This is a genomic window from Pseudomonas sp. NPDC088444 (assembly GCF_044900175.1).
Lineage (GTDB): Bacteria > Pseudomonadota > Gammaproteobacteria > Pseudomonadales > Pseudomonadaceae > Aquipseudomonas.
Map to the genome: position 1 here is coordinate 483,509 of NZ_JBJDNK010000001.1, position 56,829 is coordinate 540,337.

The 56,829-nt window shown below is 60.7% G+C and carries 53 protein-coding genes and 2 pseudogenes (1 of these 55 running past the window's edge); 21 read left to right on the forward strand and 34 right to left on the reverse strand.

Annotation, left to right across the window (positions count from 1 at the left end):
* The 11 genes and pseudogenes from ACI2KB_RS02470 to nuoN form a co-directional block, all read left to right on the forward strand.
* Positions 1-198 (forward strand): annotated as a pseudogene (locus ACI2KB_RS02470) (NADH-quinone oxidoreductase subunit C/D); the annotation flags it as partial.
* Positions 199-200: 2 nt separating this feature from the next.
* Positions 201-698 (forward strand): NADH-quinone oxidoreductase subunit NuoE, encoded by a 498-nt coding sequence (gene nuoE / locus ACI2KB_RS02475; RefSeq protein WP_404631039.1) that lies wholly within the window; start codon positions 201-203, stop codon positions 696-698.
* The gene (nuoF, locus tag ACI2KB_RS02480; RefSeq protein WP_404631041.1) at positions 695-2,065 is read left to right on the forward strand and encodes an NADH-quinone oxidoreductase subunit NuoF; all 1,371 of its coding nucleotides are present in this window, start codon (positions 695-697) and stop codon (positions 2,063-2,065) included. Before nuoE ends, nuoF begins: the two co-directional genes overlap by 4 nt.
* 152 nt (positions 2,066-2,217) lie before the next feature.
* Complete coding sequence (gene nuoG / locus ACI2KB_RS02485) at positions 2,218-4,935, forward strand: NADH-quinone oxidoreductase subunit NuoG (RefSeq protein WP_404631043.1); 2,718 nt, start codon at positions 2,218-2,220, stop codon at positions 4,933-4,935.
* Positions 4,932-5,921 (forward strand): NADH-quinone oxidoreductase subunit NuoH, encoded by a 990-nt coding sequence (gene nuoH, locus ACI2KB_RS02490; protein ID WP_404631045.1) that lies wholly within the window; start codon positions 4,932-4,934, stop codon positions 5,919-5,921. Before nuoG ends, nuoH begins: the two co-directional genes overlap by 4 nt.
* 11 nt (positions 5,922-5,932) lie before the next feature.
* Entirely contained in the window at positions 5,933-6,481 is a 549-nt protein-coding gene (gene nuoI / locus ACI2KB_RS02495; RefSeq protein ID WP_108239289.1) for an NADH-quinone oxidoreductase subunit NuoI, read from the forward strand.
* Between the two features lie 10 nt (positions 6,482-6,491).
* A complete protein-coding gene (gene nuoJ, locus ACI2KB_RS02500) occupies positions 6,492-6,992 on the forward strand; it encodes an NADH-quinone oxidoreductase subunit J (RefSeq protein ID WP_279890552.1) in 501 nt (166 codons plus the stop codon).
* Positions 6,993-6,996: 4 nt separating this feature from the next.
* Positions 6,997-7,308 carry an NADH-quinone oxidoreductase subunit NuoK gene (gene nuoK, locus ACI2KB_RS02505; protein ID WP_404631048.1) on the forward strand — a complete coding sequence of 104 codons (312 nt, stop codon included), beginning with the start codon at positions 6,997-6,999 and terminating at the stop codon, positions 7,306-7,308.
* Positions 7,305-9,152, forward strand: a complete 1,848-nt coding sequence (gene nuoL, locus ACI2KB_RS02510; protein WP_404631050.1) for an NADH-quinone oxidoreductase subunit L — start codon at positions 7,305-7,307, stop codon at positions 9,150-9,152. The genes nuoK and nuoL overlap by 4 nt, the downstream gene beginning before the upstream one ends.
* 52 nt (positions 9,153-9,204) lie before the next feature.
* Complete coding sequence (gene nuoM / locus ACI2KB_RS02515; RefSeq protein ID WP_108239293.1) at positions 9,205-10,737, forward strand: NADH-quinone oxidoreductase subunit M; 1,533 nt, start codon at positions 9,205-9,207, stop codon at positions 10,735-10,737.
* A gap of 7 nt (positions 10,738-10,744) precedes the next feature.
* A complete protein-coding gene (nuoN, locus tag ACI2KB_RS02520) occupies positions 10,745-12,202 on the forward strand; it encodes an NADH-quinone oxidoreductase subunit NuoN (RefSeq protein WP_404631052.1) in 1,458 nt (485 codons plus the stop codon).
* A gap of 167 nt (positions 12,203-12,369) precedes the next feature.
* On the opposite strand, the gene ACI2KB_RS02525 is transcribed toward nuoN, so the two are convergent.
* From ACI2KB_RS02525 to ACI2KB_RS02555, 7 genes and pseudogenes are all read right to left on the reverse strand, one after another.
* Positions 12,370-13,434 (reverse strand): AI-2E family transporter, encoded by a 1,065-nt coding sequence (locus ACI2KB_RS02525; RefSeq protein WP_404631054.1) that lies wholly within the window; start codon positions 13,432-13,434, stop codon positions 12,370-12,372.
* 141 nt (positions 13,435-13,575) lie between these two features.
* Positions 13,576-14,397 (reverse strand): methyl-accepting chemotaxis protein, encoded by an 822-nt coding sequence (locus ACI2KB_RS02530; RefSeq protein WP_404631721.1) that lies wholly within the window; start codon positions 14,395-14,397, stop codon positions 13,576-13,578.
* Between the two features lie 36 nt (positions 14,398-14,433).
* A pseudogene (locus ACI2KB_RS02535) lies at positions 14,434-15,255 on the reverse strand (cache domain-containing protein); the annotation flags it as partial.
* Between the two features lie 151 nt (positions 15,256-15,406).
* Complete coding sequence (locus ACI2KB_RS02540; protein WP_404631056.1) at positions 15,407-16,732, reverse strand: sensor histidine kinase; 1,326 nt, start codon at positions 16,730-16,732, stop codon at positions 15,407-15,409.
* A complete protein-coding gene (locus ACI2KB_RS02545; protein ID WP_404631058.1) occupies positions 16,729-17,394 on the reverse strand; it encodes a response regulator transcription factor in 666 nt (221 codons plus the stop codon). The genes ACI2KB_RS02540 and ACI2KB_RS02545 overlap by 4 nt, the downstream gene beginning before the upstream one ends.
* On the reverse strand, positions 17,394-17,723 hold the full coding sequence (locus tag ACI2KB_RS02550; RefSeq protein ID WP_404631060.1) for a PepSY domain-containing protein: 330 nt from the start codon (positions 17,721-17,723) through the stop codon (positions 17,394-17,396). The genes ACI2KB_RS02545 and ACI2KB_RS02550 overlap by 1 nt, the downstream gene beginning before the upstream one ends.
* Entirely contained in the window at positions 17,723-18,031 is a 309-nt protein-coding gene (locus ACI2KB_RS02555; protein WP_404631062.1) for a PepSY domain-containing protein, read from the reverse strand. Before ACI2KB_RS02555 ends, ACI2KB_RS02550 begins: the two co-directional genes overlap by 1 nt.
* Positions 18,032-18,188: 157 nt before the next feature.
* On the opposite strand from ACI2KB_RS02555, the gene ACI2KB_RS02560 reads away from it, so the two are divergent.
* Entirely contained in the window at positions 18,189-19,271 is a 1,083-nt protein-coding gene (locus ACI2KB_RS02560) for a patatin-like phospholipase family protein (RefSeq protein WP_404631064.1), read from the forward strand.
* A gap of 118 nt (positions 19,272-19,389) precedes the next feature.
* Positions 19,390-19,746, forward strand: coding sequence for a 6-carboxytetrahydropterin synthase QueD (gene queD / locus ACI2KB_RS02565; RefSeq protein ID WP_404631066.1), 357 nt, complete (start codon positions 19,390-19,392; stop codon positions 19,744-19,746).
* 51 nt (positions 19,747-19,797) lie between these two features.
* Here queD and ACI2KB_RS02570 read toward each other — a convergent pair whose 3' ends face one another.
* The 9 genes from ACI2KB_RS02570 to ACI2KB_RS02610 form a co-directional block, all read right to left on the reverse strand.
* Positions 19,798-20,751 (reverse strand): omptin family outer membrane protease, encoded by a 954-nt coding sequence (locus ACI2KB_RS02570; protein WP_404631068.1) that lies wholly within the window; start codon positions 20,749-20,751, stop codon positions 19,798-19,800.
* Between the two features lie 329 nt (positions 20,752-21,080).
* Complete coding sequence (gene pepN / locus ACI2KB_RS02575; protein WP_404631070.1) at positions 21,081-23,744, reverse strand: aminopeptidase N; 2,664 nt, start codon at positions 23,742-23,744, stop codon at positions 21,081-21,083.
* Between the two features lie 10 nt (positions 23,745-23,754).
* Complete coding sequence (locus ACI2KB_RS02580; RefSeq protein WP_404631072.1) at positions 23,755-24,585, reverse strand: DUF2797 domain-containing protein; 831 nt, start codon at positions 24,583-24,585, stop codon at positions 23,755-23,757.
* On the reverse strand, positions 24,582-24,842 hold the full coding sequence (locus ACI2KB_RS02585) for a YeaC family protein (protein ID WP_404631074.1): 261 nt from the start codon (positions 24,840-24,842) through the stop codon (positions 24,582-24,584). Before ACI2KB_RS02585 ends, ACI2KB_RS02580 begins: the two co-directional genes overlap by 4 nt.
* A 78-nt stretch (positions 24,843-24,920) precedes the next feature.
* Positions 24,921-25,844, reverse strand: coding sequence for a tetratricopeptide repeat protein (locus tag ACI2KB_RS02590; RefSeq protein ID WP_404631076.1), 924 nt, complete (start codon positions 25,842-25,844; stop codon positions 24,921-24,923).
* Positions 25,844-26,329 (reverse strand): hypothetical protein, encoded by a 486-nt coding sequence (locus tag ACI2KB_RS02595; protein ID WP_404631078.1) that lies wholly within the window; start codon positions 26,327-26,329, stop codon positions 25,844-25,846. Before ACI2KB_RS02595 ends, ACI2KB_RS02590 begins: the two co-directional genes overlap by 1 nt.
* Positions 26,329-27,678 (reverse strand): ATP-binding protein, encoded by a 1,350-nt coding sequence (locus ACI2KB_RS02600; protein WP_404631080.1) that lies wholly within the window; start codon positions 27,676-27,678, stop codon positions 26,329-26,331. The genes ACI2KB_RS02595 and ACI2KB_RS02600 overlap by 1 nt, the downstream gene beginning before the upstream one ends.
* A 42-nt stretch (positions 27,679-27,720) precedes the next feature.
* On the reverse strand, positions 27,721-28,692 hold the full coding sequence (locus ACI2KB_RS02605) for a metallophosphoesterase (protein ID WP_404631082.1): 972 nt from the start codon (positions 28,690-28,692) through the stop codon (positions 27,721-27,723).
* The gene (locus ACI2KB_RS02610) at positions 28,692-29,582 is read right to left on the reverse strand and encodes an NAD(+) kinase (RefSeq protein WP_404631084.1); all 891 of its coding nucleotides are present in this window, start codon (positions 29,580-29,582) and stop codon (positions 28,692-28,694) included. The genes ACI2KB_RS02605 and ACI2KB_RS02610 overlap by 1 nt, the downstream gene beginning before the upstream one ends.
* Positions 29,583-29,783: 201 nt before the next feature.
* Here ACI2KB_RS02610 and ACI2KB_RS02615 point away from each other — a divergent pair, with 201 nt between their 5' ends.
* Positions 29,784-30,767 (forward strand): DUF1853 family protein, encoded by a 984-nt coding sequence (locus tag ACI2KB_RS02615; protein WP_404631723.1) that lies wholly within the window; start codon positions 29,784-29,786, stop codon positions 30,765-30,767.
* Here the strand turns inward: ACI2KB_RS02615 and ACI2KB_RS02620 are convergent.
* The 5 genes from ACI2KB_RS02620 to ACI2KB_RS02640 form a co-directional block, all read right to left on the reverse strand.
* Entirely contained in the window at positions 30,730-32,013 is a 1,284-nt protein-coding gene (locus ACI2KB_RS02620) for an arsenic transporter (protein WP_404631086.1), read from the reverse strand. The genes ACI2KB_RS02615 and ACI2KB_RS02620 overlap by 38 nt on opposite strands.
* A complete protein-coding gene (locus ACI2KB_RS02625; protein ID WP_404631088.1) occupies positions 32,013-33,218 on the reverse strand; it encodes an MFS transporter in 1,206 nt (401 codons plus the stop codon). Before ACI2KB_RS02625 ends, ACI2KB_RS02620 begins: the two co-directional genes overlap by 1 nt.
* 252 nt (positions 33,219-33,470) lie before the next feature.
* Positions 33,471-34,811 (reverse strand): MFS transporter, encoded by a 1,341-nt coding sequence (locus tag ACI2KB_RS02630; protein ID WP_404631090.1) that lies wholly within the window; start codon positions 34,809-34,811, stop codon positions 33,471-33,473.
* Positions 34,812-35,051: 240 nt separating this feature from the next.
* Positions 35,052-35,960, reverse strand: a complete 909-nt coding sequence (locus tag ACI2KB_RS02635) for a 1-aminocyclopropane-1-carboxylate deaminase/D-cysteine desulfhydrase (protein WP_404631092.1) — start codon at positions 35,958-35,960, stop codon at positions 35,052-35,054.
* 219 nt (positions 35,961-36,179) lie between these two features.
* Positions 36,180-38,219 carry an FAD-dependent oxidoreductase gene (locus tag ACI2KB_RS02640; RefSeq protein WP_404631094.1) on the reverse strand — a complete coding sequence of 680 codons (2,040 nt, stop codon included), beginning with the start codon at positions 38,217-38,219 and terminating at the stop codon, positions 36,180-36,182.
* A gap of 338 nt (positions 38,220-38,557) precedes the next feature.
* Here ACI2KB_RS02640 and ACI2KB_RS02645 point away from each other — a divergent pair, with 338 nt between their 5' ends.
* Positions 38,558-38,713 (forward strand): hypothetical protein, encoded by a 156-nt coding sequence (locus ACI2KB_RS02645; protein ID WP_404631096.1) that lies wholly within the window; start codon positions 38,558-38,560, stop codon positions 38,711-38,713.
* A 37-nt stretch (positions 38,714-38,750) separates the two neighbouring features.
* Here ACI2KB_RS02645 and ACI2KB_RS02650 read toward each other — a convergent pair whose 3' ends face one another.
* The 4 genes from ACI2KB_RS02650 to ACI2KB_RS02665 all read right to left on the reverse strand — a co-directional run bounded on the left by ACI2KB_RS02650 (position 38,751) and on the right by ACI2KB_RS02665 (position 42,268).
* The gene (locus tag ACI2KB_RS02650) at positions 38,751-39,020 is read right to left on the reverse strand and encodes a hypothetical protein (protein ID WP_404631098.1); all 270 of its coding nucleotides are present in this window, start codon (positions 39,018-39,020) and stop codon (positions 38,751-38,753) included.
* A 136-nt stretch (positions 39,021-39,156) separates the two neighbouring features.
* The gene (locus ACI2KB_RS02655; protein ID WP_404631099.1) at positions 39,157-39,510 is read right to left on the reverse strand and encodes an NUDIX hydrolase; all 354 of its coding nucleotides are present in this window, start codon (positions 39,508-39,510) and stop codon (positions 39,157-39,159) included.
* Positions 39,511-39,649: 139 nt separating this feature from the next.
* On the reverse strand, positions 39,650-40,399 hold the full coding sequence (locus ACI2KB_RS02660; RefSeq protein WP_404631101.1) for a YkgJ family cysteine cluster protein: 750 nt from the start codon (positions 40,397-40,399) through the stop codon (positions 39,650-39,652).
* Between the two features lie 687 nt (positions 40,400-41,086).
* Positions 41,087-42,268 carry an MFS transporter gene (locus ACI2KB_RS02665; protein WP_404631103.1) on the reverse strand — a complete coding sequence of 394 codons (1,182 nt, stop codon included), beginning with the start codon at positions 42,266-42,268 and terminating at the stop codon, positions 41,087-41,089.
* 94 nt (positions 42,269-42,362) lie between these two features.
* Here ACI2KB_RS02665 and ACI2KB_RS02670 point away from each other — a divergent pair, with 94 nt between their 5' ends.
* Together ACI2KB_RS02670 and ACI2KB_RS02675 are read left to right on the forward strand one after the other, a co-directional pair.
* A complete protein-coding gene (locus ACI2KB_RS02670; RefSeq protein WP_404631105.1) occupies positions 42,363-43,283 on the forward strand; it encodes a LysR family transcriptional regulator in 921 nt (306 codons plus the stop codon).
* An 81-nt stretch (positions 43,284-43,364) separates the two neighbouring features.
* On the forward strand, positions 43,365-43,688 hold the full coding sequence (locus ACI2KB_RS02675) for a carboxymuconolactone decarboxylase family protein (protein WP_404631107.1): 324 nt from the start codon (positions 43,365-43,367) through the stop codon (positions 43,686-43,688).
* A gap of 18 nt (positions 43,689-43,706) precedes the next feature.
* Here the strand turns inward: ACI2KB_RS02675 and ACI2KB_RS02680 are convergent, their stop codons facing one another.
* From ACI2KB_RS02680 to ACI2KB_RS02695, 4 genes are all read right to left on the reverse strand, one after another.
* A complete protein-coding gene (locus ACI2KB_RS02680; protein ID WP_404631109.1) occupies positions 43,707-44,459 on the reverse strand; it encodes a carbon-nitrogen hydrolase family protein in 753 nt (250 codons plus the stop codon).
* Positions 44,460-44,603: 144 nt separating this feature from the next.
* On the reverse strand, positions 44,604-45,242 hold the full coding sequence (locus ACI2KB_RS02685; RefSeq protein WP_404631111.1) for a glutathione S-transferase: 639 nt from the start codon (positions 45,240-45,242) through the stop codon (positions 44,604-44,606).
* 66 nt (positions 45,243-45,308) lie between these two features.
* Positions 45,309-46,055: an SDR family NAD(P)-dependent oxidoreductase gene (locus ACI2KB_RS02690; protein ID WP_404631113.1), complete on the reverse strand. Its 747-nt coding sequence runs from the start codon at positions 46,053-46,055 to the stop codon at positions 45,309-45,311.
* Positions 46,056-46,110: 55 nt separating this feature from the next.
* Complete coding sequence (locus tag ACI2KB_RS02695; RefSeq protein WP_404631115.1) at positions 46,111-46,956, reverse strand: alpha/beta fold hydrolase; 846 nt, start codon at positions 46,954-46,956, stop codon at positions 46,111-46,113.
* Between the two features lie 140 nt (positions 46,957-47,096).
* On the opposite strand from ACI2KB_RS02695, the gene ACI2KB_RS02700 reads away from it, so the two are divergent.
* The 3 genes from ACI2KB_RS02700 (at position 47,097) to ACI2KB_RS02710 (ending at position 50,891) form a co-directional block, all read left to right on the forward strand.
* Complete coding sequence (locus ACI2KB_RS02700) at positions 47,097-47,990, forward strand: LysR family transcriptional regulator (RefSeq protein ID WP_404631117.1); 894 nt, start codon at positions 47,097-47,099, stop codon at positions 47,988-47,990.
* Between the two features lie 173 nt (positions 47,991-48,163).
* Positions 48,164-48,550 (forward strand): DUF2946 domain-containing protein, encoded by a 387-nt coding sequence (locus ACI2KB_RS02705; RefSeq protein WP_404631119.1) that lies wholly within the window; start codon positions 48,164-48,166, stop codon positions 48,548-48,550.
* A gap of 205 nt (positions 48,551-48,755) precedes the next feature.
* Positions 48,756-50,891, forward strand: coding sequence for a TonB-dependent receptor (locus tag ACI2KB_RS02710; RefSeq protein ID WP_404631121.1), 2,136 nt, complete (start codon positions 48,756-48,758; stop codon positions 50,889-50,891).
* 27 nt (positions 50,892-50,918) lie between these two features.
* Here the strand turns inward: ACI2KB_RS02710 and ACI2KB_RS02715 are convergent, their stop codons facing one another.
* Positions 50,919-51,386 carry a hypothetical protein gene (locus tag ACI2KB_RS02715; RefSeq protein WP_404631123.1) on the reverse strand — a complete coding sequence of 156 codons (468 nt, stop codon included), beginning with the start codon at positions 51,384-51,386 and terminating at the stop codon, positions 50,919-50,921.
* A gap of 337 nt (positions 51,387-51,723) precedes the next feature.
* Here ACI2KB_RS02715 and ACI2KB_RS02720 point away from each other — a divergent pair, with 337 nt between their 5' ends.
* Entirely contained in the window at positions 51,724-51,966 is a 243-nt protein-coding gene (locus tag ACI2KB_RS02720) for a DUF2789 domain-containing protein (RefSeq protein WP_404631125.1), read from the forward strand.
* Positions 51,967-52,007: 41 nt separating this feature from the next.
* On the opposite strand, the gene ACI2KB_RS02725 is transcribed toward ACI2KB_RS02720, so the two are convergent.
* The 4 genes from ACI2KB_RS02725 to ACI2KB_RS02740 form a co-directional block, all read right to left on the reverse strand.
* Positions 52,008-53,474, reverse strand: a complete 1,467-nt coding sequence (locus ACI2KB_RS02725) for a T6SS phospholipase effector Tle1-like catalytic domain-containing protein (RefSeq protein WP_404631127.1) — start codon at positions 53,472-53,474, stop codon at positions 52,008-52,010.
* Positions 53,475-53,794: 320 nt separating this feature from the next.
* Positions 53,795-55,432, reverse strand: coding sequence for a methyl-accepting chemotaxis protein (locus ACI2KB_RS02730; protein WP_404631129.1), 1,638 nt, complete (start codon positions 55,430-55,432; stop codon positions 53,795-53,797).
* 196 nt (positions 55,433-55,628) lie between these two features.
* Entirely contained in the window at positions 55,629-56,033 is a 405-nt protein-coding gene (locus tag ACI2KB_RS02735; RefSeq protein ID WP_404631131.1) for a TraR/DksA family transcriptional regulator, read from the reverse strand.
* A 369-nt stretch (positions 56,034-56,402) separates the two neighbouring features.
* Positions 56,403-56,829 carry the 3' portion of an ABC transporter permease gene (locus tag ACI2KB_RS02740; RefSeq protein ID WP_404631725.1) on the reverse strand. It continues 599 nt past the right edge of the window, so 427 of the gene's 1,026 nt are visible here — the last part of the coding sequence; its start codon lies off the right edge, out of view; it ends in the stop codon at positions 56,403-56,405.

Here is a 56,829-nt window from a genome sequence, read left to right on the forward strand (position 1 = left end):
ATGATCGAGGCGACCAAGGGCATCAACAGTTATTACCTGACGAGCGACGGCGGCACCATGAGCTACCGTACCCGGATTCGCACCCCAAGCTACCCGCACCTGCAACAGATCCCTTCAGTGATCAAAGGCAGCATGGTCGCGGACTTGATCGCGTACCTGGGTAGTATCGACTTCGTTATGGCCGACGTGGACCGTTAAGCATGAACAGCACGCTCATCCAGACAGACCGTTTCGCCCTGAGCGAAACCGAGCGCTCGGCCATCGAGCACGAAATGCATCACTACGAGGACCCGCGCGCGGCGTCCATCGAAGCCCTGAAGATCGTTCAGAAAGAACGCGGCTGGGTGCCGGACGGCGCCATCTACGCCATCGGCGAAGTGCTGGGCATCCCGGCCAGCGACGTTGAAGGCGTGGCCACGTTCTACAGCCAGATCTTCCGTCAGCCAGTAGGCCGCCACATCATCCGCGTCTGCAACAGCATGGTCTGCTACATCGCCGGTCACGAAGACATCGTTGGCGAAATCCAGAGCAAGCTCGGCATCGGCCTGGGTCAGACCACCGCCGACGGCCGCTTTACCCTGCTGCCTGCCTGCTGCCTGGGCAACTGCGACAAGGCGCCAGCGGTCATGATCGACGACGACACGTTCGGCAATCTGCAGCCTGCGGGCGTTGCCCAACTGCTGGAGGGTTACGTATGACCATCACTTCCTTCGGTCCGGCCAACCTGATCAAGCGTACGCCGGAAACCCACCCGCTGACCTGGCGCCTGCGTGACGACGGCGAGCCGGTATGGCTCGACGAGTACCAGGCCAAAGACGGCTATGCAGCAGCTCGCAAGGCGCTGACCCAGCAATCGCCTGATGAAATCGTCCAGTCGGTCAAAGACTCCGGCCTCAAGGGTCGCGGCGGTGCGGGCTTCCCCACCGGTGTGAAATGGGGCCTGATGCCCAAGGACGAATCCCTCAACATCCGCTACCTGCTGTGCAACGCGGACGAGATGGAACCGAACACCTGGAAAGACCGCATGCTGATGGAGCAACTGCCCCATCTGCTGGTGGAAGGCATGCTGATCAGTGCCCGCGCACTGAAAGCCTACCGTGGCTACATCTTCCTGCGTGGCGAATACGTCACTGCCGCCAAGCACCTGAACCGTGCCGTGGAAGAAGCCAAGGCCGCGGGCCTCCTGGGCAAGAACATTCTGGGCACCGGCTTCGATTTCGAGCTGTTCGTCCACACCGGCGCCGGGCGTTACATCTGCGGTGAAGAAACCGCACTGATCAACTCCCTGGAAGGCCGCCGCGCCAATCCGCGCTCCAAGCCGCCCTTCCCTGCCGCCGTCGGCGTGTGGGGCAAGCCAACCTGCGTGAACAACGTCGAAACCCTGTGCAACGTCCCGGCGATCGTGAACAACGGCAATGACTGGTACAAATCGCTGGCCCGCGAAGGCAGCGAAGACCACGGCACCAAGCTGATGGGCTTCTCTGGCAAGGTGAAGAACCCGGGAATCTGGGAGCTGCCATTCGGTCTGCCCGCTCGCGAGCTGTTCGAAGACTACGCAGGCGGCATGCGCGACGGCTACAAGCTCAAATGCTGGCAGCCAGGCGGCGCCGGTACCGGTTTCCTGTTGCCTGAACACCTCGACTGCCTGTTCTACGCCGGTGGCGTGGCCAAGGTCGGCACCCGGATGGGTACCGGTCTGGCGATGGCGGTGGACGACAAGGTCAACATGGTCTCGCTGCTGCGCAACATGGAAGAGTTCTTCGCCCAAGAGTCGTGCGGTTTCTGCACCCCTTGCCGCGATGGCCTGCCGTGGAGCGTGAAAATGTTGCGCGCCCTCGAAAAAGGCCAGGGTCAACCGGGCGACATCGAGACGCTGCTGGGGTTGGTCAACTTCCTCGGCCCAGGCAAGACCTTCTGCGCCCACGCACCGGGCGCCGTGGAACCTCTGGGCAGCGCGATCAAATATTTCCGCTCCGAATTCGAGGCAGGCGTCGCACCGCAACGTGCGGCAGGCCATGCGCTTGAATTGATGGCGGGCAAGGCACCGACCATCGTCGGCGCATAAACAGACTGACCGGTCGATAAGCCAAAGGCCTGTCGACCCTTGCCTCGGTTGCGCCACTGAATGTCACACCTCAGCGGCTGTTTGAACCGGAGCAGAACCGAGATTCCATTAGCCACGCCCGCTGACACCGGGCCAACGAAGACCTTTGAACCATGGCTACTATCCACGTAGACGGCAAAGCGCTCGAAGTCGATGGCGCAGACAACCTGTTACAGGCCTGTCTGTCGCTGGGGCTCGACATCCCTTATTTCTGCTGGCATCCAGCCCTTGGCAGCGTCGGCGCCTGTCGCCAGTGCGCGGTCAAGCAGTACACCGACGAGAACGACACCCGTGGTCGTATCGTCATGTCCTGCATGACCCCTGCCCAGGACAACACCTGGATTTCCATCGACGACGAAGAATCCAAGGCGTTCCGCGCCAGCGTCGTCGAATGGCTGATGACCAACCACCCTCACGACTGCCCGGTCTGCGAGGAAGGCGGGCACTGCCACCTGCAGGACATGACCGTGATGACCGGCCACAACGAGCGCCGGTATCGCTTCACCAAACGCACCCACCAGAACCAGGACCTTGGGCCGTTCATCGCTCACGAGATGAACCGCTGCATCGCCTGCTATCGCTGCGTGCGCTTCTATAAAGACTACGCCGGTGGTACCGACCTGGGCGTGTACGGCGCTCACGACAACGTGTACTTCGGTCGCGTTGAAGACGGCGTGCTGGAAAGCGAGTTCTCCGGCAACCTCACCGAGGTCTGCCCGACCGGTGTGTTCACCGACAAGACCCACTCCGAGCGCTACAACCGTAAATGGGACATGCAGTTCTCGCCGAGCATCTGCCACGGCTGCTCAAGCGGTTGCAACATCAGCCCCGGTGAGCGTTATGGCGAAATCCGCCGTATCGAGAACCGCTACAACGGTTCGGTCAACCAGTATTTTCTGTGTGACCGTGGCCGTTTTGGTTATGGCTACGTCAACCGCGCCGATCGCCCACGTCAGCCACTGCTGACCCAGGGCAACGTCAAGCTGAGCCTGGACGAAGCATTGGACAAGGCCGCCGACCTGCTGCGCGGCCGCACCATCGTTGGTATCGGTTCGCCGCGTGCCAGCCTGGAAAGCAACTTCGCCCTGCGCGAACTGGTGGGCAGCGAGTACTTCTACTCCGGTATCGAAGCCGGTGAGCTGGAGCGTCTGCGCCTGGTGGTTCAGGTCCTGAAAGACAGCCCGCTGCCGATCCCGACCCTGCGTGAAGTCGAAGAGCATGACGCTGTGTTCATCCTCGGCGAAGACGTCACCCAGACTGCCGCGCGCATGGCCCTGAGCCTGCGTCAATCGGTCAAGAACAAGGCCGAAGACATGGCCGCTGCGATGAAAGTCCAGCCATGGCTCGACGCCGCCGTCAAGAACATCGGTCAGCACGAGCTGAACCCGCTGTTCATCGCCAGCCTGGCGGAAACCCGTCTGGACGACATCGCCGAAGAATGCGTACACGCCGCGCCGGATGATCTGGCCCGCATCGGTTTCGCCGTGGCTCATGCCATCGACCCGAGCGCCCCGGCCGTGACCGGTCTGGACAGCGAAGCGCTGGAACTGGCTCAGCGCATCGCCGCCGCCCTGCTGGAAGCCAAGCGTCCGTTGATCGTCTCCGGTGCCTCGCTGGGCTCCAAGGCGCTGATCGAAGCCGCTGCCAACATCGCCAAAGCCCTGAAGCTGCGCGACAAGAACGGCTCCCTGAGCCTGATCATCCCTGAAGCCAACAGCATGGGCCTGACCCTGTTCGGTGGTGACTCGGTGGATGCGGCGCTGGATCAAGTGATCTCGGGCAAAGCAGACGCCATCGTCGTGCTGGAAAACGACCTGTTCACCCGCACCGACGCCGCCAAGGTGGAAGCTGCACTGAACGCCGCGAAAGTGGTGATCGTCGCTGACCATCAGAAGACCGCGACCACTGATCGCGCCGATCTGGTGCTGCCTGCTGCCAGCTTCGCGGAAGGCGACGGTACGCTGGTCAGCCAGGAAGGCCGGGCCCAGCGCTTCTTCCAGGTCTACGACCCGACCTACCTGGACGCGAGCATTCAGATCCATGAAGGCTGGCGCTGGTTGCACGCCCTGCGCGCCACCCTGCTGAACAAGCCGGTAGACTGGACGCAACTGGACCACGTCACCGAAGCCTGTGCCGCGAGCAATGCACAACTGGCCGGTATCGTCGGCGCTGCGCCTTCTGCTGCGTTCCGCATCAAAGGCCTGAAACTGGCCCGCGAACCACTGCGTTACAGCGGCCGGACCGCCATGCGCGCCAACATCAGCGTCCACGAACCGCGCACCCCGCAAGACAAAGACTCGGCATTCGCCTTCTCGATGGAAGGTTACTCGGGCTCCGCCGAACCGCGCTCTCAAGTGCCGTTCGCCTGGTCGCCGGGCTGGAACTCCCCACAAGCGTGGAACAAGTTCCAGGACGAAGTCGGTGGTCACCTGCGCGCTGGCGATCCAGGCGTGCGCCTGATCGAAAGCAGCGGCGACAAACTGGGCTGGTTCGCCAGCGTGCCGCGCGCCTTCTCCCCGGCCCAAGGGACCTGGCAAGTGGTGCCGTTCTTCCACCTGTTCGGCAGCGAGGAGAACTCCTCCAAAGCCGCACCGGTGCAAGAGCGCATCCCTGAAGCCTACGTTTCGCTGGCCAAGTCCGAAGCGGATCGTCTGGGCGTCAACGACGGTGCCCTGCTCAGCCTGAACGTTGCCGGTCAGACCCTGCGTCTGCCACTGCGCATCAACGAAGAGTTGGGCGCGGGTCTGGTGGCACTGCCATCGGGTCTGGCGGGCATTCCTCCGGCACTGGCCGGGAAAACCGTTGACGGTCTGCAGGAGGCAGCGCAATGACGTGGTTTACCCCTGAAGTGATCGACTCGATCATTGCCGTGCTCAAGGCCATCGTGGTGCTGCTCGCCGTGGTGGTCTGCGGCGCGCTGCTCAGCTTCGTCGAGCGTCGCCTGCTGGGCTGGTGGCAGGACCGGTACGGTCCCAACCGCGTCGGCCCGTTCGGCATGTTCCAGATCGCCGCGGACATGCTGAAGATGTTTTTCAAGGAAGACTGGAACCCGCCCTTCGTCGATCGCATGATCTTCACCCTGGCGCCGGTCGTGGCCATGAGTGCATTGCTGATCTCGTTCTCGATCATCCCGGTCACCCAGACCTGGGTGGTCGCTGACCTGAACATCGGCCTGCTGTTCTTCTTCGCCATGGCCGGTCTGTCGGTCTATGCGGTGCTGTTCGCAGGCTGGTCGTCGAACAACAAGTACGCCCTGCTGGGCAGCTTGCGTGCGTCGGCCCAGACCGTGTCGTACGAAGTGTTCCTGGGCCTGTCCCTGATGGGCATCATCGTGCAGGTTGGCTCGTTCAACATGGGCGACATCGTGCAGTACCAGGCCGACCACCTGTGGTTCATCATTCCGCAGTTCTTCGGCTTCTGTACCTTCTTCATCGCTGGCGTGGCCGTGACTCACCGTCACCCGTTCGACCAGCCGGAAGCGGAACAGGAACTGGCCGACGGTTACCACATTGAATACGCCGGCATGAAATGGGGCATGTTCTTCGTCGGTGAGTACATCGGCATCATCCTGATTTCGGCGTTGCTGGTGACCCTGTTCTTCGGTGGCTGGCACGGTCCGTTCAACATCCTGCCGCAACTGTCGTTCATGTGGTTCGTTCTGAAAACCGCGTTCTTCATCATGCTGTTCATCCTGCTGCGCGCCTCCATCCCGCGTCCGCGTTATGACCAGGTGATGGATTTCAGCTGGAAGTTCTGCCTGCCACTGACCCTGATCAATTTGCTGGTGACCGCTGCGGTCGTCCTGGCGGCTCAGTGAGGATCTGACCCATGTTCAAATATATTGGTGACATCGTTAAGGGTACCGGTACCCAGCTGCGCAGCCTGGTCATGATCTTCGGCCATGGTTTCCGCAAGCGTGACACCCTGCAATATCCGGAAGAACCGGTTTACCTGCCGCCACGCTACCGTGGTCGCATCGTCCTGACCCGCGACCCCGACGGCGAAGAGCGCTGCGTGGCCTGCAACCTGTGCGCCGTGGCGTGCCCGGTCGGTTGCATCTCGCTGCAGAAAGCCGAGACCGAAGACGGTCGCTGGTACCCGGACTTCTTCCGCATCAACTTCTCGCGTTGCATCTTCTGCGGTCTCTGTGAAGAAGCCTGCCCGACCACCGCGATCCAGCTCACGCCGGATTTCGAAATGGCCGAGTTCAAACGTCAGGATCTGGTGTACGAGAAAGAAGATCTGCTGATCTCCGGCCCCGGCAAGAACCCTGATTACAACTTCTACCGCGTTGCGGGTATGGCCATCGCTGGCAAGCCGAAAGGCGCTGCACAGAACGAAGCCGAGCCAATCAACGTCAAGAGCTTGCTGCCTTAAAGGAAGAAAGATGGAATTCGCTTTCTATTTCGCATCCGGTATCGCCGTGGTCTCCACCCTGCGGGTGGTGACGCACACGAACCCGGTGCACGCCCTGCTCTACCTGATCATCTCGCTGATCGCTGTGGCCATGACCTTCTTCAGCCTCGGCGCGCCGTTCGCCGGTGCCCTGGAAGTGATCGCTTACGCGGGCGCCATCATGGTGCTGTTCGTGTTCGTGGTGATGATGCTGAACCTGGGCCCGGCCTCGGTTCAGCAGGAACGTGCCTGGCTCAAACCCGGCATCTGGCTGGGTCCGATCCTGTTGTGCGGCCTGTTGCTGGCCGAGCTGATCTACATGCTGTTCGCCCACTCCACCGGTGCCGGTATCGGCCACACCACGGTGGATGCCAAGGCCGTTGGCGTCAGCCTGTTCGGCCCTTACCTGCTGGTTGTCGAACTCGCGTCGATGCTGCTGCTCGCCGCAGCCGTGACCGCGTTCCACGTCGGCCGCAACGAGGCGAAGGAGTAAACCCATGCACTCAGCTATCCCTCTTGAACATGGTCTGGCGGTTGCCGGTGTCCTGTTCTGCCTCGGCCTGGCGGGCCTGTTGGTACGCCGCAACATTCTGTTCGTGTTGATGAGCCTGGAAGTGATGATGAACTCTGCCGCCCTGGCCTTCGTGGTCGCGGGCAGCCGCTGGGCGCAGCCTGACGGGCAAGTGATGTTCATTCTGGTGATCAGTCTTGCCGCCGCCGAAGCCAGTATTGGCCTGGCGATCCTGCTGCAACTGTATCGCCGCTTCCACACTCTCGATATCGACGCTGCCAGCGAGATGCGCGGATGAACCTACTCTTTCTGACTTTCGTATTCCCTCTGATCGGCTTCCTGCTGCTGTCGTTCTCGCGCGGCAAGTGGTCGGAAAACCTGTCCGCCCTCGTCGGCGTCGGCTCCATTGGCCTGTCGGCCATCGTCGCTGCCTACGTGATCTGGCAATTCAACGTGGCGCCGCCGGAAGGTGGCCACCTGACCCTGGTGCTGTGGCGCTGGATGTCGGTGGACGGCTTCGATCCGAACTTCGCCCTGTATGTCGATGGCCTGTCCATCACCATGCTCGGTGTGGTGGTCGGCGTCGGCTTCCTGATTCACCTGTTCGCCTCGTGGTACATGCGCGGTGAAGACGGTTACTCACGTTTCTTCTCCTACACCAACCTGTTCATTGCCAGCATGTTGTTCCTGATCCTGGGCGACAACCTGCTGTTCATCTACTTCGGTTGGGAAGGCGTGGGCCTGTGCTCGTACCTGTTGATCGGTTTCTATTACAGCAACCGCGCCAACGGCAACGCCGCATTGAAAGCCTTCATCGTGACCCGCATCGGCGACGTGTTCATGGCCATCGGCCTGTTCATCCTGTTCCAGCAGCTGGGCACGCTGAACATTCAGGAACTGCTGGTTCGTGCACCTCAACACTTCAAGGTCGGCGATTTCTGGATCGTGCTGGCGACCCTGATGCTGCTGGGCGGTGCGGTCGGTAAATCCGCGCAACTGCCGCTGCAAACCTGGCTGGCAGACGCGATGGCCGGTCCTACCCCGGTCTCGGCACTGATCCACGCCGCGACCATGGTGACCGCGGGCGTCTACCTGATCGCCCGTACTCACGGCCTGTTCGCCCTGGCGCCGGACATTCTGCACCTGGTCGGCATCGTTGGCGGTATCACGCTGGTGCTGGCCGGTTTCGCAGCGCTGGTCCAGACCGACATCAAACGCATCCTCGCCTACTCGACCATGAGCCAGATCGGCTACATGTTCCTGGCGCTGGGTGTAGGTGCCTGGGAAGGGGCGATTTTCCACCTGATGACCCACGCATTCTTCAAGGCCCTGCTGTTCCTGGCCTCCGGTGCGGTGATCGTGGCCTGCCATCACGAGCAGAACATCTTCAAGATGGGCGGCCTGTGGAAAAAGCTGCCTCTGGCCTACACCAGCTTCATCGTCGGCGGCGCAGCGTTGGCGGCCTTGCCGATCCTGACTGCAGGTTTCTACTCCAAAGACGAAATTCTTTGGGAAGCCTTCGCAAGCGGCCATCAATATCTGCTTTATGCAGGTCTGGTCGGTGCGTTCATGACCTCGCTGTACACCTTCCGCCTGATCTTCATCGCCTTCCACGGCGAAGCGAAGACCGAAGCTCACGCTGGCCACGGGATTTCCCACTGGTTGCCGTTGGGCGTGCTGATCGTGCTGTCGACCTTCATCGGTGCCTGGATTCATCCGCCACTGGCCGGCGTGCTGCCGGAAAGCGCGGGTCATGCAGGCGGCGAAGCCAAGCACAGCCTGGAAATTGCCTCGGGCGCCATCGCCCTGGCCGGTATCCTGCTGTCCGCCCTGCTGTTCCTTGGCAAGCGTCGTCTGGTGACGGCCATCGCCAACAGCGGTCCGGGTCGTTTCCTGTCCGCCTGGTGGTTCGCGGCATGGGGTTTCGACTGGGTTTACGACGTGCTGTTCGTCAAGCCTTATCTGGCCATCAGCCGCATTCTGCGTAGCGATCCGCTCGACCACACCATCGGTGTGATCCCGCGTCTGGCCAAGGCCGGTAACAGCCTGATGAGCCGTACCGAAACCGGTCAGCTGCGCTGGTACGCCGCTTCCATCGCCGCAGGTGCCGTACTGGTGCTTGGCGCGATTGTGCTGGTCTGATGAGTCGATCTGACATGAACCTTGCGACTTTGCGAAAGGAATTGAGCCCGTCATGATTCTGCCTTGGCTAATCCTGATCCCCTTCATCGGCGGCCTGCTGTGCTGGCAAGGTGAGCGCTTCGGCCCTACCCTGCCGCGCTGGATTGCGCTGCTGACTATGTCTCTGCTGACGGCCCTGGGCCTGTGGCTGTGGCTGACCGGTACGTACACCTACGCACCAACCCCGGGCGCCGACCCGAGCTGGGCCCTTGAATTCAAGGCCCAGTGGATCCAGCGCTTCGGTATCAGCGTGCACCTGGCCCTCGATGGCCTGTCGCTGCTGATGATTCTGCTGACCGGCCTGCTGGGTATCCTCTCGGTACTCTGCTCCTGGAAAGAGATCCAGCGTAACGTCGGTTTCTTCCACCTGAACCTGATGTGGATCCTGGGCGGTGTCGTTGGCGTGTTCCTGGCCATCGACCTGTTCATGTTCTTCTTCTTCTGGGAAATGATGCTGGTGCCGATGTACTTCCTCATCGCGCTCTGGGGTCACAGCTCGGCGGATGGCAAGAAAACCCGTATCTATGCCGCGACCAAGTTCTTCATCTTCACTCAGGCCAGCGGCCTGATCATGCTGGTGGCGATCCTGGGTCTGGTGCTGGTGCACTTCAATCAGACCGGCGTGATCACCTTCGCGTACGCCGACCTGCTGAAGACCAAACTGGCCCCTGGCACCGAGTACATCCTGATGCTGGGCTTCTTCATCGCCTTCGCGGTGAAACTGCCCATCGTGCCGCTGCACTCCTGGTTGCCTGATGCTCACGCTCAGGCACCGACTGCAGGTTCCGTGGACCTGGCGGGTATCCTGCTGAAAACCGCTGCGTATGGCCTGCTGCGTTTTGCCCTGCCGCTCTTCCCGAACGCCTCGGCAGAGTTCGCACCGATCGCGATGATCCTCGGCCTGATCGGCATCTTCTACGGTGCCTTCCTGGCTTTCGCTCAAACCGACATCAAGCGCCTGATCGCGTTTTCCAGCGTCTCGCACATGGGCTTCGTGCTGATCGGTATCTACTCCGGCAGCCAGCAAGCCTTGCAAGGTGTCGTGGTTCAGATGCTGGCTCACGGTCTGTCCGCCGCTGCACTGTTTATCCTCAGTGGTCAACTGTACGAGCGCCTGCACACCCGTGACATGCGCGAGATGGGCGGCCTGTGGAACAAGATCGCTTACCTGCCGGCCATCAGCCTGTTCTTTGCAGCCGCTTCGTTGGGCTTGCCTGGTACCGGTAACTTCGTCGGCGAGTTCCTGATCCTGATCGGTACTTTCGTCAGCGCTCCGTGGATCACCGCCATCGCCACTTCCGGTCTGGTGTTCGGTTCGGTCTACTCGCTGATCATGATCCACCGTGCCTATTTCGGCCCTGCAAAAACCGAAGAAATCTACCGTGGCATGGAAGGTCGTGAACTGATCATGGTGCTGGGCCTGGCGGTGCTGCTGGTCCTGCTGGGTGTCTACCCGCAGCCGGTCCTCGACACCTCCTCGGCGACCATGCATGGCGTGCAGCAATGGCTTGGCACTGCCTTCACTCAACTCGCTTCGGCCCGGTAAGAGCGCTATGGACCTGACGATTCAACACTTTATCGCGCTGGCGCCGCTGCTGATCACCAGCCTCACCGTTGTAGTGGTGATGCTGGGCATCGCATGGCGTCGCAGTCACTCGCAATCGTTCCTGCTCACTGTGGCGGGACTCAACCTGGCCCTGTTGTCGATTTACCCGGCCTTGAAGGTCGCGCCGCTGGTGGTCACGCCCCTGCTGCAGATCGACAGCTTCGCCCTGCTCTACATCGGCATCATCCTGGTCTCGACCCTGGCCTGCGTCACGCTGGCACACGCCTACATGGGTGAAGGCAAGGCAGGTTATCCGGGCAACCGTGAAGAGCTTTACCTGCTGATCCTGATGGCCGCTGCCGGCGGCATGGTGCTGGTCGCCGCGCAACACCTGGCGGGCTTGTTCATTGGTCTGGAACTGCTGTCGGTACCGGTCTACGGTCTGGTCGCCTACGCGTTCTTCAACAAGCGTTCGCTGGAAGCCGGTATCAAGTACATGGTGCTGTCCGCCGCAGGTTCCGCGTTCCTGCTGTTCGGTATGGCCCTGTTGTATGCCGATGCCGGTAGCCTGGGCTTCGGCGAAATCGGCAAGGCCATCGCCGCGACCGGCATGCCAAGCCAGATGGCCAGCCTGGGTCTGGGCATGATGCTGATCGGCCTGGGCTTCAAGCTGTCGCTGGTACCGTTCCACCTGTGGACCCCTGACGTGTATGAAGGCGCCCCTGCCCCGGTGGCGGCGTTCCTCGCCACCGCCAGCAAGGTCGCGGTGTTCGGTGTGCTGGTTCGCCTGTTCCAGATCTCCCCGGCGGCTACCAGTGGCGTGCTGACCGATGTCATGTCGGTCATCGCCGTGGCGTCGATCCTGATCGGTAACCTGCTGGCCCTGACCCAGAACAATCTCAAGCGTCTGCTGGGTTACTCGTCCATCGCCCACTTCGGTTACATGATGATCGCGATGGTTGCCAGCAAAGGCATGGCGGTCGAGGCCATCAGCGTCTATCTGGTGACCTACGTGCTGACCAGCCTGGGTGCGTTCGGCGTGATCACCCTGATGTCGTCGCCATATAGCGGTCGCGATGCGGATGCGATGTTCGAGTACCGGGGTCTGTTCTGGCGTCGTCCGTACCTGACCGCCGTACTGACCGTGATGATGCTCTCGCTGGCGGGTATCCCGCTGACCACCGGCTTCATCGGCAAGTTCTACATCATCGCGACCGGCGTGGAAGCACACTTGTGGTGGTTGACCGGTTCGCTGGTCGTGGGTAGCGCCATTGGCGTGTTCTACTATCTGCGCGTGATGGTGACGCTGTATCTGCAAGACTCGAAGATCCAGCGCCACGATGCCCCGTTCAACTGGGCGCAGCGTGCAGGTGGTGTGATGCTGTTGGGGATTACGCTGTTGGCGTTCTTCCTCGGTGTGTATCCACAGCCGTTGCTTACTCTGGTGCAGCACGCCGGGCTGTGATGGTTGGCTGAGATGTAAAGAGCCCCGCTTTTTAGCGGGGCTTTTTTATGGGTTGGTTTTGGGTGTTTATGCACCTCATTCGCCAGCAAACGGAGCGCCGCCCGGCCGGCTCCCACAGGGTTGCACAAGCTCCGCCGGACGCGTCCCAAGAGGATGAGCAGGCTTGCTCACCCCGGCAACCGCACTGCCTTCTTGGCGCTGGTAAACAACCCCCACGTCGACATGAACAACGCCGCAATCATCGGCCCGATCACGAACCCGTTCAGCCCGAATACCGCCATCCCGCCCAGCGTCGAAATCAAAATCAGGTAATCCGGCATGCGCGTGTCCTTGCCCACCAGAATCGGCCGCAAGACGTTATCCACCAACCCGATCACAAACACCCCGAACAGCCCCAGCACCACGCCCTGCCAGACCATCCCGCTGACCAGGAAGTACACCGCCACCGGCGCCCAGACGATCCCCGCCCCCACCGCTGGCAGCAATGAAAGAAACGCCATCGCCACTGCCCACAGCAGCGCACTGGGAATGTCGAGCACCCAGAAGATCAAACCGCCCAACGCCCCCTGCGTGACCGCTACCACCACATTGCCCTTCACCGTCGCCCGCACCACACGGGTGAATTTCAATTGCAAGCGACGCTTCTGTGGCTCGGCCAGCGGAATCGCCGCGCGAATCCGCCGCACCAGCTCCGGGCCGTCGCGCAGGAAGAAAAACAACAGGTACAACATGATGAAAAAGCTCACCACAAAATCGAACGTACCCTGCCCGAAACTGAACGCTTGAGTCGCCAGGTATTGGCTGCCTTGCATCGCTGCTTTGGAGATCTTGTCTTGCAGCCCGTTGAAGTCGCCCAGACCCAGACGGTCGAGCCAATGCTGCATCGAGACAGGCAGGACCGCCTTGAATTCGGCCAGGTATTTGGGGATGTCCAGTTGGCCGCTTTCAACATTGCGGTACAACGCGGCGCCCTCTTGAACCATCAGCATGCTAATGATGATCACCGGCAAAATGGCGATCAGCAGGCAGACCAGCAACGTGCACAGCGAGACTGCATTGCGTTTCCAGCCAAAGCGCGCCAGAAACCGTCGTTGCAGGGGGGCGAAGATGATGCCCAGGATCACCGCCCAGAACACGGCGCCGTAGAACGGCAGGAGAATCCAGATGAACGCAACGGTGACCAACACCAGAAGCAGCATCAGGGTTTTGTTTTGCAGCGCGGTTTCGTTCATGTCTCTTCCATGTCATCGAGCGCCGCCAAGCCGCGGCCTGAACGTTAGTCCGCCAATCGTGGCAGGAGTGCCGCCTGTAAAGCGGGTGAGACAGGGGAGGGATAAACGAATGACGGGCCGTTGCGGCCCGCCGTTATCACATCAGATGCGGAATTGCCCGACCAGTTGGCCGAGGCGATGGTTGAGGTCGGTCAGGCTGCGGGACGTCGTGGCGCTGTGTCGGGTTTCGTCGGCCACGCTTTCCACGGCGACGGCGATCTGATGCACGCTGCGGTTGATCTCTTCAGCGACAGCCGTCTGTTCTTCTGCGGCGCTGGCGATCTGCGCGTTCATCGAGTTGATGGTGCCGATCAAATGGCCGATGGTGTCCAGCGACGCGCCCGCCTCGTTAGCCCGCGCCGAGGTGCCATCACCCGCCTCACTGGAGCGACGCATTGCAGCCACCGCCCCCTGCGTGCCCTGTTGCAGGCGATCGATCATGCCCTGAATTTCCTGGGTACTTTGCTGGGTGCGGCTGGCCAGCGCCCGAACTTCATCGGCCACCACGGCAAAACCGCGACCGGCCTCCCCTGCCCGCGCGGCCTCAATGGCGGCGTTGAGGGCGAGCAGGTTGGTCTGCTCGGCAATCGAACGAATCACCCCCAGCACGCCAACGATGGACGTCACGTCATTCTGCAAACTGTCCAGCGAGGAACCGCTGTGGCGGATGTCGTTCACCAATGCATGAATCTGCTGAATGCTGCCATCGACCACCCGTTTTGCAGCCTGACCTTCTTCGTCGGTTTGCTGAGCGGCGATCGAAGCGCCCTGCGCGCTCTTGGCCACTTCCTGAGCGGCGGCGGACATCTGATTGATCGCCGTCGCCACTTGATCGGTTTCGTGACGCTGACGCTCCATGGCCTGCTCGGAGCGTTGTGCCTGGTCCGTCACCTCGCCCACCAGCCGCGTCAGTTGCGAGGTCATGTCCGCAATCTGCCGCACAAGGCTGTGGATCTTGTCGACGAAACGGTTGAAAGAACCCGCCAGTTCACCCAGTTCGTCCTGTGAGGTCACGGTCAGGCGGCGGGTCAAGTCGCCCTCCCCTGCGGCGATGTCATCCAGATTGGCTTTCATCAGGCGCAGTGGACGCAGAATGCTGCCTGCGATCCAGACACCGATGATCGTGATGATCACCAGCACCACCAATGCGATGCCGATGATGCTGATCAACATGTCCGTCATGCGCTCGGCGACCGCCTTGCGCACCTCGGCCACCTTGGCGTCGATGTTGTCCAGATTCACCGAAGAGCCGACGGCCATGTCCCATTTGGCGAGGTATTCGGAGTATCCGAGCTTGGGCACCAGCTCGTTGGAACCGGGTAATGGCGAGGAGTATTCCAGGTAATGGGTGCCTGCTTTCGCGACTTCGACCAAACCGCTGTTGACGTACACGCCATTTGGGTCACGAGCATCCTTGAAGCTTTTGCCGATGCCGTCCGGGCTGTCGCCCTTGAACAGCCGCACGGCTTGGGAGTCGTAGCCGAAGAAGTAGCCATCTTTGGCGTACTTGACCTGCGAGAGCATTTTGATGACCTGAGCGCGGGCCTCCATGTCGCCCGGTGCCGACGCGTCGTACAACGGCTTGATGGTGCCCATGGCCACTGCGACGTAGCTTTGCAACGTGGCCTTGGCTTCCGAGAGCAGGTGCTGGCGGGTTTCTTCGACTTCCCGATCCGCCTGCTGGCGCAGCATGACGACCGTGCTGACACTGATGATCAGCGCGAACAGCAACACCGGTAGCACGGCGAGCGACAGGACTTTGGCTTTCAGATTTAGCCGCATAGGTATCGTGACCCTTTATTATTGTGTGCGTTGCCTCGATGGGCTCCTTATCGGTTAACGGCGCGGCAGCGCGAAAGTTGAGGGTTCGATCACAATCCTGGCCGCTGGTCGTAGCAGCACGGCTACAAGAAAAGAGAAAAGGCCGATGTCATTAATGCGGTCGTTGTCTTTCGGGTAGATCGATACGCACCTGCAACCCGCCCAGCGGACTGTCCAGCAGTTGAATGCGCCCATCCCAGGACTCGACGATGTCCTTGACGATACCCAGCCCAAGGCCATGACCTGTCACCTGTTCATCCAGCCGATTGCCGCGACCGAGCACGTTTTCACGTTGTGACTCGGGAATACCGGGGCCGTCGTCGTCGATCAGCAGGCAATAGCCCTCAGGCGTTTGAGAGATGTTCAGGCACACCGCGCTGTCGGCCCATTTACAGGCGTTATCCAGCAAGTTGCCGAGCAGTTCGAGCAGGTCTTCGCGGTCCCACGGCAAGACGAGGCCCTGACCGACATGATTTTTCAGCTCCAGATGCTCGCCATGGATCATCTGCACAGTGGAAAACAGCACCGGCAACTCGGCGTCGCAGTCGAATCGCACGCCAGGCAAGGCATCCCCTGACAATCGCGCGCGATTCAACTCACGCTCCAGACGCTGCTGAATCTGCTGCAACTGGTCACGCAGCGTGGCCTGAAGTTGTGGATGCTGCGCCAGCTTCTGACCTTGAGCCAGACTCATCAGCACCGCGAGCGGGGTCTTTAGCGCGTGGCCCAAATTGCCCAACGCGTTGCGCGAGCGCTTGAGGCTGTCTTCGGTGTGGGCCAGCAAATGGTTGATCTGCGCCACCAACGGTTCCAGCTCAAGCGGCACCTCTTCATCGAGGTGCGAACGCTGGCCCTGTTGCAATTGCTGAATCTGCTCCCGCGCCCGATCCAATGGGCGCAAGGCGCGCCGGACCGTGACACGTTGCAGTATCAGAATCAGAATCAACCCCGCCAGCCCCAACGCCAGTCCGATGCGCTGCACCAGAGCGAAGCTGGCTTTTACGGGTGTGTAATCCTGTGCGACGGTGATGGCAATCGTCTGACCGAACTTGCGGTACTCGGCATGCAGCAGCAACAACGACTGTCGGGTTTTCGCCAGTTTCAGATCGGCGTGCAGGCCGGCTTCGTCAGGTTGTGGCAGTTCAAGATCCCATAACGAACGCGAACGCCAGTGACCGTCGTCGAAATCAATTCGAAAATAATGACCCGAATAAGGGCGTTGATAGCCCGACGAAAGCCGGCGTTCGTCCAGTTGCAGCCCGGCCGGGCCGCGAACGATGGCCACCAAGAGCGATTCGGCGTCATTGCGCAGTCCGGATTCCAGATAGCGTTGCAGGCCGACTTCGAACAGCCACAGGCTGATCTGTGCCAGCACCAGACCGATGATCAGCAAGACGCTGATCAGTCCCAGGCTCAAACGTCTCTGGATCGACCTCACCCTCCACTCCCGCCAAACCGATAACCTTGACCACGACGGGTCTCCACCACGGCACGCCCCAGCTTGCGCCGCAGGTGGTTCACGTGCACTTCGATGACGTTGGAATCGCGCTCGTTTTCGCCGTCGTACAAATGCTCGGCCAGATGGCTTTTGGAGAGAATCTGCTCAGGGTGCAACATGAAGTAGCGCAACAGACGGAATTCAGCGGCCGTCAGTTGAATGTCTTCGCCATCACGGGTGACGCACTGCCGCCCCTCATCCAGATGCAGCCCGGCAGCTTCGAGTTTCGGCTGGTTGGCCAACCCCCGTGCGCGACGCAACAACGCCTGAATGCGCAATTGCAGTTCTTCCGGGTGAAAGGGCTTGGTCAGGTAATCGTCGGCACCGGCCTTCAGGCCTTCGATCCGTTCGGCCCAGGAACCGCGGGCGGTCAACACCAGAACCGGAGTCGACAGGCCGTCCGCACGCCACTTTTGTAGCACCTCAAGGCCGGGCACCCCCGGCAAACCGAGGTCCAGTACGATGAGATCGTAAGGCTCGCTCGCCCCCTGGTGAATCGCGTCGCGCCCATCCGCAAGCCAATCGACGGCGTACCCCTGGCTCAAGGCACTGACCAGCTCGTCCGCCAGGGGCACGTTGTCTTCAACCAATAACAGCCGCATCAATCATCTTCCTTGTCTTCGAGCAGGCGACTGTCCTTCGCATCGAACTTCAATTCGCGAACCACGTGATCGTGGGTCAGCAACTCGATTTCGTAGACCAGCACATCGTGTTTTTCTTCCAGTTCGGCTTCCAGCAGCTTCGAGCCGGGGTAACGCCCCAGCGCCTGCTCGATGAACTGCTCCAACGGCAGAATCACACCTTGCTGACGCAATTTGAGCGCTTCGTCCTGATCCAGATCACGCGCGACACACACGGTGCAGAGCAAGACAGCGGACGTGGCCAGCAGGCCATAGACGAAGCGCTCGCCGGGACGTTTAGGCGTGATCATCAGGTGTCCTGGTGGTCTTTGAGCACTTGCCCGTTAACGGCGTCCAGTTCGACGTCCCACTCGACGCCCTTGGCATCGCGCAGCTCGACCTGATAAACGTATTTGCCATATTCCTGTTCCAGCTCGGTTTCGGTGATGGTGGCATTCGGGTGCTTGACCAGCGCCGCTGCGTTGAGTTTCTCGAAAGACTGAATAGTACCCGCATCTCGCAGACGCAGCGCCTCATCGGGGCCAAGATCCCGGGCCTGAGCGTAACCGGCTGTGGCGAGCAGGGCAGAAGCGGCAAAAAAGACAGTGAATGTGTTCATGGGAAGTCTCCGTTTCATTCGTTGGGTTGACGGGACTTACGATAAACGCTCGAACTTAATTGAAGCTGAATTTTCTGGCTAGATGCCATCATCACAGACGCCGCTTCATTTTCTGGTCTGCGGCTATAATCTGCCGTCGTTTATCCCCGGAGCTTTCATGACCGCCATTCAGATCAAACGCCCCGCCCTGACCCTCAAGGCGGGCAAACGCGCCATGACGCGAATTCGCGAGCGCGGGCTGTCACCGGCCGATGTCGGCATTATCCCCGGTGCAGCAGGCGGGCCAAAAGCATTGGGGATTCAGGGGCTGGACCTGGCGCTGTTCGGTGACTGGCTGCCGCGTGCGCCTCGCGAGCGTGCGCTGATTGGCGCGTCCATTGGCTCTTGGCGCTTCGCCAGCGCCTGCCTTCCCGATCCCGTGGCCGGCATCGAGCTGTTGGGGCGGCTCTACAACGAGCAGAGTTTTGCCAAGGGCGTGACCATGGCTGAAGTCAGCCAGAGCTGCACGAAAATGCTCGACGACCTGTTGCAAGGCCGCGACGCCAGCGTGCTCAGCCACCCCCTTTATCGCCTCAACATCATGATCGTCAAAAGCCACGGCCTGCTGGCGCGGGATCATCGCGGCGGGCTGGGCCTGGGCCTTGGCTCGGTGATCGCCAACAACCTTCTGAGCCGCTCCCGCCTGTCGCGGCATTTCGAGCGCCTGATCATGCACGACGCACGGCAAGCGCCCCCGCTGTCCGCGTTGACGGATTTTCCCTCCCGCTGTCTGCCACTGGACACCGCCAACTTGCGTCAGTCGCTGCTGGCTTCAGGTTCCATTCCGATGGTGATGCAAGGCGTCATGGACATCCCTGGCGTCGGCCCCGGCACGTTTCGCGACGGCGGCCTGCTGGATTACCACCTGGACCTGCCCTACAGCGGCAGCGACATCGTGCTCTACCCGCACTTTACCGACAAAGTCATCCCCGGTTGGTTCGACAAGGCCCTGCCTTGGCGGCGCGGCGATCAGGGTCGCTTGCAGGACGTCCTGCTGCTGGCCCCGTCACGGGATTATCTGGCTGCGCTGCCCCACGGCAAGCTGCCGGACCGCAGCGATTTCAAGCGCTTCATGGGTCAGGACAGCGCGCGTCAACAGTACTGGCGAACCGCAATGGAAGAGAGTCGACGCATGGGCGACGAATTTCTGGAGCTGGCCGACAGTGGCCGCCTGGCCGACCGTCTTGAACCGCTGATCTAACAGCGTGTTTTAACCGAGCGGTCAGGTTCCGCCTGCCCGTTGCGCGGCCAATGCTGATAAACTCGCCACCTGCATTTTTTCGCCCTGGCGATCGCCACCTTTCAAGGCCCTGAATACCGTGGAAATCTTCAAAGAATTTACCTTCGAATCCGCCCACCGCCTGCCCCACGTCCCGGAAGGCCACAAGTGCGGTCGTCTGCATGGCCACTCGTTCAAAGTGGCCATCTACCTGCAGGGCGAACCTGATCCGCACACCGGCTGGATCCGCGATTTCTCCGAAATCAAGACCATTTTCAAGCCGCTGTATGAGCGTCTGGATCACAACTACCTCAACGACATCCCCGGTCTGGAAAACCCGACCAGCGAGGTTTTGGTGAAGTGGATCTGGAATGAATTGAAGCCACTGCTGCCTGAGCTGTCGGCCATTCGTATCCACGAGACCTGCACCAGCGGTTGTGTGTACCGAGGTGAGTGACGGATTGATCGTACTCAAGGCCCTAAGCGGTTGAAACCTGTGGGAGCGAATTCAAAACCGGTAATTCACCGCCAGGCTGGACACCACGGTTCTGGAGGATTGCGAACCCACATCGCCACTGTAATAGCTCGTTTCGCCGCTGCTTAAGTCGTTGACCCGCATGCTCCCCTTGGCCTCGGCATAGACCTGATAATCGATGTCGGCCTCGATGGAGAAAGCCGGATTGATTTGCCAGCCCAGGCCCACCGCCAGGCTTTGCATGCGTCCACTGTTGCCGTTATTACCGGCGAACGTCAGGTTACGCAGGTGGTGCTGGTCGTAATCGCTGGCCTTGACCCACTGGCTGTGTTTGAACCGGCCTTCCAGGGTCCAGTCGCGCCAAGTGTAGAGTGCCACCAGCCCGACGTACGGGGTTTGGTAGGTCTGTTCGTAGGTGATCGTTTTCAACCCGGCTGGAAACTGACCGACAAGATCACGAAATCCGTCGTCCGAGGAATAGTTGAACCGTCCTCCACGAGACCGCCAGCCCAACTCGCTGCGTTGATAACCCAGCATGACGCCCAGCGCCAGGTTCTCGAGCTTCAACGCCCATGCCGTTGCACCGACCTCCGCCTGCCAGGCTTTCTGCACACGGGTATCGGGGTGATCAGAATAGTGAGTCCAGTCCTCGTCCTCCCCATTCATCCAATCGTAGTCCTTCATATGCCCGTTGCCCTTGGCGATTTGCGTCCAGCCGCGCGCCTCCAGAGACAGCCAGTTCAGCGGGTAGTACGCCAGCCCCAGATGTAAGGTGGGCACCTGCTTGAGGTCCCACTTCAGCTGACTGAGCTTCTCGCCTTCGTCATACACCTTCTCATGGGATTTGCCGTTCAGCAGCCCGACACCCAGGCTCATCTCTACACTGCCCACCTGAAATCGTTGCTCGTTTGTCAGATGCGCCTGCGCCGCAGCTTCCTGCCCTACCGCGACCATTCCCAGCAGCACCAGCGTTATCCGTCCCTTCATGAGCAATTTCACACCTTTCGTTTGAGGAGATACTTGCCGACTCAGCAAGCGGAGAAAGGATGAATGTTGAGGCGGGACGCTTCTGCCAGTCGGATCCCGTGATCCTGTGTGAAAGCTAAACGCGAGACATGGGAAATGGCCTACGACAGTCCGGGCTGCAATTAGACGAAGGCGATCCGTAGGAGCGAACGAGCCCCGCGAGGCCGCGATCGGCTCGTGCGCTCCTACAAGGATTGGTGTATCGACCACCCTCTCCCTCGGGGACATGCGGGGCACAAAAAAGGGCCGCCCGCTCGCACGGACGGCCCTTCTTTAAAGCCCGACAGTGATTACGCCAGGCTTTTGCTCACCACTTCATACACGTCCGGCGACAGTTGGCCGGACGCACGAATACGCTCCAGCTCGCCTTTCATCAGGCCCTGGCGCTTGTCGTCGTACTTGCGCCAGCGGGTCAGCGGGGCCAGTTGGCGAGAGGCGATCTGCGGGTTGAAGCCGTTCAGTTCGATGACCAGGTCCGCCAGGAAGCGATAGCCCGAGCCGTCCGCCGCATGGAAGTTGATCAGGTTCTGCCCGGCGAAGGCACCGATCAGCGCACGCACCTTATTCGGGTTCTTCATCGTGAACGCCGGATGCTGCATCAACGCCTTCACGCGCTCAAGGCCGCCCGGCAAGGTGCTGCCGGCCTGCACACTGAACCACTGATCCATGACCAGCGCGTCGTCTTTGAAGTGTTCGGCGAACACCGCCAAGGCCTTGGCCTTCTCATCCTCGAACGGCGAGTTGACCAGGACCGCCAGCGCGGTCAGGCGCTCGGTCATGTTGTCGGCGCTGTCGAATTGTTCGATGGCCGCCGCCAAGACTTCCGGCTTGCCAGTGAGCATCAGGTAAGACAGCGCGATGTTTTGCAGCGCACGGCGGGCGAAGTGCTCGGACTCGGCCACGTAAGCTGTGTTCTTCGACACGTCGCGGTTGGCCTGATAACGCTTCCACAGCGCGTCGCTCAGGCTGTTGGCCAGTTGCAGACGGGCGAACTCGCGAGCGGCATGGATGGCATCGACATCGGCCACTTCGCTGATTTCAGTGAGGTAAGCCTCACCCGGCAGCGAGAGCATTTCGGCGACCATGGCCTGATCCAGACTGTCGTCGGCCAGCACGGTGCCCAATGCGGTGATCAGACGCTGATCCAGCACCAATGGCTCGCCCTTCTGGTGTTGAGCAATCAGTTCCTGCAACACCTGAACCGACAGTTGCTGACCGGCATCCCAGCGATTGAAACCGTCGCTGTCGTGCTGCATCAGGAACATCAGTTGGTCGCGGTTGTACGGGAAGCTCAGCTTGACCGGCGCCGAGAAGCCCCGCAGCAGCGACGGCAGCGGCTGTTCGGCCACGTCCACGAAGGTGAAGGTCTGCTCGGCTTCGTTCACAGCGATGACGCGGGAAGTGGCCACAGCAGCAGATTCGCCCTGCAAGCGCAGCGGCATTTCCTGACCCTGTTGGTTCAACAGGCCCAGCGCCACCGGGATCACGAACGGCTTTTTCTCGTCCCCCGGCTGGCCCGGCGTGGTCGGCGCGGTCTGGCGGAAGGTCAGGCTGTAGGTATTGGCAGCGGCGTCGTAAGACTCGGTCACCGCCAGACGCGGCGTACCGGCCTGCGAGTACCAGCGCTTGAACTGGGTCAGGTCAACGCCGTTGGCGTCCTCCATGGCTTTGACGAAGTCGTCGCAGGTCACGGCCTGGCCATCGTGGCGCTCGAAATACAGGTCACTGCCCTTCCGGAAGCCCTCGGCCCCCAGCAGGGTGTGGATCATGCCGACCACTTCCGAGCCCTTTTCGTACACGGTCAGGGTGTAGAAGTTGGAGATCTCGATGAAGCTGTCCGGGCGCACGGCATGGGCCATGGGGCCAGCGTCTTCGGCGAACTGGTGGGTACGCAGGTAGGCCACATCCTGAATGCGCTTGACCGTGGCCGAGTTCATGTCAGCGGAGAAACCGGCGTCGCGGAACACCGTGAAGCCTTCCTTGAGCGACAGCTGGAACCAGTCGCGGCAGGTCACGCGGTTGCCCGACCAGTTGTGGAAGTATTCGTGGGCGACGATGGCCTCGACCCGCTGATGCGCGGCGTCGGTCGCGGTTTCGGCGCGAGCCAGCACAGCGCTGGAGTTGAAGATGTTGAGGCCTTTGTTCTCCATGGCGCCCATGTTGAAGTCGTTGACCGCCACGATCATGAAGATGTCCAGGTCGTACTCACGACCGTAGACCTCTTCATCCCAGCGCATGGATTTCTTCAGGCTGTCCATGGCGTGCTGGCATTTGTCGATGTTTTCCTGCTCGACGTAAATGCGCAGGGTCACCTTGCGCTCTGTCATGGTGATGAAGGTGTCTTCGATGCACCACAGGTCACCGGCCACCAATGCGAAGAGGTAGGCAGGCTTCTTGAACGGGTCCTCCCAGGTGATCCAGTGGCGGTCTTCGCCTTCAGGGCCGTGGTCAACCGGGTTACCGTTGGACAGCAGGATCGGGAAGTCCTGTTTGTCGGCAATCACGGTCGTGGTGAAGCTGCTCATCACGTCCGGGCGGTCGAGGTAATAGGTGATCTTGCGGAAGCCCTCGGCCTCGCACTGGGTGCAGAACATGCCGCTGGATTTGTACAGGCCTTCCAGCGCGGTGTTGGTTTCCGGGTGGATCTTCACGCTGGTATCGAGGGTGAAGCTCTCGGACTTGGGCTGGACGGTCAGGCTGTCCGGGGTCAGTTCATAGTCACCCGGGGTCAGGTCCACGTCGGCCAGTTTGACCGACAGCAGCTCCAGCAACTGGCCGTCGAGCACCAGCGGTGGCAAACCAGCTCCACGCTCAGGGTTGCGACGCATGACCAATTGCGCGTGCACCAGGGTGTGGTCGTCGAACAATTCGAAGGTCAGGTGCGTCTCGTCGATGAGGTACTCAGGCGCCTGGTAATCCTTCAGGTAGATCATTTTCGGCTGTTCGGTGCGCATGATGCTGTCCTTAGTGATGCACGGCGAGCTGATACGCCGTGTACTTACGAATATTGATCACGCCAGTGTCGAAGATCAGGTACTGGCCCTTGATGCCCAGCAACGTGCCCTCGGCAATGGGGTCCTTGTCCAGGTTGAAGCTGACGACCTTGGTCGGATACGCCTCGACTGGATAACGGATCTCGATCGGTTCGACGTCATTGAGCAACTGAATGGCCTGCAAGCCGAAGCGCTGCTGCAACGCGACCAGGCCGTCGGCGCAAGACGCGAACAATTGCTGACGAATGGCGCTCAGGTCAACCGCTGGCGCATCGCCTTTAAGCAGCGCGCGCCAGTTGGTGCGGTCGGCCACCTGACCGCGAAACAGGTCTTCGACGAACCCGGACTGCTGGCGCGTGGCGACCCGCACGATCGGCAGCGCCTGACTGGCACCCTGATCGAGCCAGCGGGTCGGCAATTGCGTGGCGCGAGTAATGCCCACTTTCACGCCCGACGAGTTGGCCAGGTAGACCACATGATCCGTCATGCAGAACTGCTCGCCCCACGCCGGTTCACGGCAGGTGCCCTCGTCGTGATGGCATTTCTCCGGGCTCATGATGCACACGTCGCACTGCGCCAGTTTCTGCATGCACGGGTAGCAATAGCCCTGACTGAAGCTGGTCTTGGTGCGTCGCCCGCAGTGGCTGCAATGGATCGCACCCAGGTACTCCAGGCGCACGGTCTTGCCGATCAGCGGGTTGACCGGAATTTCCGACTCACCCAGACGAAACGCATATTGCACCTGCGCCGCATCGAGCCGCGCAGACATTTTATTAACGGAGCCTCGGCCAATCTCGATCAATGGATGGCATCCGACTTGAACAGGATATTGGGGATCGGCGCCGATTTGGACGCGCATTCCTGCGGCCCCATGTAGCCGATGCGCTGCTCTTCCGGCACGTTGCGCACTTCCCAGGCAATCAGCGCCTGCAAGGACAGCTCGCGTTGCTCCTGGGTCAGCTTGCGGCCATCGGACCATTTGCCGATTTCCACAGCCAGCTTCAGGCTTTCGTAGATGTCCGGTGTGATGTTTTCGATCATGTCCGAAAAAGATGCCATGTGAACAACCTCTGATAAATGTCGCTGATTCAATGAGCGCAATTATGACCATTCGAAACTGGGCAGGATGCCAGTTCGTCAGAATTCCTTCGACAGTTTGACCTGCACCAGTTCTTTTTCCAGCAAACGCCGGAATATCTGGGGGGCGGCGAAGGTATAGGCGGCGAAGGCCAGCCACAGCCAGTCGATCAGTTGCGCCAATTGCGGATGCCCCTGAGCCGTGAGGGTGATGACCACCACGCGGTATGTCACGAACATGACCAGCAGCAAAATGATCGCACGGGTCGCGCTGCGCTCGTTCATCCAGCTATTGAACCGCCACCAGGCACCGAGAAACAGGTTGCTGCGGGCTTTCACCGCCGTCAGCAGGTGCAGCGCTGCAACGTTGTTGGCATTTTCCTGCAACGCCCAGATCGCGTGTTCCCGGGCGCCGCTGATGTCCCCTTCGCGCAACAGCAGATGCCCCATCACGATGACCGCACCGGGATGACCGGGGGATGCCTGCAACGCCTGACGGGCAAACGCATGCGCTTGCCCCCAGTTGCCGCTGGCGCGGTGAAATTGCGCCATGGCCACCAGATTGGCAGCGTCGTCTGGCGCCAGTTCCAGTGCCTTTTCCAGCGGCTCGCGGCTTTGAGATAAACGCCCGGTCAACTGATACAGCTCGGCCTTGCAACGATGGTTCAGCGGGTTGAGGGGTTCCAGATCGAGCAACTGCGCCAAATGTTCCTCCGCCAGTTTGAACTTACGCTGGGCGATGGCCACTTGCGCCGCCGCGTAGTGAGCCAGCGGCAATTGGGCGTCAGTTGCCAGCGCGAGCTGCACCTCTCGGCGCGCGGCGTGGACGCGACGCATGTTCATCAAACAGATGGCCAGCAGTGCGTGGGCCTCCGCCGAGTCAGGGTCGTTGGCCAGCAATTGGCGCAGGGCGTCGATGGCCCCGTCGTTGTGATCGGCCTGTAGACGCTGGTAAGCCAGTTGCAGCAGATAATCGGTATTCATCAGCTCACCACCAGATACCAGAGGGTGTAAGGCAAAAACTTCACGACCGCGCCCTTGAGCACGAAGCCACCGATCAGCGCCAGCGGCAGACCGAAGCGGTTCAGTTCGCCACCGTAATACTGATAAATCTCGATGGTCTGATTTTGCTGCATATACAGCAGGTAGCCGATGGTCAGCTTCCACACCACCAGCACCAACAGGGCGTACTGCACCTGCGCCTGAGTGGCCAGGTAGCCCGAGCCCGCCAATTGCATCAGTGCCCAGCCGATGATCACGCTGCCCACCAGCGCCGCGCCTGCCAGGCACCATTCGCGCACGCGGGTCGGGCTGCCGACAGCAATGGAATTGAACACGAACCAGGGCAGGCCCAACCAGGCGCCGCCGAGCATCATGCCCAGCAGCGGCCAGAACGGAGACACCGCCCATTTGGCCAAAGGACCGGGGCGTGGCTCATCTTCGATGCGGTATCCGCCATAACGCGCCATCAGCGCCCCTTCCCGTGCTTGTCGAGGAAGGCCAGCACCTCGTCGTACTGATTGCCTTCGTTGGCGTAGCGCGCGTAGTTGCGCGCCGTGGTGAGCCATTCCAGGGTGGTCGCCCGCACTGCTTTCAATGCGGCTTTGAAATGGGCATCACAGATCACCCGTTCACTGCCACTGGTCAGCGACTCCTCGATGGCCTCGTCCGCAGCGGTGTCCACCAGTTCGCCAAGGTCGGCGCCGGAAAAACCCGAGGTGTTTTTCGCCAGATAGCCGAAGTCGATGTCGTCAGCCATGGGCCGGTCCTTCATCATCATGCGCAGCATGCTTTCCCGCGCTTCGCGATCCGGTGGCGGCACGAACAGCACGCGGTCGAAACGGCCGGGACGACGAAACGCCGAATCCACCGACCACGGCACGTTGGTCGCCGCCAGGATCAGCACACCTTTGTTGTCCTGCGTGAAGCCGTCCATTTCCGAGAGGAACTGGCTGACCAGCTTGGACGACGTCGATTCACGGGTGTTGGACCGCTTGCCGCCCAACGCCTCGACTTCGTCGAAAAACATCACCGCAGGCGCCTTCGCCCGCGCCTGCTCGAACAGCGCATGGAGTTTGCGTTCGGATTCGCCGATGTACATGTCCAGCACGTCGGAGATGGCGATGTTGAAGAACGTGGCGTTGCACTCCCCTGCCGTCGCGCGGGCCAGTAGGGTCTTGCCACAGCCGGGCGGCCCGTAGAGCAGCACGCCGCCACCGACCTTCTTGCGAAAGCGCTGGAACAGGCCGGGCTTCTGGTACGGCAGGATGATTTTCTTGTGAATGGTCTTTTTCAGGTCTTCCAGACCGCCGATGTCGCTGAAGGTCACGGTCTCGTTGTTCGGTTCCAACAGCCGCGTCACTTCGGTCTGATCGGTGTCGTCGTTGGAGATCACCCGCAAACGCGGGCGCCCGTCGGCCCGAGGCACCTCGGCCACCGACACGTTGAGGCGACGCCAGAACACCACGTCTTCCAGTGCCGGATTGGCTTCGATGGCGGCGCGGTACTCGACCTGCGCCTCTTTCAAGCGATCCAGATCGGCCAGAATGCGCGCCTTGAACAGCCGTGTTTGCGCATCGCTTCCCTCGGCCAGTTGCAAAGCCCGCGCTGCATCGCCCGCCGCGAGGCACAGTTTGGCGGCAGCCAGCTTGAGCGCCGGGGCCGATGGCCATTGTTCCAGATCGTCGGGCAGCAACTTCAAGCCGCGCTCGTGTTCAGCGCGCTCGACGCTGGCGTCGAGCAACAGTGTCAGCAGTGCGACGTTGCCGGGGGCCGCTTGCAGCGCGGCCTCCAGTTGGTCGAACGTCGAATCATCCATGGGGGTTCCTCAACATCAAAAAATACGGTGCTGTCATGCGCATCACGTCCGCACGTCCGGCCGCTTGACGTCGACCCAGACGAACTTGGCCGGGTCGATGATGGTTTCCTGATCCAGCCGGTAGGCCACGAGTTTGCCGTAGAGCACCGCGCTGTAATCCAGACAGGCCAGGTTCGGACGAATCGGCGCGGGAACGCCGCTGCGCCAGTAATGGCCGACAAACAGCAGCGGCTGGTCGGCGCCATAGCGCAACAAGGCGTTTTTTTCGGAATCCGACAGGGGCCGCTTGGCCACCGGCTCCGGCAAGGCGTCGGGCTGGAACACCACATCGCCGTAGGTCTGCGGGTCGTCTTCCCAGAACTTGGTGCGGAACGAGGCGCGGGTCAGGCCGTCACCGCCGGTCAGCGTCATGCCATGGGGCAGGCGCATGTCGGTACCGCGCAGGAGGCGGTCGAACACGGCGCTGGCAAAACTGCCCGGCACTGCCGAGGCCTGCACGAAATGCTGATCGACGCGGCCATCGCCATGGGCGCTGCGCAGCGGTTCGATCAGGCTGGCATCCCAGCAGGCGTGCACCAGACGAAAACGCTCGGCGTCAATGAACAGCGGCAGCTCGTAGAACCACTTGAGAAAGTCGTTCCAGTCACCGGGATGCTGCTCGAACTGCGCCAGGGTTTCACCCAGCAAGCGCGCATGACGTGGCGTGTGTTCGCGCACGAATTGCTTGCCGCTTTCCGGTGGCGCCGGGGTGGCCCAGCCCAGTGCGTTGAATTCATGGTTGCCCATGATGCAGAACGCCTGACCGGCCACCACCATGTCATGCACGATGTGCAGCGCCTCGCGAATACGCGGGCCGCGGTCGATGATGTCGCCCAGAAACAGGGCAATGCGCTCGGGGTGGCGCCACACGCCCGCCTGAAACCGGTAACCAAGGGCGTCGAGCAAGTGCTCAAGGGTCTGGGCACAACCATGCACGTCACCGATCAAATCGTAGCCACGCGCGGGATCGAGCATCAGTCGCTCCCGCCGCCGAGCCGACTGCCCCAACCGAGTTTGGTCCGGCAGACTTCGTAATAGTTGTGATCGAGGGGGTGAATCAGACGCAGTTTTTGCGGTTTCTTCTTCACGGTCACGGTGTCACCCGGCGCGCAGGTGAAGTGGTTTTGTCCATCGCAGGAGACCTGTGGGTAAATCGTCATGTCCTTTGAGACAACGATTTTCAGCTCACTGTTTCCGTCGACGACAATCGGACGACCCGACAGCGTGTGCGGGTACATCGGCACGATGACGATGGCGTCCAGTTTGGGGTGCATGATCGGGCCACCCGCCGACAGCGCATAGGCCGTGGAGCCGGTCGGGGTCGCGACGATCAGGCCGTCGGCCTTCTGGCTGCAGACGAACTGGCCGTCGATGTAGATCTCGAATTCGATCATCCGCGTGGACTTGCCGGGGTGCAGCACCACGTCGTTCAGGGCATCGCCCTGACCAATGGCCTCGCCGTGACGACGCACTTCGGCTTGCAACAGGAAGCGGTTTTCCACCAGGTAGTGGCCGTCGAGCACCTCGGCGACCTTCACTTCCAGCTCGTCAGGGCGGATGTCGGTCAGAAAGCCGAGGCTGCCACGGTTGATCCCTAGCACCGGCACATGGTGTTTGGCCAGCGCACGGGCCGCGCCCAACAGGCTGCCGTCGCCACCGACCACGATGACCATATCGCAGACCTCGCCCAGCATCTTGCGCGAGGAGGTTTGCAGACCGTGGCCGGGCAGGACCTCGGCGATGGCTTCTTCGAGGATCACATGCAGGTGCCGCGAGATCAGGAATTTCTTGAGTCGGCGGACGGTCTCGAGCACTTGGGAGCTGCCCAGACGACCAATGATGCCGATATTGCGAAACTGCTCCATGAGGCTCCTGCGGGGTTCGTGCCGGTAAAGAACGCGATTATGGGCGATGGGGTCGATAGCGGCAAATGAACCTGTAGACGCCCCCCTCCCTGTAGCAGTCCGGCTTGCCGGCGGCAGGGACAGTACAATCGCTGCCGCCGGCAAGCCGGACTGCTACAGGGGGATTGCATGCATATCCGACTGCGCTGCTATCCTGCGCTCATGACTCCTTTCCCGACCCTCGCCGCCCTTCCCCGCCAACTTCACACCCCCCGGGTGCGGGATCTGGCGTGGGTCATGCTTTCGCCGCCGATGCTGGCTGAGACCCAATGGCAACAGCGTCATCCCCTGAGCGCCAGTGACTGGGTGGACAATCCTCACGCGCTGGAAAGCTTTCTTCGTCAACTGGATCAAGATTCCGACCCGCTCAGTGAATGGCTGGCGCGCAGTTCAATTCGCCGTCTGGGCCTGTATTACGAGCGCTTGTGGCAGTTCGCAATCCACCACGCCCCAGGGGTCGAACTCATCGCCGCCAATCTGCCGATTCGGGTTGAAAATCACACGCTGGGCGAACTGGACATGCTGCTTCGGGACAAGGATGGCGTTCATCATCTGGAGCTGGCGATCAAGTTCTATCTGGGGCCGTTGGAGGCTGACGGTCATGACCCGCTGAATTGGTTGGGACCTGGGTCACAGGACACACTGGGTTCAAAGTTGGCTCACCTCAATGAGCATCAGTTGCCGATGTCCGCGCGCCCCGAAACCCGTCAGGCGCTGGCAGCCCTGGGAATAGAAGAGGTTCAGGCCCATGTCTGGCTCGGCGGCTACCTGCTCTACCCATTTCGTGGCCCGCAGACCTCGCCGACAGGGACGCATTCAGATCATCCGAAAGGGCAATGGCTGGCGCAAAAGGACTGGCCCGCATTCATCGCCGAGCGCCCGAACGAGCACTGGCAGTGGGTGCCTCGCACCCAATGGCTGGGGCCGGCTCGCGTCGACACACCGTGGAGCCGGGAGACCCTGCAAGGCTGGCTGACGCAGCTTGATCCGGCAGAACGCGCGCAGTTGCTGGTTCGGCTGACTGAAACCCGTGATGGCGATTGGGAAGAGGCCGAGCGGGTGTTTCTGGTGTCGGATCGCTGGCCCGAGTGGGTGAACACCGACGAAGTCAGAAGCTCAATCGCAACACTAACGCCGCCAGCGTGATCAAGAGCACCGGCAAGGTCAGCACGATGCCGACGCGGAAGTAGTAACCCCAACCGATGCTCACGCCCTTGCGCGCCAGCACGTGAAGCCACAGCAAGGTGGCCAGACTGCCAATCGGAGTGATCTTCGGCCCCAGATCGCTGCCGATGACGTTGGCGTAGATCATCGCTTCCTGCAACGGACCGTGGGCCTGGCTGGCGTCGATGGACAGCAGCCCGATCAACACCGTCGGCAGGTTGTTCATCACCGATGACAACAGCGCGGTCAGCACTCCCGTGCCCATCGCCGCGCCCCACAGGCCGTACTCGGCGAAATGGTTCAGCCATCCGGCCAGATACGTGGTCATGCCTTCGTTGCGCAGTCCGTAGACCACCAGATACATGCCCAACGAGAAAATCACGATCTGCCAGGGCGCCTCTTTCATCACCTTGCGCGTCGATATTTTGTGACCTTTGGCAGCGATGCCCAGCAGGATCGCCGCGCACACCGCCGAAATCGCGCTGATCGGAATCCCCAGCGGCTCCAGCGCAAAGCAGCCGATCAACAGAATGACCAACACCCACCAACCGGCCATGAACGTCGCGCGGTCGTGAATGGCCGAGGCTGGATCGGCCAGTTGCGCGGCATCGAACGTCTTGGGAATGTCACGACGGAAGAACAGCATCAGCACGGCCAGTGTTGCGGCGACGCTCACCAGATTGACCGGCACCATCACTGACGCGTAACGATTGAAGCCAATGCCGAAATAGTCCGCCGAGACGATGTTGACCAGGTTCGACACCACCAGCGGCAGGCTCGCAGTGTCAGCGATGAAGCCTGCGGCCATGACGAACGCCAGGGTGGTCGCGGGGGAAAAACGCAGCGCCAGCAGCATCGACATGACGATGGGCGTGAGGATCAGCGCCGCGCCATCGTTGGCGAACAGCGCCGACACTAACGCCCCGAGCAGCACGATGAACGCGAACAGTCGGCGCCCTCTCCCCTTGCCCCAACGTGCCACGTGCAGCGCAGCCCAGTTGAAGAAACCGGCCTCATCCAGCAACAGGCTGATGATGATCAGCGCGATGAAGGTGCCCGTGGCATTCCAGATGATGTGCCAGACCTGCGGGATGTCGGCTAAATGCACGACCCCGAATATCAGCGCCAGCACCGCGCCGAACGTCGCACTCCAGCCGACGCCCAGCCCCTTGGGTTGCCAGATCACCAACGTAATGGTGACCAGAAAGATGAGTACCGCTGTCAGCATCAATGTTTTGTCTTGGGAAGTAGAATCGCCAATATGCCCAGCAGCGGGAGGTAGGAACACAGGGTGTAGACAAACACGATGCCGTGAAGATCCGCGAGATGACCCAACAATGCAGCGCCAATACCACCGAAGCCGAACATCAGGCCGAAGAAGATCCCGGCGATCATGCCCACGTTGCCCGGCACCAACTCTTGCGCGTAAACCACAATGGCGGAAAACGCCGAGGCGAGAATGAAGCCGATGATCACGCTCAGCACGCTGGTCCAGAACAGGTCAGCGTAGGGCAGCGCGATGGTGAACGGCGCCACACCGAGGATCGAGAACCAGATCACCGCCTTGCGTCCGATCTTGTCGCCAATCGGGCCGCCAAAGAACGTGCCCGCCGCGACGGCTGCCAAGAACATGAACAGGTGCAGTTGCGAGCTGGCCACGCTCAACTGGAATTTGTCGATCAGGAAGAAGGTGAAATAGCTGGTGAAGCTGGCCATGTAGAAATATTTGGAGAACACCAGCAAGGCCAGCACCACCAGAGCGCTCGTCACCCGGCCTTTGGACAGACCGTGGGTCGCGGCTTTGCCCGCTTTGAGTTTGAACAGCGCCAGGTGCGTTTTGTACCAGCGGCTGATGGCGTACAGCAGGCCGGACGAAAACAGCGCGACAAGGGCGAAATAAGCGATATGGCCTTGACCGAACGGGATGATGATCGCGGCCGCCAGCAACGGCCCAATGGCCGAACCGCTGTTGCCGCCCACCTGAAAGCTCGATTGCGCCAACCCAAAGCGACCGCCAGAGGCCAGCCGCGCGATACGCGAAGCCTCCGGGTGAAAGGTCGAGGAGCCAATTCCGATCAGACCGGCTGCCAGCAGGATCAGCGGAAAGCTGCCCACTGTAGCCAGCATCACGACGCCCGCCAGAATGCACAACGAGCCGACCGGCAACACCAGCGGATTAGGGTGGCGATCCGTATAGTAACCGACCCAGGGCTGGAGCAGCGAGGCGGTGATCTGGAACGTCAGCGTGATCAGGCCAACCTGCGTGAAGCTCAGGCCGTAAGCGGCTTTGAGCATCGGATAGATCGACGGCAGGATCGACTGGATCATGTCATTGAGCAGGTGCGCCAACGCCACGGCGCCGATGATGCGCATGACCAGCGGACTGGTTTGAGGGGCCGCGGAGGTCGCGGTCGAAGGGCTGGTGACGGCCATCAGGTTCTTCCATCGAACAATTGATGTGCCGCGCACGAGTTAGTTACAAGAAATGTCGGCGACACACGGGGGTCGTCAATGTGCCATTTTTTGGGGCAGGTTTGCCATGGCCTGATACAAAATAGTGAGGTTGCTATCGAGTTTTACGTGACCCGTGGGAACCGCCTTGGTGGCGAATGCGGTGTGCCAGCCGATTACAACGTGATTGATACTCCGCATTCGCCACCAAGGCGGCTCCCACAGTTATCGGTATTACGCGGCAGGGTGCATCGCCTGGCGCTGCCCCAACGTGCCATCCACCTCATCGAGCGACACTTTCGACGTTTCGCGCAGCGCCAGCCCACCGACCAACCCCAATAGAGCAATGGCAATCAGGTAGAACGCCGGGGCCAGGTTGCTGCCGGTCAAACCGATCAGCCAGGTCGCCATCAACGGCGCGGTCCCGCCAAAAATGGTGTACGCCATGTTGTAGGTGATTGCCGACGCGGTGTAACGAGTGCGGGTCGGAAAGGTCTCGGACAACAGGGCGGCGGTTACCACGTTGCACAGCACCGCGCCGGTTGCCAGCAACATCACGCCGATGATGGAACCGGTGAACGACCCAGAGCTGGCCATGAGAAACGAGGGATAGACCATTACGGCCAGCAGGACGCAGGCCGTGATCACTGTCGCCCGACGCCCGACCTTGTCGGAAAACGCACCCGCCACCGGACACATCGCCGCAGCGAACAGCAACGCGATCAGCGACACCAACAGCGCCGTTGCGCGGCTCAGCCCCCCCGCCACTTGCAGGTACGTCGCGAAGTAAGTGGTGAACATATAGAACGACAAGGCCGTCAGCGAGATGAACGCACCCAGCGCCAGGATCGCGCCGCCGTGGTGACGAAGCGTGTCCTTCAGTGGCGAATGGGCAACAGCGTGGTCTTCTTCCACTGCCTGAAAGGCCGGGGTTTCGTCCAGTTTCCAGCGCAGGTAAAGCCCGACCAGCCCCAACGGCGCGGCGACCAGGAACGGCAAGCGCCAGCCCCAGGTGCTCATGGCCTCGGCTGACAATGAAGACTCCAGCGCATAGGCGAAAATCGCCGCCGAAGCGAAGGCCGCAAAGGTCGACACCGGCACGAAACTGCCATACCACGCACGTTTGCCCCTGGGCGCATGCTCCATCAGATAGGCGCAGGCCCCGGCGTACTCTCCGCCTGCCGAGAAACCCTGAGCACAGCGGATGATGGTGAGCAGGATCGGCGCAGTCACGCCAATCGCGGCGTAGGCCGGTAGCAGGCCGATGAGGGTGGTCGCCCCTGCCATCAGCAGAATGGTGAAGGCCAGTGTGCGCTTGCGCCCGATCTTGTCACCCAGCATGCCGAAAAACAGACCGCCCAACGGGCGAAAGGCGAAAGCCACCGCGAAGACCGCGAACGTTTTCAGAAGCGCCGCGCTGGCATCGCCGCTGGGGAAAAACTCTTGGGCGATGGTGGTGGCAAGAAAGCCGTACACCGCGAAGTCAAACCACTCGACGAAATTGCCGATGCTGGCCGCAACGATGACTTTTCTCAATGTGGCAGGGTCAACCTGCTCAATGGCTGGAGTGGTCATGCAAACCTCGGCGCGCGTATGAAGGATCCGATTATCGGTACAGCGCCTGAGCTGCCTTACTCCAGAAGTGTCGTCGACATACTCAGGACCGACCTGTCGGGGCGTCGGGTCCGCAGGATTCGTGCCAAAGAAAAAAGGATGGCGCACACAGCGTCTTTAGCAGTCCGGCTTGCCGTCGGCAGCGACTTCAAATCCGCCACCGTTGGCAAGCCGGACTGCTACGGAAGATCAACGCGGCGATCAAGCCGTTCTGTTACGAGGAGAGACGGCCCGTTTGCCCTGAAGCCCGCCCGTGTGCACGAAGATCAGCCGGGTACCTGAGTTAATCCGGCCTGACGCAACCGCCTGCTTCAACGCCAGCAATGCCTTGCCGGTGTAGAGAGGCTCAAGGGGGATTCCGCTTTGCGTTTCACTGGCCGCTACGAACTCAAGCAATTGAGCGTCGGTTTTCGCAAAACCGCCGCGACTGGCGTCGAGTAACTCATAGCGCTCATCAACCCCGGCCCCCAGGATGCCTGACACATTTTCGGCCACCCCATGCCCTTGCGGCACGGCCATCGCTCCGAATACCTTGTGTCGCCCCTCCTCTGCCAGCACCAGCCCGGCCAGCGTGGTGCCCGTTCCGCAGGCCAGCCACCAGCCGTGATAGTCATCCCATCCCAATGCGCCAAGCTGTGCTTGAGCCTGACGCACGATGTCGGCGCAGCCCAACGCCCCGTCCAGCCCGCCACCGCCCTCGGGGATCGGGTACAGATGGGGATAACGCGTCTGCCACGGCCTCCAGAAATCCGCTTCATGGCGCGCGCGATACCCCGCGTAACCGAGCCAGTGCAGTTCCATGCCAAAGGCGTCGAGGTCGCGCACGGTCGGGGTTTGCACGGGGTTGCCGCGTAGCAGGCCGACCGTCTCAAAGCCAAAGCGCTGCCCCGCCGCGGCCAGCGCGTGCAGGTGATTGGAGTGCGTACCGCCCAGACTGATCACACCCTGGGCGCCGATTCGCTTGGCCTGATCGAGATGATGAGAGAGCTTGAACCATTTGTTGCCGCTGATCAGCGGGTCGATGAGGTCCAGACGCAGGACGGCGACGTCGATGGCCGACGCGGTGAGCCAGGGAAGGTTGAGGAGTTGGAGGGGGGCTGGGGGGAGCATGAATCAGTCACAGACCGCAGGAGGGGCGAAGCTTACCACCGCCGGACGCCTACAGGCGGTGGCGTCTTCGAAATCGCTGCTGCATGCGTGGCGTCTACCCTGTGGGAGCGAATTCATTCGCGAAGCGGCGGCACGAACGACACATCTTTATCGAATGTACCGACGCATCGCGAATGAATTCGCTCCCACAAACGGGGGTATTGTCGTCGCTGGGGCAGCTTACAACTCCGCCGCCAGCCGCGAGCCTTGGTTGATCGCGCGCTTGGCGTCCAGTTCGGCGGCCACGTCGGCACCGCCGATCAGGTGCACACTCTGCCCCGCCGCTTGCAAGCCATCGTACAGTTCGCGCAACGGATCCTGACCTGCGCAAATCACCACGTTGTCCACCGGCAGCACTTTCTCTTCACCCTCGGCGCCAATGCGAATGTGCAGCCCGGCGTCGTCGATCTTCAGGTATTCAACGCTGTTGAGCATTTGCACGTGTTTGTTTTTCAGCCCCGTGCGATGGATCCAGCCGGTGGTCTTGCCCAGCCCGTCGCCCACTTTGGAGGTTTTGCGCTGCAACAGGAACACCTGACGCGCCGGGGCGTGAGGATGAGGTTTTACCCCCGCTACCCCACCGCGAGCGTTCAGAGCGCCGTCGATGCCCCATTCCTCCCAGAACGCATCGCGATCCAGACTGGTGGGCACGCCCTGATGAACGAGGAACTCGGACACGTCAAAACCGATCCCGCCCGCGCCAATCACCGCCACCGACTTGCCCACCGGCTTACGTTGCAGAATCACGTCCAGATAGCTCAGCACCTTGGGGTTTTCGATCCCCGGAATCGCGGGAACCCGAGGCGCAATGCCGGTGGCCAGAATCACTTCGTCATAGCCCTTGCCTGCCAGATCCTCGACGCTCACGCGGGTGTTCAAACGCAGGTCGACCCCCGTGGTCTGTACCTTGCGGCCGAAGTAACGCAGGGTCTCGTAAAACTCTTCCTTGCCCGGAACGCGCTTGGCGACGTTGAACTGCCCGCCGATTTCACTGGCCGAATCGAACAGCGTCACCTCATGCCCACGCTCGGCGGCCACGGTTGCCGCCGCCAGACCGGCCGGGCCTGCGCCGACCACGGCGATTTTCTTGATCTGTTTGACCGGCAGGTAATTCAGCTCCGTCTCATGACAAGCGCGTGGATTGACCAGGCAACTGGTGAGCTTGCCGCCGAAGGTATGGTCCAGACAGGCCTGGTTGCAGCCGATGCAGGTGTTGATTTCATCGGCACGACCGGCCGCAGCCTTGTTGACGAAATCGGCATCGGCCAGGAACGGACGCGCCATGGACACCATGTCGGCGTCGCCTTCGGCCAGCACCTGTTCGGCCACTTCCGGAGTATTGATGCGGTTGGTGGTAATCAGCGGAATCGACACCGAGCCGCGCATCTTCGCCGTAACCTTGGCAAACGCCGCTCGGGGGACTTTGGTGGCAATGGTCGGAATTCGGGCTTCGTGCCAGCCGATGCCGGTGTTGATGATCGTCGCGCCCGCTTGTTCGATGGCCTTGGCCAGTTGCACCACTTCTTCCCAGGTGCTGCCGCCCTCGACCAGATCAAGCATCGACAAGCGATAGATGATGATGAAATTCGGCCCCACGGCTTCGCGCACTCGACGCACGATCTCCACCGGCAGGCGCATGCGATTTTCGTAGCTGCCGCCCCAACGGTCGGTGCGGTGGTTGGTGTGCGCGACCAGAAACTGGTTAATGAAATAGCCTTCGGACCCCATGATTTCCACGCCGTCGTATTCGGCGGTCTGGGCCAGGGTGGCGCAGGTCACGAAATCCTGAATCTGCTTCTCGATGCCTTCCTCGTCCAACTCCTTGGGCTTGAACGGGTTGATCGGCGCCTGAATGGCGCTCGGCGCGACCTGCTTGGGGCTGTAGGCATAACGACCGGCGTGGAGGATCTGCATGCAGATTTTGCCACCGGCCTCATGCACGGCCTTGGTCACGATGCGATGGTTGTCCGCCTCCTCCGGCGTGGTGAGCTTGGCCGCTCCGGAATACACACCGCCTTCGGCGTTAGGCGCGATGCCGCCCGTGACCATAAGCCCTACCCCACCGCGCGCCCGCTCGGCGAAATACGCGGCCATGCGCTCGAAGCCACCCGGTTTTTCTTCAAGACCGGTGTGCATCGACCCCATCAGGGTACGGTTACGCAGCGTGGTAAATCCCAGATCCAGCGGAGCCAGCAAATGCGGGTAGTGAGCGGCGGCCATAAACACTCCATCGAACGTCATCACGGAAGGCGCGAGCACTCTTGGGTGCCCGTCGATTCATCAGGGACTACAAGCATAGTCCCGTTCATGACGCAGACATTAAACACCCCAACGGTCACGCTCAATGACCCTAAGTGACAACTTAATGATCGTGGCGTGCACGCCGGGTGTTGGAATTACCTGATGCGGATCAACTCGCGTTCGACGAGGGCCTATCGTCACTTCAGCCAGAGAAAACTGGACAGCCGCGCTACGCTGTTTCGCGTGGCGACAGTCCACCATCGTTGAGTGGTCAGATTTTCTTCGGTGAATATCGACTGATTGGACGGAGGGCGATCATGGTCATCAAAATCGAAAAAGCGGTGTGCGGCTCGGACTGGCTGGTGATGCTTAACGACTACCCGGTAGCGTTTCGCTGCATGCAAGAGGCAATCGCCTTTGCTGATCGGCTAAAAGCAAGGCTTGAAGCCCCTCATGTAATTCCAGTGCAGTGAAACGGTCACGCCACCTCATGACGTGACCGCATCAGGGTCAGGCGGCCGCTCGGGCCGCCGCGACTTGCTCTTCGATACCTTCCAGATACTGTGATTTCAATTCTACGGCCAGCGGTTCGAGGATCGGATTGCCTTTGAAGTCCGACAGCAACGCCTCGATCATCTGCCCCACCTTGCGATTGGCCGCATCGACGCTGGCGGGAACAAGGGGGTCGAACTCGATCTTTTCCATCTCGGTATCGAGGGTCTTGAGCACAGGGCCTGCATCCAGAATCTGGTTACGCAGCACGTCGAGTGATGAGGGCATCGAAAACGTCCTTGTCTGGGGTATCGACCGGTACGTGGTCACGCCGAAATACCATGTCAGGGGAAAAGAGCGGCGTCATCATACAACCGCGAAGGCATGTTAACGATCTGGCCCATGAAACGAAATGTGTATCGAGTCAGGCGCAGCGTTTCAGGATGCTCTTGATGGGACTTCGGACATTGCGCTTGGCGACGTCCTTGGGCTTGAGCCATCGGCATCGGTCGATTTCGTTACACGGGCGGGGCTTCATCTGCGCGTTGGCCTGCGCCTCGAACAGAAAATGAATGACGTCGTTTTCACGGTATTCGGTGACATACACCAGTTCACCGAGCGAAATCCCGGTCTCTTCGGACATCTCGCGCAGAGCGGCCTGCAACGGCGTTTCATCGCGTTCGATACGACCGCCAGGCAGGTTCCATTTCGACCGTCGCTTGCGCACGAACAGAATCTGACCTTCCTGTCGGTAGATGACCGTTGCGCGACGTTTCATTCCTTTACGCTTTGCCGTCTGGGCGTCCATTACCTTCATGCGCCAATCATGTCCTTGTTTCGAATTCGATAAGCCAGTGACAGTGGTACGCGCCAAAAGTGTCCAAATGATGACATCGCGATACGTCAACCTGCCGAATTCAGGCCAGCCCGATAAACGCACCTGAATGGCTGGCGCTGTCGCCGAGACGCAGGCCGAGTCCGCTCAACGCTCCCGCCAGGTGCTCACCCGAGACCTCGAACGCCCACTGAACCTGAGGTTCGGCCTCCTCGCCCACGCTGGCGAGCGCCTGCAACCACTGTTGGCCATCCGGCAGCCAAGCGGTGAAACCATTGCCGCGAATGGCACTGACGTGGATACCCAGCCGTTCGCAGATCGCGACCTTGAGAGCGATGTCATCGCGATCCGCCTGACGGGATTGTTCGATCAATGCGTTCACCGAGGGGTCAACGCCACGCTCACGATGGATCAGCAGAGGGCCATCCCCCCACACCTCAGGAGGACAGTCCTTGCCAGCAGGGTTCAAGGCAATGGACGGATTGATTTCAGCGGGATAGATCCGGCACACCAGCGGACGGCTTTCGTATTGCCCGCAGCGGTTGTCATCTTGAAGGTAGCGACAACGCCCCGGATTGTGCGCCGCGAACGTCACCATCACTCTGGGGCGTAACGTGCCACTGTGAACAGCCCGTGAACGCCTCATCAGGTGAGTGCCCTGCACGCTGTCGAAGCCATGACTGTCTTCGAGAAACCCGTCGACCAGAATGACGATCTGCCCACCGTCACTGACCCAACGTTCAGACTCGTCGAGGGTCAGCGGTATGTGATGGTTCTGGCAACAGCGGCCACACCCGTTGCACTCGAAGCGCACGTCACTCGCATGATTCAACCCATTGTTTCCTTTTCGATACAATCGCGAGCGATCTTATACAAAAAGAAACCGTGGCATTGAAACGATTCAGCGCATGAAGTAGTGAGGCGTGTTCATCAATCAAGTCGCCTGCTAGCCGGGTGGCAGGCCGGCGAGGATGCGTTGAGCGTCAGCCGTCGTCAGCGAATAATCGAAAAACCGGCGATAAAACGCTTGGGTCTTGAGCACCATGTCGACGTCGCCGCACCGCCCGGCCCTGTCGCGGCGAACCGGATCAACTCGCCAATGGAAATACCGTAGCGCCCGAGAACCAGCGACAACACCATTGCGATCACAAGCAACGCGAAGCTGAACGGAAGGTGAGTCAGCGTCACCCTCGCGAACGGATCAGTCCCCGAACTCAGGACCATGCTTGTCAAAGACAGCGACGCTGAAATTCGGGGCAGATCCGTTATTCGGAATGTAGAGACTGAGGGTTTCCCCCCCTCGGGCGACCTACTTTCCTTACGGGGAAAGTAGGCAAAGCCACTTGCACCTGGTTTGGCCCGGCTACGCCGGGTTCCCTCACTTCGGCGCCGCTCCGTGGGCACGCGAGGAATGGCTATTGCGTTAGAAGATCAAAAGCAAAAACTCGGCGTCGGCGTTTCAAGATTGACTCGGTCTCTGTAGAAGCCAACTGGAGCTTGCGAGCGCGCCTTCACTGGCTTAATGATCGGCAACCACGTCCATCTGTGCAGATCCCATCCGCGAACGCCACGCGAATCCGAGCACCATCAACAGTCCCAAACCGGCCATCGCCGCGCCTGCCAGGGAGATCGCCGGATAACCCAGCCCCGCATTGATCACTGCACCGCCCAACGCCGCGCCGATGGCGTTACCGAAGTTAAACGCACCGATGTTCACCGCCGACGCCAGATTCGGCGCTTCCTTCGCGGCCTCCATTACACGCATCTGCAAGGGCGGCACCAGGGCAAAGCTGGCTATGCCCCAGATCAGGATCGCCAGAGACGTGGGCAGCGGCCATTGCATCAGCACCGAGAACGCCAGCAAGACCGCGATCAGAATCGACAGCGAGACAATCAGCGTGCGGTCCACCGAACGGTCGGCCGCCTTGCCGCCCCACATGTTGCCCAGCGTCAGGCCAATGCCAAACAGCACCAGCATCGCAGTAATGAAGGTCGTCGAGGCGTGGGTTTCATTTTGCAGAATCGGTGCGATGTAAGTGAACACGGTAAACATCGCCCCCGAACCCACCACCGTCAGCAACAACGCCGCCAACACCGGGCCGCGCCCCAGCACGCGGATTTCCGCCAACGCACCGTCACTCTTGGGCAGTGGCAAGTTGGGCAAGGCGAACCACAGCGAGGCCATCGCCACGAAGCCCAGCCCGGCAATGCCCCAGAATGCCGTACGCCAGCCGAGCATTTCGCCGAACCAACTGGCCAGTGGCACACCGCCGATGGTCGCCAGCGTCAGCCCCATGAACATCGCCGCCACCGCCCCTGCCCGTTTCTCGGGCGGTACGACACTGGCCGCGACAATCGAACCGATGCCGAAAAACGCCCCGTGGTTGAGGGAGGTCACGATCCGGGCGATGAGCAGGCTTTCGTAACTGGTCGCCATCGCGGACATCAGGTTGCCGAGGGTGAAAATCGCCATCAGGCCGATCAACAGGTAACGCCGCGGAATCTTCCCGGTGGCCAGGGTCATTAACGGTGCGCCGATCAGCACGCCCAGCGCATAGGCGCTGACCAGCAGTCCGGCGGAGGGAATGGAAACGCCGAGGTCCGCCGCAATACTGGGCAACATGCCCATGGGCGCGAACTCGGTCACACCGATGCCAAAGGCGCCGATGGAGAGTGCAACAAGGGGTGGATTGATTCGCATGAGAGGCTCCTTATCTATGCCGCAAATGCTACGATCCGGTCCAACAGAGCGGTAGGCCGCTTTCGGTACAAGCACCTTTGCGTTCGAGGCACAAATGGACTTCAACGGCAGATCGGGAGAAATGGAGGTGTTCGCCAGCGTGGCGAAAGCGGGCAGCCTGTCAGCGGCGGCCCGCACACTGGGCCTGACGCCGTCGGCGGTCAGCCGCATCATCGCCCGTACCGAACAGCGCATCGGCACCCGCCTGTTGCTGCGCACAACCCGGGCAATCACCCTCACCGCAGAAGGCGAAGCCTACTTACGCGCGGCCCGGCGCATCCTCGCGGACATGGACGAAGTCGAAGAGGCCATCACCAATCAAGGCGTGCCACGGGGCCGGCTGCGGGTCAGCGCCTCAGTGGCCCATGGACGACTGGCCATTGTGCCGCTGGTGGCGGCGTTCAGTGCCCGCTACCCGGAAATTCTGGTGGACCTGACATTGGGCGATGAACTCGTCGACATTCTCGGCGGTCAGGCCGATGTCGCCATACGCTTTGGCTACTTGCCAGACAGCCCACTGACCGCGCGCTGCATCGGCGAAACAGGCCAGGTCATCGTGGCCTCGCCCGAGTACCTGGAGCGCCACGGTACGCCGCAAACACCTGAAGATCTGGCCCAACACAACTGCTTGCGCTTCAACTTTCGTCGGGCCAACCCGGACTGGCCGTTTCGCCGCTATGGTCAGGATTTCGCCCTCAAGGTTTCAGGCACCCTGGAGTGCAACAGCGGCGAGGCGTTGGCGCAAATGGCCAGATTAGGTGCCGGGCTGGCGCGTATCGGCGTGTTCACCGTACTCGACGACCTTGAGCGCGGCACCTTGGTCCCGCTGCTGGAAGCGTTCAACCCCGACGACAAGGAGCCGATTCACGCGGTGTTCGTCGGCGGCGCGACGATGAACGCACGGGTCCGGGTGTTCGTGGACTTCCTCGTCGAACACCATCGGGAAGGGCAATATTTCCTCCCCAGACAACAGTGATTCCCTCCCGGCCCGCTCAATTAAACGGGCTATCGTCCCTAGACTCGGCAGCACACCCACCGCCTCAAAGGACACACCCACATGTCGAACATCAACTTCAGCAGCCCTCGCGAAGCTGCCCGCGCCTTCACCCCAAAACTGTCGGCGTTCGTCGATTCGACGCTCTATCCACAGATCTGGAGCGACCCCGCACTCTCCCCGCGCGACAGAAGCCTGATCACCGTCGCCACGCTGATCGCAGCGGGTCATGCCGACGAATTGCCCGCGCATTTGCGTCGGGCGATCAGCAACGGTGTCACGCCTGAAGAACTGTCGACGGCGATCACTCACCTGGCGTTCTACGTTGGTTTTCCTGCTGCGATCAGCGCATCGGCCATTGCCAATGCAACGTTGAATGAGATCTGATGCCGTACCCAGATGTGTCTATCCTCCCTGGACCACCTCTCCTTCCCAAACACCCTGACGTCGACGGGCGATGACCAGACAATCGCCCGTCCCGGCAGCGCTGATAACCCGTTCCCCTTGCGGCGACCAGAACGCACTGCGCCCCGCACAGGCCCAGCCACCGGACGGCCCGCCATGGTTGGCCATCAACACCCCGAACCCCTGCTCGCGGGCATAGCCTTGCAGCATTGCGCTGTCGTGGGCGTAGCCGTTTTCACTGATCAACACGCTGGTAGCGTAAATTCCGGCGCCTGCTTGCCTGGCCGCTTGCGCGTGGCTGGCGTGGGTGAAGTCTGCACAGACGGACAGCGCGATCTGCTCCGTCCCCATCGCCAACAATGACCCGCCATGACCTGGGCTGAAAACCACTTCTTCGCCCGGATGCAAATGCTGTTTGGTGTACGTCGCCTGCGTGCCGTCTGCTGCGAACACCCACGCGCCGATCAGGATCGCCTCGCTGTCCGGCTGACGCAGCGGCAGGCCCACGACAGTCGTCATCCCCGTTTCTTTCGCCAGTTCGTGCAAGGGGCGTAAGCACTCGGCATCCGGCCCTTGCGCGAGTTCGCGAGCGAAAGCAGGCTCGTAGCCGGTTAACGACAGCTCCGGGAACAACAGAAACTCGACGCCTTGTCGGGCGGCGCATTGCATGAAGTGAAGATGGCGCTCGATGTTGGCATCGAGATCGCCTGCGATAGAGGTGTATTGAGCGGCGCAAAGATTGAGAGGGGTCATGGGGCATCAGCGCAGGAAATGTGAGCGAAGTAAATCACGCTTTCGCTCAATGCGCCGCTACAGGCAAGGACTGCATTACGCGCACTGACACACGAGCGAGACCTGACGCATGCGCCAGGTCTCGGAGGGGTGGTCGAACACGATTCACGCCGATGCAGACGGTCGAGCAGCCACTGTGTCGTACCAGGCCTGCAAGGCGGTCTGGTCCTCGGCAATCGCCATTTTCAGGGCGCCTTTGGCGAAGTCCAGGGTGGCCAACGCCGTGATGTCAGCGGCGCTGAAGTGCTCGCCTGCCACGAAGGGCACGGTCTGCAAACGCTGGTTCAGGTCTGCGTAAAAGTTGACTACGCGCAAACGGCTGCGGGCTGCCAGATCCGGAATCTGCTCGTAAAAATGCGGACCGGCCAACGCGCGACCTGCGAGACCCGGTACGGCATTGCGCACGGCCTCCATCACGGCCGCAAAGCCGTCCAGTTCCACGCGCCGCTCCCACATGGCAATCAGCGCTTTTTCCGTGGGCGTGCTGCCCAGCAGCGGATGTTCAGGATGGGCCTCTTCCAGATAGCGCCAGATGGCAGGCACCTCGGCAATCGACGTGCCGTCAGCAAGCACCAATGTCGGCACCATGCTGCGTGGATTGATGGTTTTGTAGGCGTCGGAGAATTGCTCCTTGCTGCCCAGATCCACCGGCACCAGCGGAACGTGAAGGCCCTTCTCAGCGATAAAGATACGAACGCGGCGCGCATTGGGAGAGCCAGCGGCGTGATAAAGCGTGGTGGTCATGATCGGTTCCTCTTCAATGATTGAAAATCAGATGGCGTGTTGCTGTTCGGCGTAGGGAAAGTCGATTCAGAGTTTGGAACCGCCGTCGACCCGCAGGGTGTCACCGGTGATCCAGCGCGCGGCATCGGAGGCTAGAAAGGCGATGGTTCCGCCAATATCGTCCGGTTGCGCTACCCGTTGCAGGGCCTGCATGGAAAGGGTCATGTCGCGACCGGCATCGGTGCGGGCGAAGCTCGACATGTCGGTGTCGACCACGCCCGGAGCGACGGCATTGACCCGAATGCCTCGCCCGCCAAGGGCTGCTGCGAAATGGGTGACCAGCGTATCGATGGCGCCTTTGGTCGAGGCGTATGCCGCCAGGTTGCCCACTGCGGAACGAGCGGCCAATGAAGACAGCAAGACAATGCTGCTGCCTTCACGCATGACCGGCAGCAACTGCTGCACCAGGAAGAACGGGGCGCGGACGTTGACGGCGAACAACCGGTCAAAATCCTCGACGGTGGTGTCTTCGATGCTCGCAGCACTCGCCACGCCCGCATTGGCCACCAGAATATCCAGCCTGGCACCGACGATATCGATGACCCGCTTTGCCAGCGCATGGGGCCCGTCCGCTTTGGACAGGTCGGCACTCACCGCTTCGGCGCGACCACCCTCAGCGCGAATCTGGGCGACGACCGCCTGAGCTTCTGTCGCGCCGCTGCTGTAATGCACCAGCACCTGTGCGCCCGCCTTGGCCAAGGCCAGCGCACTGGCACGACCAATACCACGAGAAGCGCCAGTGACCAGCGCGGTTTTTCCAGTCAGATTGCTCATGATGTGTTCCTCGAATTGAACGCGATAAAAATCAGGATCGGGGTAAAACGGCGAATCACTGCTCGGTCAGAAACATCGAGACGTGCTTCACGAAACGCTCGGGGTACTGGTACTGCGAGCCATGGTTGGCGTCGGGGTAAATCAGCAGTTGAGCGTTGGGAATGTGCTGTTGCAGGTGCCAGGAATTGATCGAGTAAATGATCACGTCGTGGTCACCATTGATGACCAGCGTCGGCTGCCGGAGCGCCGCCAGGTAGTCGAAAGGCGTGTCTTGGGGAGCGCCCCACTTGGCCAGCGCGGCCAACTGGGCCGGTGCGACACGCTCGTTCACCTCGGGGTCGCGGCCTTCGCTGCGCAAGCGGAAGCGCTTGAGAAAGGCGCGACCGGCCGCCTGACTGGCCTCGGACGGTGTAAAGAACACGCCCAGCCACAGGTCATCGGGATGAGCATACGTCGCCGTGAAGACCTCGACGGCTTCCGGCGTCAGCGATGCCATGGCGTCTCCGCTGCGCGGGCCGGTCCCGACCAGCACCAGCCGACGAACCAATGCAGGCTCGGCAATCGCCAGTGTCTGAGCGACCAGACCGCCGAGCGAAAAGCCCAACACGTCGACCTGCTTCAAGCCCAGCGCCTTGATGAAGTGCGCGGCGTTGGCCGCCATCTCCTCCACCGAAGCAGGCACTTCGCCGGAGGTGCTGGAGACCCCTGCGTTGTTGAACAGGATCACTTCGCGGTCTTGCGCCAAGCCATCGGTGACCAGTGGGTCCCAGTGATCCATGGTGCCGGTGAAGTGCATGTTCAATACGACAGGAATGCCTTGCGGGTTGCCGAAGCGGCGATACGCGAAACGGATGCCGTTGGCATCGATATAGTGAGTCGGAGCGGTCTGATGGGTATGCATGACAGGCCTCGCTGGGCAGAGGGTGCAGCGCTGTTTCGCTGCCGTTGAAGCCAATCTATTCCTCGCTTGTTCGGCTGAATAAGACTTTGTAAGCTGCCACCTCATGCTTTTAAAGCATGACTCATACGAGAATCGTAAACATGGAACTGCGCCATCTGCGTTATTTCATCGCGGTAGCAGAAGAAGGCAGCGTCACGGTGGCGGCGCAAAAGCGCCTGTTCACTTCGCAGCCGTCGCTGAGTCGGCAGATCAAGGATCTGGAAGATGAGGTGGGCGCGCGGTTGCTGTTGCGCAGTGCACGCGGCATCGAACTGACGGCTGCGGGCGCGGCCTTTCTGGAGCACGCGCGACTGGCGTTGGCACAGGTTGAAACCGGTGTCGAAGCGGCACGCCAGGCCGCACATCCGGGCAAGCCGGTCTTCGCCGTGGGCTTTCTCACCGGACACGAAGTGGACTGGCTGCCCGAAACCACCCGGCTGTTACTCGACCAATTGCCAAACATGGACATGACCGTGTCCAGCCAATATTCCCCTGACCTTGCCGAAGCACTGGTGCGCGGCAAGCTGGACATCGCGTTTTTACGTGAAGAGCACAACACACCCGAGCTGAACTACATCAGCGTCGCCAAAGAGCATTTCGTGGTGATCATGCCCAGCGACCATCGGCTGGCCGCCGGCCAGGACGTTGATGTGCGTGACTTGGCGGGAGAGGTGTTCATCGGTGCTTCGGACATCGCCTACCCGATGCGCCTGGCCATCGAAAAGTACCTCGTGGCGTCCGGTCTCGACATCACGCCCAGCCACCGCATCCACAACCTGACGATGGCCATGTCGCTGATCGCCTCGACGCGCGGCGTCGCGTTGCTGCCCGCCTACGCCGAGCACTTTTTGCCGTGGTCGGTCACCAGCCGTCCTCTGCGCGGTGAGCCACCGACCATCGACCTGATGATCGGCTATCGCCGCGACAACAGCTCGGCGCTGGTCAGGCTGTTTCTGTCCCGAGTGGACGAACTGATCAAGCGAGCGGCCAGATAACTCAGCACTTGTCGGGATGTTTCATCGCGACCAGACACCGCCGAACGTGACTGGGGTTGCGTTCGGCCATCGTGGATAAAGAACAAGAGCAAAAGCGGAGATGGCGGTCGCGACAGATTGCGCCCTTTTGCCGCACCCCGTTCATCGCATCACTTCTGATACATTCCCGCGCCATGAAACTGAACCGCTCGGACCGACACCTGATCGCCTGGATGCTCTATTGCTGCGTCCTGTTCAACGTGTTCGCCTGCAGCATCGGCCATGGCCAAATGGTCGGGATGCAGCTCAACGGCATTGGCGGCGAGTTCTGCTCCACCGATGGCCGGGCGCTGACGGTCGAAGCGTTCAAACCGGGCGATCAGAAGTTGCCCACCCTGTCCGCAGCCTTCGGTTGCCCGTTGTGCTCCACCGGCGGCATGGGCCCGGCGCTGAGCTCCAGCCTGACGCTGGCGATCCTGCCGGAAACCCACAGTCCGCCGCCTGCGGTCGTGACGGCCACCCAAATCCCTTCCGCTGTCCATTGGCCCACGGCCAACCCGCGCGCACCGCCCTTCGCCTGATCTGATTCAGCTACGACATGCCCTTCTCTGCGGCCGTCTGATCGCGGCCTACAGATGGTTCGTGGGTGTCTGTTCTGCCCTCATGGTGAGCAAGCTCACGCCCACTGGTATGCGCAATCCCTGTGGGAGCGAGCTTGCTCACAATGCGGTAGATCAGCCATCCGCAAAGCCGGGGCCGTACTCGCCTTCATTTCAGGTCTTCACCATGAAACGCATCCCCCTGCTCGCCGGTCTGATCGGCAGCCTGTCCCCGCTCGTCTACGCGCAATCAGCCATCGATCTGGCGGCGGTCACCATCAACGACGAACAAAGCGCCGAACCCACCGGCCTGGACCTTGAACAACACGCCGCCAGCGCGACCCACTTGGGACTGAGCCTGCGTGAAACCCCGGCCTCCATCGCCGTCGCCAACCGCGCGGACATCGAGCGCCACGGCGCACAGAACTTTCAGGACGCCGCCAACGCGCTGCCCGGCGTCAACGCCAGCGCACCGCCCGGTTTCGGCGGATTCATTTCCTACCGTGGCTTCACCAGCAGCCAGGTGACGCAGATGTTCAACGGCATCAACGTCGCCACCGGCCTCGCCCGCCCGGTCAACAGTTGGATCTACGACCGCGTCGAATTGCTCGGTGGCCCGTCATCGGTGATGAACGGCGCAGGCTCGGTGGGCGGCTCGTTGAACTACGTCACCAAGCTGGCGACCCGCGAAGAACAATCGGCTGAGGGCCGGGTCAGCTACGGCAGTTTCGACACCACGCAAACCGCCTTTGGCGTGAACCACGCCCTGAGCGATCCGACCTCGGACATTCAGCATTACGCCCGGCTGGACGTCAGCCACACGACCAGTAACGGCTACATCGACCGTCAGGAAAACGATGCATGGAACGTCGCCTTTTCCCTGCTCAGCGACATCACGCCGAATCTGTCCCACACCCTTGCACTGGAATATCAGGACGAACACGAAAACAGTCCGTACTGGGGCACGCCAGTGCTCAACCCCAAAGCGGGCCAATTGAAGATCGATAAACACAATCGCTTTCGCAACTACAACGTCGAGGATGGCCTGTACGAACAGCGCACAAAGTGGATTCGCTCGATCATCGACTACCGCCTCAACGACACCACGACCTTACGCAACACGCTGTATCACCTGGACAGCCAGCGTGACTACCGCAACCTGGAGACTTACCAGTACAACGCCGACAACAGCGCGATCAACCGCTCGACGGCCTATCTGGTGCGTCACGAAGGCACGCAAGGCGGCGACCAGTTCGAGTTGCGGCATGAAGGCTACCTGCTGGGCATGGCCACGACCTGGGCCACAGGCTTCGAATACAAGGTCAACAGCACGACGAACAACCCGTGGAACGTTGCGGCCAATAACAGCGTGGACCCGGACCATTTCGACCCCGGCCATTTCTACGACCTGCCCGGCACTCGACAGGGTTTCGTCAAGGACAAAACCAATGAAGTGACGACCAAAGCCGTATTCGTGGAAAACCGCCTGGCCCTGAACGAACAATGGTCGCTGGTAACCGGCCTGCGCTACGACGACATCGACCTGGACGTGACCAACCATCGTGTGGTGACGGCCAGTAATCCGCGCCACTTGCGTCGTGACTGGCAGCCGGTCACGGGCCGTGCCGGACTGACCTGGCAATTCATCCCCAATGCCAACGTCTACGTGCAATACAGCACGGCCGCCGAGCAGCCCAGCGGGACGCAGAACTTCGACGTCTCGACAGGCAAGCAGTGGGAAATCGGCAGCAAGTTCGATTACCTGCAAGGCCGGGGTTCGGGAACCCTTGCGGCCTATACCCTCGAACGCAAAGACTTTGCCGTGACCGACCCGCTGGACCCGACCAACACCGTTCCGGTGGGCCAGCAGTCATCGCGGGGTATCGAACTGGCGAGCGCCTTGCGCATCACGCCTGCGTTGCTGCTGGAAGGCAACGTCGCCTGGGTCGACGCGCAGTATGACGACTTCAACGAAAAGAACGCCGCCGGGGTCGTGGTCTCGCGCAAGGGCAATACCCCCACCAACGTGCCGGACCGGGTCGCCAATCTGTGGCTGACGTATGACTTCACACCACGCTGGCAAGGCGGCGTGGACGCGCGCTACGTGGCCTCGGTTTACGCCGACAATGCCAATACGCAAACCGTGCCGTCCTACACGCTGTACGGGAGCTTTCTGACGTTCAAGGTCGATGCCCACACCTCGGTGTCCGGACGGATAAGGAACCTGACTGACGAGGTCTATGCCCGTTTCGCCCACGTATCACCGGCGTACTACCTGGGCGAGCCCCGGACGTTCGAGCTGGCTGTACAGACGCGATTCTGAACCTGATGACGTTTCAGGGCTGGCGAATCACTCGCTGGCCTTGAACACCAGTTCGCCCTTGCGCCATTTCGCAGCCTTCGCAGTGGCGGCTTTGAGGACTTTGCTCAGACCCTGTTGAATCTGCTCATGAGCGGCGAACACCATGAACACCGTATTGGATTCCTTGAACACGATGCCGTGACCTTCCGGGACATCGACAAAGGCATATTCGCCCAGGCCGTAGATGGTCATCCTGATTTCACGAAAGCGAATCTCGAACTTGCCGCCTTCACGGCTCGGCAACACGGCAGCGCGAAAATGATCGCCGACCTTGAGCTCCAGACGCGGCTTGTCATCGACCACCATCGCAGCTTCGGTGTCGATTTCAGACATGTAAATGCCTTCAGGGGATTGCTCGATGATATAAACGAAACGTGCCTGGAACTGCTTCACCAGCTTCGCGCGCAAGTCTCCAAGCACGAATAACGCATGGGTATCCAGATTACTGACGGCCAATGTACAAACTCCCAACCTGATATGAACTCGCCCGGCAACCGGCCAGGCAAGGATAAAGACAAGAAAACGGTGCGCCCCGGAAGCCGGGCGCGGGCATGAACATGGATTCTACCGGCTGAGAGTCTATACGGGATATATGCCTTTCGTCCGCAATCCCGCGTTATTTGTACACGACATGGCTGCAAAATCTGTGTGCAATCGTTCCTGCACCCGATACACGTACGCTGAATCGTTCAGGCAAATGTCGCGAACTCTCGCACGATCAAACGACTCACATGCAACACAGCATTGACAACTCACCCCATCAGACGGGGTCACAGACCCACCGGGAGATGACATGGAAACCACTGCACCCACACTCGCTACACTGTTCGAGCAATTGGGGCTGGCGTCAGACGAAGCCAGTATCGATGCGTTCATCAGCCAGCACAGGCTGCCCGCCGATGTAAAACTGATCGATGCCGAGTTCTGGACGCCTCAGCAGGCACGCTTTCTTAAAGAAGAACTGCAAGTCGATGCTGAATGGGCACCTGTGGTGGACGACCTTAACGAGCGCTTGCATCCCGCCAGCCAACGATGAGAGCCGTCTGACAAGGCGACCTTCCCCCGGGTCGCCTGTCGTCAGAGTGGGTAGCCCGGCTGACTCACATGCGCAAAGCGCTGGCGACCGCCAACGGCCGGAGCATGGATAAACGGGCTGTCCACCAGGGCCCCACTCCGCCCGATGAATGCGTTCCAGTGCGCTGAACAATGGATGTAACGCCGATACAGCATCTGCATTTCATCGGCAGTCAACGACACATCCAGACCGCGCGCGTACGCCAGCAATTTTTCAGCAATGCTTTTCAACTCCAACGGTACGTTCAGATCGGCCACGTCGGGAATCGGTCGAAATGGCACCCCTTCATCACACGCCAAAGCATGCATGACCCGTAAATAGACCCGTGACAAATGCCCGAACACACGGCGCTCCAGCTTCACACTTGCCACGACAGTCTTCATCCCGCGCCCACGTTGGGCCATTCGTTCAAAACACTCGATACCGATGGAGGCGTTTTCGTCCTGCGGGTCGATCCAGCGCTGCGCGTCCAGCGAATCGAGTTCGGCATGCGTCTGAAGCCAGGCGTCCGTGGCGTCATAGGGCGTATTGGCGCTGACCAGGCTGCGCCGGGGGCGGGTCAACGAGACGGATTCCACGCTCTGCGGGTGATAGCCTCCACCGATGTCCGAGTGACTGCCGGGCAGGACAACCTCCCGAGGCCAGTCAGGTGCGACGCGGTTCAAGGCAAAGTTGCGTCGATGCTCATCCCCCGCCACCAGATGCAGCACCTGTTGCGCACACCCGGGAGGCAGGAACAGGTTAACCCGCGCATTCATCTCGTCCCGCACATTGCCCAGATCGGACCATCCACCGACCGCCGCGACGGTGTCGAACAGCCCGATCACCTTCAAACGTACACAGTGGGAAGCCCAGGAAAACCCCGCAGCTAACAGTGACCGACGTTTTCTTAGCAACGGGTCCAACGCACCTCCCGATTGTTTGAGTACTTCATTGGCCATATGACGCGCCGCCGCGGCCCCCCGACTGAACCCGAACAGATCAAACTCCAGAGCGCCTATCACGCAACCCGGGTTGCAATCTTCAAATGCCTTGAGCACGTCATCAATCTTCTTGATGCACCGGGACACCTTGGCGACGACACCAGTATTTCCACGCCCGAACCCCTGCCCTGAAACACGGGAATCTCGCCCCCCTGACTTAGTGCCGATGCCACTGACATAAACGGATCGATACACCTTGAGGCCCTGCCCGTCGTTTCGGGCGACAGGCTGATCGCGATAGAGGTCTGCGAGTCTGGCGATGTTGGTCAAGTCGTTGCTGTAGCTGCTGCCAGGATCAGTGTGTCGGCCGCCGCATTCTTTGATATGCGCGCCATTGTAAACTTCAGCCATGGCCTGACAGTCAGCACCGATCTGACTGTTAATGCGGTTATTACCCGTGCCGTCGAAAAACACACCGATTCGAACGGTCACATCCAGCGCCCCAATGACGCCGCTAGAGCCTGTTACCGAATGCAATGTCGTCATAAATAAATTCACCTGCGAGTTTCATTTGAAGCCCAGATAATTAATATCTGGTCATATAACTCACAGAATGCGTGCACATACGACTTCGTCAATACAGGCTTCACACTTTCAGAAAAGACCTACTCAAATATCAGACCGGCCAGCATCCTCAACAAAAATCTCCTACAACAAACCATCAAATCGCTGCAGATGTCTGGCACACATAAACTAAAAAGATGCGTTAAAACAATAATTAAATATTGTTTCTCCTCAATTATTCGTAACCCGACATAACGAAAGAGCAGGGGCGTACCCTGCTCCTGGTCACATTCCGAAACTATTCAAGCGGACCGCGGGCGCGTACTGTCGGGCTTGTAGCCCAGCCGCAAGCCACCCCAATGCCTGCCCTTGACCAGAATTGGCACGGATAAATCGTGCATCAACTCACCCGTGTCCCGCGTGTAGGTTTGCAACAGCACCGGTTGCTGATGGCTGCCACAACGAATGCCCGTACGGTCGTCAAACTTGCGCTTGGTACGGTTATGCACGGTATCGATTGCAACGTCGCCCGTCAGCGGCTGGCTGAAGGCCTGATTGTGCGTGGGTACATAGCCCTGCTGGGTACAGGCAATGGCGAATACCAGACCTTCGTGGCGTTTGAGCAACGGCTCTTGAATGGCCGGAAGCACCTGATCGGTGTACCGATCGAAGCGGGTCTGATACTTGGCCGGAGACGTGTTGGGGATCGTTTGATAGTGACGGTCGAACAGGTCGTCAAGGCTGACGCGCCGCTGATCGATGTCATGCTCGAATTGCCGCGCGATCTGAGCAGCCCCCTCGCGCGCCAGATCGTAGACGCGCTGGTGGTAGTCATCCAGCCCCACTTGCGCCAGACGCTCACTGATGGTTTCCGCCTGCCCTTCCATCTGCACCGCCGATTGCGCCAGGTGGCGGGTCTGGTCATCGCTGATGGCCAGGTCGCTGCGCATCTGCTCGACAGCGACGAACAGGCTGCTCAATTGCGTCTGGTTGGTCTCGGCCCCCGTGGCGATTTTACCCACTTGCCCTTCGACACCTGCCGCCAGTTGCGCAATGTTCGCCAGTTGCCGCCCGGTCATCTCGACCTGCTCGACACCGCCGTTCAGATCCCCGGAAAGCTGGCGAATCTGCTCGACTACTTGCGCGGTGCGCTGCTGGATGTCCGCGACCATTTCGCCCACTTCTCCGGTAGCGGTTGCCGTACGCCCTGCCAAACCACGCACTTCGTCGGCGACCACGGCAAATCCCCGGCCATGCTCGCCCGCTCGAGCCGCTTCGATGGCGGCGTTGAGCGCCAACAAATTGGTCTGGCTGGCAATCGACTGAATGACCGCCGTGACTCGCTGGATATCTTCACTGCGCTGGCTAAGGGCCTCGATCAGTTGTCGGCTGCTGTCGGCGCGCTCGCTGAGCTGATGCATCAGGGCGATAGACTCGTTCAACACCACCAGACCCGAGTCGCTGCTCTGTCGCACTTCGCTGGCGGCGCCAAGCGCTTGCTGACTGAGAGAGGATGTGGCCCGTTCGGTGGTAATCATCACGTCGGCACTGCTGACGATCTGCTCGGCGGCGTTCACCTGGGATTGCAAGCGGCTCGCCAACTGCTTGACCGAAAAAGCCACGGCAGCCGCCGACAATGCGTTATGGCTGGTGCTGCGCGACAGGTCACGGGTCAGCCGCTCAAGGGCGTCGTCCTGTTTCTCGACAGGGGTGGGGATCGAACGGGAAACCAGCACGCGAGGCAGCCACAGGCTCAACAGTGCCAGAGGCAGGCACCCGTAGACCGGAACCTCGCCCCACGCCATGGCCGCAAACAGCAGACATAGCGCAAGACTCTGCAACGCGGGTGTCCACCAGCCCGAAGAAGCACGCGACGACGCGGCGCTCACCGGTTCTGCGTACGAAGGGAGCGCCCCTGTGTGACTGCCATTGATCGCCATATCCTTGACCCACCCTGCTTATCATTATTTTGAAAGCATTAAACGTCAGATAGCGGCCATGCGCCATGAGCCCTTGGTGGTAGTCGGTCGGATTTCAGCGCATCCGTCAGTCTCGCAAGCGCATGGCAAATCACAGGCGACAAAAAGCCCGACTGTCTCGTTCAAGACAGCCGGGCTGGTGCATCGGGTGTACGAATCAGGCTTGACGCTGGTGGCGATCAATCTGTTCGTGACGTTCCTGGGCTTCGATGCAGTATTTGGTGGTCGGGCTGATCAGCAGGCGCTTCAGTCCGATAGGCTCACCGCTGTCGTCGCACCAGCCGAACGTGTCGTCCGCAATACGGGCCAGGGCCATTTCCAGTTGAGGCAAAAGGCGCTGATCGCGTTCGATCGCATTGACCAACCAGTGACGCTCTTCTTCCACAGAGGCGGCGTCGGCCGGATCAGCCGGGCTGTCCAGGCTTTCGATAGCGATACGGCTCTGCTCGATGCGCTCGTGGGTTTCCACCTTCATGGACTGCAGCAGGGCCTGAAAGAAGGCGTGCTGCTCGGCGTTCATGTAGTCATCGGCCGGCATCGCCAGCAACTTTTCCTTGGTCATTGATTTCTCTATAAAAAAACGTGCATTAAGGCGAATCAAGGGAGCGCCTTGGCCCGATTGTAAAAGCGAGATCGCCAGCGCCATCGTCTCCAGGCGCCACTTGGCACTCAATTTACGAGGGGCGGCAGTCTAAGGCCGGGTGTCGTACTCGGCAACATAATTGAACAAGATTCGCTCAACAAGCCCCCAAATCCCCGGTGGCGTTGAGCCAAACCGGAGTTTCAACCTGTGTCTTAGCGCCGACGCATTCCCCTGTAGCAGTCACCTAAATTTGTGGTGACGTCTGACCGTCCCTATTCCCATCGGTTCAACCGGACCAAAAAACGAAAAGGGCCTGAAATCAGGCCCTTTTCGCATACGACACAGAGGCTAGCGTTTGAGCTTGCGCTTGTTGCGGTACTGGTCGATCACCACCGCAACGACAATGATCAGGCCCTTGATGATGTCCTGCACGTAGGCGTCGACGCCAACGAAGGTAAAGCCGCTGGCCATCACACCGAGGATGAGCGCACCGATCACCGTGCCGGTAATACGGCCCACCCCACCGGCCAGACTGGTGCCGCCGATCACTGCCGCCGCGATGGCGTCCAGTTCATACGATACCCCCATCCCCGCCTGCCCCGTGGCAGCCCGGGCCGAAGCGACCACCCCCGCCAGACCGGCCAGGAGCCCGGCGATACTGTACACGATCACCAAATGACGCTTGACGTTGATCCCGGAGGTGCGTGCCGCCTGCATGTTGCCGCCGATGGCGTAGGTGTATTTGCCGTACTTGGTGTAACGCAAGGCGATGTGG

Excerpts from the sequence above, each read along its gene's own strand:
- nuoE (WP_404631039.1), top strand. The coding sequence starts at position 201 with ATGAACAGCACGCTCATCCAGACAGACCGTTTCGCCCTGAGCGAAACC.
- nuoF (WP_404631041.1), top strand. The coding sequence starts at position 695 with ATGACCATCACTTCCTTCGGTCCGGCCAACCTGATCAAGCGTACGCCG.
- nuoG (WP_404631043.1), top strand. The coding sequence starts at position 2,218 with ATGGCTACTATCCACGTAGACGGCAAAGCGCTCGAAGTCGATGGCGCA.
- nuoH (WP_404631045.1), top strand. The coding sequence starts at position 4,932 with ATGACGTGGTTTACCCCTGAAGTGATCGACTCGATCATTGCCGTGCTC.
- nuoI (WP_108239289.1), top strand. The coding sequence starts at position 5,933 with ATGTTCAAATATATTGGTGACATCGTTAAGGGTACCGGTACCCAGCTG.
- nuoJ (WP_279890552.1), top strand. The coding sequence starts at position 6,492 with ATGGAATTCGCTTTCTATTTCGCATCCGGTATCGCCGTGGTCTCCACC.
- nuoK (WP_404631048.1), top strand. The coding sequence starts at position 6,997 with ATGCACTCAGCTATCCCTCTTGAACATGGTCTGGCGGTTGCCGGTGTC.
- nuoL (WP_404631050.1), top strand. The coding sequence starts at position 7,305 with ATGAACCTACTCTTTCTGACTTTCGTATTCCCTCTGATCGGCTTCCTG.
- nuoM (WP_108239293.1), top strand. The coding sequence starts at position 9,205 with ATGATTCTGCCTTGGCTAATCCTGATCCCCTTCATCGGCGGCCTGCTG.
- nuoN (WP_404631052.1), top strand. The coding sequence starts at position 10,745 with ATGGACCTGACGATTCAACACTTTATCGCGCTGGCGCCGCTGCTGATC.
- ACI2KB_RS02525 (WP_404631054.1), bottom strand. The coding sequence starts at position 13,434 with ATGAACGAAACCGCGCTGCAAAACAAAACCCTGATGCTGCTTCTGGTG.
- ACI2KB_RS02530 (WP_404631721.1), bottom strand. The coding sequence starts at position 14,397 with ATGACCTCGCAACTGACGCGGCTGGTGGGCGAGGTGACGGACCAGGCA.
- ACI2KB_RS02545 (WP_404631058.1), bottom strand. The coding sequence starts at position 17,394 with ATGCGGCTGTTATTGGTTGAAGACAACGTGCCCCTGGCGGACGAGCTG.
- ACI2KB_RS02550 (WP_404631060.1), bottom strand. The coding sequence starts at position 17,723 with ATGATCACGCCTAAACGTCCCGGCGAGCGCTTCGTCTATGGCCTGCTG.
- ACI2KB_RS02555 (WP_404631062.1), bottom strand. The coding sequence starts at position 18,031 with ATGAACACATTCACTGTCTTTTTTGCCGCTTCTGCCCTGCTCGCCACA.
- ACI2KB_RS02560 (WP_404631064.1), top strand. The coding sequence starts at position 18,189 with ATGACCGCCATTCAGATCAAACGCCCCGCCCTGACCCTCAAGGCGGGC.
- ACI2KB_RS02570 (WP_404631068.1), bottom strand. The coding sequence starts at position 20,751 with ATGAAGGGACGGATAACGCTGGTGCTGCTGGGAATGGTCGCGGTAGGG.
- pepN (WP_404631070.1), bottom strand. The coding sequence starts at position 23,744 with ATGCGCACCGAACAGCCGAAAATGATCTACCTGAAGGATTACCAGGCG.
- ACI2KB_RS02585 (WP_404631074.1), bottom strand. The coding sequence starts at position 24,842 with ATGGCATCTTTTTCGGACATGATCGAAAACATCACACCGGACATCTAC.
- ACI2KB_RS02590 (WP_404631076.1), bottom strand. The coding sequence starts at position 25,844 with ATGAATACCGATTATCTGCTGCAACTGGCTTACCAGCGTCTACAGGCC.
- ACI2KB_RS02595 (WP_404631078.1), bottom strand. The coding sequence starts at position 26,329 with ATGGCGCGTTATGGCGGATACCGCATCGAAGATGAGCCACGCCCCGGT.
- ACI2KB_RS02600 (WP_404631080.1), bottom strand. The coding sequence starts at position 27,678 with ATGGATGATTCGACGTTCGACCAACTGGAGGCCGCGCTGCAAGCGGCC.
- ACI2KB_RS02605 (WP_404631082.1), bottom strand. The coding sequence starts at position 28,692 with ATGCTCGATCCCGCGCGTGGCTACGATTTGATCGGTGACGTGCATGGT.
- ACI2KB_RS02610 (WP_404631084.1), bottom strand. The coding sequence starts at position 29,582 with ATGGAGCAGTTTCGCAATATCGGCATCATTGGTCGTCTGGGCAGCTCC.
- ACI2KB_RS02615 (WP_404631723.1), top strand. The coding sequence starts at position 29,784 with ATGACTCCTTTCCCGACCCTCGCCGCCCTTCCCCGCCAACTTCACACC.
- ACI2KB_RS02620 (WP_404631086.1), bottom strand. The coding sequence starts at position 32,013 with ATGCTGACAGCGGTACTCATCTTTCTGGTCACCATTACGTTGGTGATC.
- ACI2KB_RS02625 (WP_404631088.1), bottom strand. The coding sequence starts at position 33,218 with ATGGCCGTCACCAGCCCTTCGACCGCGACCTCCGCGGCCCCTCAAACC.
- ACI2KB_RS02630 (WP_404631090.1), bottom strand. The coding sequence starts at position 34,811 with ATGACCACTCCAGCCATTGAGCAGGTTGACCCTGCCACATTGAGAAAA.
- ACI2KB_RS02635 (WP_404631092.1), bottom strand. The coding sequence starts at position 35,960 with ATGCTCCCCCCAGCCCCCCTCCAACTCCTCAACCTTCCCTGGCTCACC.
- ACI2KB_RS02640 (WP_404631094.1), bottom strand. The coding sequence starts at position 38,219 with ATGGCCGCCGCTCACTACCCGCATTTGCTGGCTCCGCTGGATCTGGGA.
- ACI2KB_RS02645 (WP_404631096.1), top strand. The coding sequence starts at position 38,558 with ATGGTCATCAAAATCGAAAAAGCGGTGTGCGGCTCGGACTGGCTGGTG.
- ACI2KB_RS02650 (WP_404631098.1), bottom strand. The coding sequence starts at position 39,020 with ATGCCCTCATCACTCGACGTGCTGCGTAACCAGATTCTGGATGCAGGC.
- ACI2KB_RS02655 (WP_404631099.1), bottom strand. The coding sequence starts at position 39,510 with ATGAAACGTCGCGCAACGGTCATCTACCGACAGGAAGGTCAGATTCTG.
- ACI2KB_RS02665 (WP_404631103.1), bottom strand. The coding sequence starts at position 42,268 with ATGCGAATCAATCCACCCCTTGTTGCACTCTCCATCGGCGCCTTTGGC.
- ACI2KB_RS02670 (WP_404631105.1), top strand. The coding sequence starts at position 42,363 with ATGGACTTCAACGGCAGATCGGGAGAAATGGAGGTGTTCGCCAGCGTG.
- ACI2KB_RS02675 (WP_404631107.1), top strand. The coding sequence starts at position 43,365 with ATGTCGAACATCAACTTCAGCAGCCCTCGCGAAGCTGCCCGCGCCTTC.
- ACI2KB_RS02680 (WP_404631109.1), bottom strand. The coding sequence starts at position 44,459 with ATGACCCCTCTCAATCTTTGCGCCGCTCAATACACCTCTATCGCAGGC.
- ACI2KB_RS02685 (WP_404631111.1), bottom strand. The coding sequence starts at position 45,242 with ATGACCACCACGCTTTATCACGCCGCTGGCTCTCCCAATGCGCGCCGC.
- ACI2KB_RS02690 (WP_404631113.1), bottom strand. The coding sequence starts at position 46,055 with ATGAGCAATCTGACTGGAAAAACCGCGCTGGTCACTGGCGCTTCTCGT.
- ACI2KB_RS02695 (WP_404631115.1), bottom strand. The coding sequence starts at position 46,956 with ATGCATACCCATCAGACCGCTCCGACTCACTATATCGATGCCAACGGC.
- ACI2KB_RS02700 (WP_404631117.1), top strand. The coding sequence starts at position 47,097 with ATGGAACTGCGCCATCTGCGTTATTTCATCGCGGTAGCAGAAGAAGGC.
- ACI2KB_RS02705 (WP_404631119.1), top strand. The coding sequence starts at position 48,164 with ATGAAACTGAACCGCTCGGACCGACACCTGATCGCCTGGATGCTCTAT.
- ACI2KB_RS02710 (WP_404631121.1), top strand. The coding sequence starts at position 48,756 with ATGAAACGCATCCCCCTGCTCGCCGGTCTGATCGGCAGCCTGTCCCCG.
- ACI2KB_RS02720 (WP_404631125.1), top strand. The coding sequence starts at position 51,724 with ATGGAAACCACTGCACCCACACTCGCTACACTGTTCGAGCAATTGGGG.
- ACI2KB_RS02725 (WP_404631127.1), bottom strand. The coding sequence starts at position 53,474 with ATGACGACATTGCATTCGGTAACAGGCTCTAGCGGCGTCATTGGGGCG.
- ACI2KB_RS02730 (WP_404631129.1), bottom strand. The coding sequence starts at position 55,432 with ATGGCGATCAATGGCAGTCACACAGGGGCGCTCCCTTCGTACGCAGAA.
- ACI2KB_RS02735 (WP_404631131.1), bottom strand. The coding sequence starts at position 56,033 with ATGACCAAGGAAAAGTTGCTGGCGATGCCGGCCGATGACTACATGAAC.